Genomic DNA, 55,563 nt, shown 5'->3' on the forward strand with positions numbered 1-55,563 from the left:
CACGGATTCAAGCCCGCGTTCGGCCAGCGTGGTTTAACGGGGCGCCTGAGATCAAGATCAAAAGCCAGATCAAGATCAAAAGCCAGATCAAGATCAAGAGCGACTCGCTGCGCATCGTGGTTAGCGTTGGGCGCTACAGAGTTGTGTAGATATCCATGGCTATCGGGGCAAGCCCCCTCCCAGATTTTGGATTGGGTCAGCCGAAGGTTTCGCGCAGCAGCCCGGCAAATGCGTCCCGTGCCAGGTGCCGTTGGGTGTCCGTGTGCCAGAATAGCAGGTTGTCCACGGGCGCCAGCGCTTCGAAGCGATACGATGCCAACGCGTTGGCCTGCTCATAGCGCGCCAGAATGCCTTCCGGCGCCAATGCCACGCCAATGCCCGCGCTGACGCAACCGATGATCGTGCCCCAACTGGCATAGCTGGCAATCGCCGGTTTGACGTCATGGGGCTTGAGCCAGTTTTCCAGGGCGGCGCGATAGGGGCAACCCGGCGGCCACACCAGCAAGGTGCGACCGGCCAGGTCCCGGGCGCTGTTGATGGGGGCGCTGCACGCGCTGGCGATCAATACCAGGCGTTCGCTGTAGACCACGCTGTGCTCAAGTTTGGCGCGCGGGTTGCCGGATGCCACCAGCGCCACATCAAGCCGATGGTGCTGCAGGTCGTCCAGCAATTGCGCCCAGGCGCCAGTGACCAATTCCAGGCTGACCTCAGGGTAGCGCCGGTGGTACTCGGCCAGCAGCGGCGGCAGGCGCCCGCTGGCGCTGGACTCCACCGCGCCGATGCGCAAGGTGCCACGAGGGGTCGCGGTGGCATCCACCGCGCGTTTGGACTCGTCCACCAGCGCCAGGATGCGCTCGCAATAATCCAGGAAAATCTCCCCGGCGGCGCTGATCGCCAGCCCGCGTCCGGCACGGATGAACAAGGCTGTGCCCAACTCGCTTTCCAACTGCTTGATACGCGTGGTGATGTTGGACGGCACGCAGTGCAATTGCAGGGCGGCCTGGGCCACGCTGCCGGTTTGCGCCACGGCTCGCACCATTTTCAGTTGGGCCAGTTCCATTGCTCAGTTCCCGTGATCTCAGAAGTCAGAAACGCTTAATTGTGCTGCGCCTGGCGCGGGCCAAGACTGACGGCATTCCCACCGAGTGCCGGATGCCGCCGATGAATGCCCCGTCTCCTGTAAAGCTTACGCTAGTCGTTGCCGTCGTCATCCTCTGTTGGGCGTATTCGCCGATTGGCGTGCACGTCGGCTTGCACAGCTACAGCCCTGGCCACCTGGCGCTGCTGCGGTTCCTGATCGCCTCGGTGTGCATGGGCGCGGTGGCGCTGGTGACGGGCATTGGCCGGCCGCGCCTGCGGGATTTGCCGTGGCTGCTGGTGCTGGGTTTTTTCGGCGTATTCCTGCACCACACCTGCCTCAATAGCGGCCAGCAATGGGTGAGCGCGTCGGCGTCCAGCGTGCTGGCGCAGTCGGCACCGCTGTTCAGTGTGTTGATTGCGTTTTTCTGCCTGAAAGAGCGGGTCAGTGCCTGGCGCTGGGGGTGTGTGCTGTTGGGATTGTGGGGTGTGCTGGTGGTGATCCGGGGCGGGCATGGCATGGCCGACATGGACCCACGCGGCTTGCTGATCCTGCTGGCGGCCCTGTCCTGGAGCGTGTATTTCGCTGTCCTGCGACATTACGCTTGCCGCTACAGCCCGCTGACGCTGGCCTGCTATATGGTCTGGTCCGGCACCTTGATGCTGTGCGTGAACCTGCCCGGTCTGCCCGCTGCAGTGGCACGGGCACCGTTGCCGGAAAACATGGCGGTGCTGGTGCTCGGTATTTTTCCCAGTGCCCTGGCCTACCTGGCCTGGGGCTACGTGCTCAAGCACGTTGAAGTCAGCCGCGCCTCGGTAGCGATGTACCTGATCCCACCCGTGGCGATGATCATGGCCGCGATGCTGCTGGGCGAGCGCATTACCCTGCAGGTGCTGCTGGGCGGGCTGATGGTGCTGGCCAGTGTGGCCGCTATCGGTCTGGAGGCGCGCTGGGTGCGTTCTTTGCGGCGTACAGCCGGATAATCACGTGGATCGACGCGGCGGGTTCAGGCCTTTGAGGGGCGCTTAGTCAGATAAGACGAGCGTGCCGGATGCAATTTCCCCCTTGCTCCGCTAGCATTACCGGCTTCCGCTTCCCAGTTGCGACGGTTTTCGATGAGTTATCAGGTTCTTGCACGTAAATGGCGTCCGCGCTCGTTCCGCGAAATGGTCGGCCAGACCCATGTGCTCAAGGCTCTGATCAATGCCTTGGACAGCCAGCGGCTGCACCACGCCTACCTGTTCACCGGTACCCGCGGCGTGGGCAAGACCACCATTGCGCGCATCATCGCCAAATGCCTGAATTGTGAAACCGGGATCACCTCGACACCGTGCGGCACCTGTTCGGTCTGCCGCGAGATCGACGAAGGGCGTTTCGTCGACCTGATCGAGATCGACGCCGCGAGCCGCACCAAGGTCGAAGACACCCGTGAACTGCTCGATAACGTGCAATACGCACCGAGCCGTGGCCGCTTCAAGGTCTACCTGATCGACGAAGTGCACATGCTGTCCAGCCACTCCTTCAACGCGCTGTTGAAGACCCTGGAAGAGCCGCCGCCCTACGTCAAATTCATCCTGGCCACCACCGACCCGCAGAAACTTCCTGCGACGATTTTGTCGCGGTGCCTGCAATTCTCCCTGAAGAACATGACCCCCGAGCGGGTGGTCGAGCATTTGACCCACGTGCTGGGCGTCGAGAACGTCCCCTTCGAAGACGACGCACTGTGGCTGCTGGGCCGTGCTGCCGATGGCTCGATGCGTGATGCCATGAGCCTCACCGACCAGGCCATCGCCTTTGGTGAAGGCAAGGTCCTGGCCGCCGATGTGCGCGCCATGCTTGGCACGCTGGACCACGGCCAGGTGTTCGACGTGCTGCACGCGCTGATCGAAGGCGATGCCAAGGCATTGCTCGAAGCCGTGCGCCACTTGTCGGAGCAAGGTCCGGACTGGAATGGCGTGCTCTCGGAAATCCTCAATGTGCTGCACCGCGTCGCTATCGCCCAGGCATTGCCTGAGGCGGTCGACAACGGCCATGGCGACCGCGACCGCGTGTTGGCGCTGGCCCAGGCGTTGCCGGCCGAAGATGTGCAGTTCTATTACCAGATGGGCCTGATCGGCCGCCGCGACCTGCCCCTGGCGCCGGACCCGCGCGGGGGCTTCGAGATGGTCCTGCTGCGCATGCTGGCCTTCCGGCCCGCCGACTCGGCGGATGCGCCGAGACAGCCGCTAAAGCCAGTGGGGATCAGCCAGGCCACAGCTGATTCCGCCAAACCAGTGGCTGGCGCGGCGGTGGTCGCGCCAGTGGAAGCTGCACCCGCAGCGGTTACCGAGCCGGTGGTTGCCGCCCCGGTGGCCGAGCCTGAAGCGGTGATCGAGGCTAAGCCTGAGCCTGAGCCTGAGCCGCAAGTCGCCCCGGTGGTGGATCTGCCCTGGAATGACCCGGTCGAAGCGCCCGTCGAGCCCGAGCAACAGCCCGCCGTGGAGCCGGTACTGGACACCACGGGCGAGCAGCCCGAACTGACGCCAATGCCCGCGCCGACCCCGGACAGCGTGGTGCCGGATGCGCCGGAGTGGGTGTCCGCGCCGGTGCCGGAGCCGACCGTGGCCCAGGTCGAGGCCGCCACGCCCGGCATTGACCTCGACGACGAACCGCCGCTGGACGAAGACTACATCGAGCCGGACATGGATTCGGCCTACAGCTACCTGGACGAACTCGCCAGCGAACACACCGCCGAGCCCGCCCCCGAGCCGGAGGTGGAGCCCGCCGCGGCCCCGGCCACCGGCCTGGCCCTGCAATGGCTGGAATTGTTTCCAAAGTTGCCGATCTCCGGCATGACCGGCAGTATCGCCGCCAACTGCACGTTGATTGCCATCGACGGCGACCATTGGCTGCTGCACCTGGACCCGGCCCACAGCGCCTTGTTCAATGCCACCCAGCAGCGCCGTCTGAACGACGCGCTCAACCAGTACCATGGGCGCACGCTGACAATCGCCATCGAGCTGATCAAGCCCGAGCAGGAAACCCCGGCCCAGGCCGCGACGCGTCGCCGCCTGAACCGCCAGCGCGACGCCGAGGCGTCGATCCAGGCTGATCCGCTTATCCAGCAAATGATGCAACAGTTCGGTGCGGTCGTCCGTCACGATACTATTGAACCTGTCGAAGCCCCGGCGCCCCAGGCGTCATGAACCGGGCGACTCTTTTGATCCACGTACTTTTGAGGTGATTCCCATGATGAAAGGTGGCATGGCCGGCCTGATGAAGCAGGCGCAGCAGATGCAGGAAAAAATGGCCAAGATGCAGGAAGAACTGGCCAACGCCGAAGTCACCGGTAAAGCCGGTGGCGATATGGTCAGCGTGGTGATGACCGGTCGTCACGACATCAAGCGCGTCAGCATCGACCCAAGCCTGCTCGAAGGCGTCAGCGATGACGACCGTGAAGTGCTGGAAGACCTGTTCGCCGCTGCCGTCAACGACGCGGTGCGCAAGATCGAAGCCAGCAGCCAGGAAAAAATGGGCGGCATGACCGCTGGCATGCAACTGCCACCGGGTATGAAGCTGCCGTTCTGATCGGCAGGTTTTAGCTGCACTCCAATGCCAGGCCTCGTGCCTGGCATTTTTGTTTGTGCCTATTGCAACTGAACCCTGGGGCAGCAAGCAGGGTCTGCACCCTATACGTATGCATTCGCTTAAAGGAGCCCCTGATGCCTCAAGAACCGACGCTGAACCAACGCATCGTCCTGGTCTCACGCCCTCAAGGCGCGCCGACTCCGGAAAATTTCCGCCTCGAACGCGTGAACCTGCCAGAGCTGGCGGACGGCCAGGTGCTGCTCAAGACGCTCTATCTGTCGCTGGACCCCTACATGCGCGGACGCATGAGCGACGCGCCGTCGTACGCAGCACCCGTGGAAATCGACGACGTGATGACCGGTGGCGCGGTCAGCCGTGTCGAGCAGTCGCGCAATCCGAAATTCGAGGTGGGCGACCTGGTCGTGGGCTCTACCGGCTGGCAGAGCCACAGTATTTCCGATGGCCGCAACCTGATGCCGGTGCCCAATGGCCTGGCCAGCCCGTCGATGGCCCTGGGGGTATTGGGCATGCCCGGTATGACCGCTTACATGGGCCTGATGGATATCGGCCAGCCCAAGGCCGGTGAAACCCTGGTCGTGGCGGCGGCCTCGGGTGCGGTGGGCTCGGTGGTGGGCCAGGTTGCCAAGCTCAAGGGCTTGCGCGTGGTGGGCATTGCCGGCGGTGCGGACAAGTGCCGCTACGTGGTCGATGAGCTGGGTTTCGATGCCTGTATCGACCACAAGAGCGAAGGGTTTGCCGACGAGCTGGCCCAGGCCTGCTTCAATGGCGTGGATATTTATTTCGAGAACGTCGGCGGCAAGGTGTTCGACGCCGTGATGCCGTTGCTCAACCCCAAGGCGCGGGTGCCCCTGTGCGGGCTGATCGCCGGGTATAACGCCCATGAAGCGCCAAGCGGCCCCGATCGTCTGCCGGCGCTGCAGCGCACTTTGCTGACCAAGCGTGTGCGCATCCAGGGCTTTATCGTGTTTGACGACTACGGTGATCGCCAGCCGGAGTTCCTCAGCGCCATGGCGCCCTGGGTTCGCGAGGGCAAGATCAAGTTCCGCGAAGACGTGGTCGACGGCCTGGAGCAAGCGCCCGAAGCCTTTATCGGTTTGCTCGAAGGGCGCAACTTCGGCAAGTTGGTCGTGCGCGTCGCACAGGATTGAGCATTTGACGCTAATCCGGGGCGCGGGTATAAACCGCGTCTCGTTGTTTTGTCGGACCCTTCGCCCATGAGCTTCAGCCCCCTGATTCGCCAACTGATCGACGGCCTGCGTACCTTGCCGGGCGTCGGCCAGAAAACTGCCCAGCGTATGGCGCTGCAACTGCTGGAGCGTGATCGCAGCGGCGGCACCCGTCTGGCCCAGGCCCTGAGCCAGGCCATGGAAGGCGTGGGCCACTGTCGCCAATGCCGCACCCTGACCGAAGAAGAACTCTGCCCGCAATGCGCCGACCCACGACGCGACGACACGCTGCTGTGTGTGGTGGAGGGGCCAATGGACGTGTATGCGGTTGAGCAGACCGGCTACCGCGGGCGTTACTTCGTGCTCAAGGGCCATCTTTCGCCGTTGGATGGCCTGGGGCCGGAAGCCATTGGCATTCCGCAACTGGTGGCGCGGATCGAAGAGCAGGGCACATTTACCGAAGTGATCCTGGCGACCAACCCTACGGTCGAAGGCGAAGCGACGGCGCATTACATCGCCCAGTTGCTGACCAACAAGGGGTTGATCACCTCACGTATTGCCCATGGCGTGCCCCTGGGTGGCGAGCTTGAATTGGTCGACGGCGGCACCTTGGCGCACTCGTTCGCCGGCCGCAAGCCGATCGCCCTCTAAAGCCACAGCAGGACAACATGTGGGAGGGGGCTTGCCCCCGATCGCGGTGGATCAGCAATGAATGTGTTGACGGGCACTCCGCTATCGGGGGCAAGCCCCCTCCCACATTTTGACCACATTCCAAACTGGAACTCGGTCGAATGTGGGGGGGCTTGGCCCGATGAGGCCCGTCCTGACACACACTACCGTTCGGTCAACCCGAACTGCGTCAGGCAGAACGTGGGAATGCCCATATCTTCCAAACGCTGCGACCCACCCAGCTCCGGCAAATCGATAATCGCCGCCGCTTCAAAAATCTGCGCGCCCATGCGTCGCACCAGGTTCGCTGCGGCGATCAGGGTGCCGCCGGTGGCGATCAAGTCATCGAACATCAGCACCGAGTCACCTTCGCAAAGGCTGTCGGCGTGGACCTCGAGGAGCGCTTCGCCATATTCGGTCTGGTAAGCCTCGGCAAGGACGTCAGCCGGCAATTTGCCTTGCTTGCGAAACAGGATCAGTGGCTTGTTGAGCTGGTAGGCGACGATCGAGCCGATCAGGAAGCCGCGGGCATCCATCGCGCCAATATGGCTGAAGTCGGCTTCGACATAACGCTGGGCAAAGCTGTCGGCGACCAGGCGCAGGGCGCGGGGCGATTGGAACAACGGCGTGATGTCACGGAAGATCACCCCAGGCTTGGGGAAGTCGATGACGGGGCGAATCAGGGATTTGATGTCGAACGAATCGAAAGTCATCGTCGAAGGGTCCTGGGCGGAAAACGGACCCGAAGTATACCTGCGGCCTTGCCGGTTCGCTCGGCCGCAGATCGCGGATCACCCTTCCAGGGAACCACCGGCCAGCGCGCACAACTGGATGGGGTCGAGGATGTGCACTTCCTTGCCCTCGGCGGCAATCAATGCGTTCTGCTGGAAGCGGGTAAACACGCGGGACACGGTTTCCACCGCAAGGCCCAGGTAATTGCCGATTTCATTGCGCGACATGCTCAGGCGGAACTGGTTGGCTGAAAACCCACGGGCGCGAAAGCGCGCCGACAGGTTGACCAGGAAGGTTGCGATGCGCTCGTCGGCGGTTTTCTTCGACAACAGCAGCATCATCTGTTGATCGTCACGAATCTCGCGGCTCATGACGCGCATCAACTGACGGCGCAGCTGTGGCAACTGCACGGCCAGTTCATCGAGGCGCTCGAAAGGAATTTCGCACACCGACGTGGTCTCCAGTGCCTGAGCCGAGACCGGATGCATGTCGGTGTCCATCCCCGACAGCCCGACCAGTTCGCTGGGCAGGTGGAAGCCGGTAATTTGCTCTTCGCCACCGTCGCTGAGGCTGAACGTCTTCAACGCCCCTGAACGGACTGCATAAACGGAATCGAACTTGTCACCCTGGCGAAACAGAAACTCGCCTTTTTTCAGGGGGCGGCCGCGTTTAACGATGTCGTCCAGCGCATCCATGTCTTCCAGATTCAGCGAAAGTGGCAGGCAGAGGGGGGCCAGGCTGCAATCCTTGCAATGGGCCTGGCTGTGAGCGCGCAGTTTAACTGGCTCGGACATTTCTTAAATCCTTGTGGGAAAAACACACATAAGACGTAAGGGTAACGCACTGGGGGGGCTGAGACCAGCGTGTACAAAAAAGCCTCACGGGTATAAAGGTTCGTGTGTCATGGCCGATACAAAGTAACGATACTCTTTGAATTTGGAGCCAGACCCATGATTTCCATTGGTGCAAATACCTCGGCAAGCCTCAGCGCGCAGCCTCTGCCGGAGCCGAAAGATCTGGTGGCGGAAGCGAAGTCGGCTGCGGCTGCCAAAGAGTTGAAGGACGCCACGTCAGCGCCCCTCAGCACCAAGACGGAAGAAGGCGTGAAAGTGACGTTTTCCGGCGCTGCCTTGCTGGCGATCAGTGACACCAGGAAATCCAACAGCGATATCGAGGAAAGCGGCCTGCCCGACGATGTCCAGCAGGTCTTGAAGATGATCCGCGAGATCAAGAAACAGATTGCAGAAAAGCAGGCCGAACTGGCCGCCGTCATGGCCGATAAAACCCTTTCTCCGGAGCAGGCCAGGGTCAAGGTCAATAACCTGCAGGGGGCACTTGCCGCGCTGAACGCGAGCCTCGTCACGGCGCAGGCGTCCTTGAGCAAGGCCATGAAGGGGCTCAGTGGCGACGATGCGATGAAGGCCGCCTCCCTGGCTATGGCATAGGTATTTTCAGATTACCCGCGAGAAACGCTGCCGGTTCTGGTGCTCGAGGTAGGCATCGAACACCATGCACACCGAACGCACCAACAAACGCCCGGCCGGCAGTACACGAATGCCCTGGGCGTCCAACTCGATCAGACCGTCGGTGGCCATCGTCTCCAGTTGCGGCCACAGCTCGGCAAAATAACCGCGAAAGTCGATGTTGTACGCCTGTTCGATCCCCTCGAATCCCAGGCTGAAATTGCAGATCAATTGCTGGATCACATCCCGCCGCAAACGGTCATCCGTGGTGCAGATCAAGCCTCGGCTGGTCGCCAATTGCGCGCCCGCCAGGGCGTTCTGGTACGCGTTGAGGTCACTGCTGTTCTGGCAGTACAAATCGCCGATCTGGCTGATCGCCGACACGCCTAACCCAATCAGATCGCAGTGCCCGTGGGTGGTGTAGCCCTGGAAATTACGTTGCAGCTTGCCTTCTTCCTGGGCGATGGCCAGTTCGTCGTCCGGCAGGGCAAAGTGGTCCATGCCGATATAGCGGTAGCCGGCCTGGGTCAGTTGTTCGATGGTGGTTTGCAGCATCAACAGTTTTTCTGCCGGCGAGGGCAGATCATCGGTGTTGATCCGCCGCTGGGGCATGAAACGCTCTGGCAGGTGTGCGTAGTTGAATACCGACAGGCGGTCGGGTTGCAGGCGGATGACTTCTTCCACGGTGCGTGCAAAGTTCAGCGGTGACTGCTTGGGCAGGCCATAGATCAGGTCGATATTGATCGAGCGAAATTGCAGGGTGCGCGCCGCGTCGATCACCGCGCGGGTTTCCTCCAGGCTTTGCAGGCGATTGACCGCACGCTGCACTTCGGGGTCCAGGTCTTGCAGGCCGATGCTGACGCGGTTGAAGCCCAGTTCGCGCAGCAGGCCCATGGTTGCCCAATCGGCTTCGCGAGGGTCGATCTCGATGCCGTAGTCGCCCGAATCGTCCTCGAGCAAATTGAAGTGCTGGCGCAGGTGTTTCATCACCTGGCGCAACTCGTCGTGGCTGAGGAAGGTCGGCGTGCCGCCGCCCAGGTGCAGTTGCTCCACCGGCTGTTTCGGGTCGAGGTGGCAGGCCACCTGCTGGATCTCCTGCATCAGGCGTTGCAAATAGGCCTGGGCGCGGCCACGGTCCTTGGTGATCACCTTGTTGCAGGCGCAGTAGTAACAAATATTGGCGCAGAACGGCACGTGTACGTACAGCGACAACGGCCGCGTGGCTTTGCGACTGTCGCGCAGCGCATGGAGCAGGTCGAAGGTGCCGACCTGGCTGTCGAATTGGACGGCCGTGGGGTAGGACGTGTAGCGCGGCCCCGCCAGGTCGTAGCGGTGAATCAGATCGGTGTCCCAACGAATGGCGTCGAGCATGCGGGCGGTCCCCCGGTTTGGCTGGTGGGCCGAGTCTAGGGGCTGGTTGGGGAGGGCATGTTGATTTGCATCAACGAGGAGCGGCGCTATGCCACAGGGCCGGTCAATGCCCCATCAGCCAATGCTGGTGCGGCCCGGGCAGGGTCCAGAGCCCGAACAGCACCACCAGCAGACCACCGGCCATGCGCACGCTGCGCTTGCGCAACAGCGCGGTAACGCGCTCGGCGGCCAGCCCGGTCGCCAGCAATACCGGCCAGGTGCCCAGGCCGAACGCCAGCATCAGCAGCGCGCTGTCCAGCGCATTGCCCTGGCTCGCGGCCCATAGCAGGGTGCTGTAGACCAACCCGCACGGCAGCCAGCCCCACAGCGCGCCCAGCAGTAAAGCGCGGGGCAGGCTGAAGACTGGTAGCAAACGGTTGGCAATCGGCTGGAGATGTCGCCACAGGCCGCGACCGAGGCTTTCGATACGCGTCAGGCCGCTCCACCAGCCGGCCAGGTAAAGGCCCATGCTGATCAGCAGCAGCCCGGCGAGCACCCGCATGAACATCGCCGCCGGGCTGTTGGCCACGGCCCACCCGGCCAGGCCGATCAGCAACCCCGCCGCGGCATAACTGAGGATGCGTCCCAGGTTGTACGCCAGCAGCAGGCGAAACCGACGGCTGCGCTGTTCCCTGGGAATCGCCAGGGTCAGCGCGCCCATCAACCCGCCGCACATCCCCAGGCAATGGCCACCGCCGAGCAGGCCGAGGATCAGCGCAGAGGCCAGCAAAGGCGCCAGCTCAAGCATGGGGCGGCTCTTTGGGCGGTTGCTCGGCACGGTTGGCTTCGTCGATGGCGGCCAGGTGATTCGGGTCCTGGTCGTCGAACAGCACACTGTGGGCCGGGCCGTCGAGGTCTTCGTACTGGCCGCTGTCCACGGCCCAGAAGAAGATGTAGATGGCCACGCCCACTAACAGCAGCGCCGCCGGAATCATCACGTATAGAGCTGGCATCTGCACTCCATGCCCGCGCGGCTCAAGCCGGCAGCGGGCGATTGATCAAGGGGGCGCCAGCGGCCGGCGCGCTCGGCAGGCGAGTCAGGCGCAGGGCATTGAGCACCACCGTCAACGAACTGAGGGACATGCCGATCGCCGCCCAGATGGGGGTGATCCACCCCAGGGCGGCGAACGGCAGCATCAGGCCATTGTACAGCCCGGCCCACAGCAGGTTTTCGATGATGACCCGGCGTGTGCGCCGCGCCAGCGTAAACGCCTGCACCAGCGCCTCCAGGCGGTTGGACAGCAGCACCGCATCGGCGCTGGTCTTTGCCAGGTCGGTGGCCGAGCCCATCGCCACGCTGATGTCCGCGGCGGCCAGTACGGGCACATCGTTGACGCCGTCGCCGAGCATCAGCACCGTGCGGCCTTCTCGATGCAGGCGTTGCAGCACCTGCAGCTTGTCGTCGGGACGCAGGCCGCCGTGGGCTTCATCGATGCCCAGCTCGGCAGCGACGCTGGCGACCATTGGCGAACTGTCTCCCGACAGCAGCAATGTGCGCCAGCCGCGCGCCTTGCACGCAGCCAGCAGGGCAGGTGCATCGCTGCGCAGGCGGTCGTCGAGGACGAACCAGGCGAGTGCGCCGCGTTGATCGCCCAGCAGCAGCCATTGCCCGGCTTCGTCCGGTGACGCCGGGATCGGGCTGGCGCTGAGTTCACAGACAAATCCGGGTTGACCGATGCGCAACAGGCGTTCGCCCACACGTCCTTCCAGGCCGAGGCCGGGGGTGCCTGATACGTCATGGGCCGCCAGCGGCGCTCGGCCAAAGGCGCGGGCAATCGGGTGTTCGGAGCGGTTTTCCAGTGCGGCGGCGAGGCCCAGGCACTGGTCGCTGTCCAGTTCGCCCAGGGGCCGGATGGCGCGCAACGCCAGGCGCCCTTCGGTGAGCGTACCGGTCTTGTCGAAAATCACCGTGTCGATCTGGTTCAGACCCTCCAGCATATGGCCGCGGGTCAGCAGCAAACCAAGGCTGTGCAGGGTGCCGGTGGCGGCGGTGAGGGCGGTGGGTGTCGCCAGAGACAACGCGCACGGGCAGGTGGCTACCAGCATGGCCAGGACAATCCAGAACGCCCGTGAGGCATCCAGCTGCCACCACACCAGGCCGATCACCGCAGCCGCCAGCAGGGATGCCAGCAAAAACCACTGTGCGGCGCGGTCGGCGATCTGCGCCAGGCGCGGTTTCTCGGCCTGGGCGCGCTCCAGCAGGCGCACGATGGCAGACAGGCGCGTGTCGTGGCCGAGGGCGCGCACCTGGACGCTCAGCGCGCCTTCCACATTGAGGGTGCCGGCGGTGACGGCATCACCGACATGCCGGGGCTGCGGCAAGTATTCGCCGGTGAGCAGGGATTCGTCGACGCTGGATTGACCTTCGACAATCACGCCGTCCGCTGGCAGCACCGCGCCAGGATGCACCAGCACCCGGTCGCCCACGGCCAGCTCGCCCAGCAGGATGCGTTCGCTCTGGCCGTCCGCGCTCAGGCGCAGGCACGAGGCGGGCAGCAGGTTGACCAACTGCGCGGTGGCGGCGGCGGTACGTTCGCGGGCACGCCGTTCCAGGTAGCGCCCGGCCAGCAGGAACAGCGCGAACATGCCGACCGCGTCGAAGTACAGCTCACCCACGCCGGTGATTGCAGTCCAGATCCCCGCCAGGTAAGCCCCGCCAATGGCCAGGGACACCGACACGTCCATGGTCAGGTGGCGTGTGCGCAAATCGCGCAACGCCCCTTTGAAAAATGGCGCACAGCTGTAGAACACGATAGGGGTTGTAAGAAACAGCGCGACCCAGCGCAGGATCACATGCAGCTCGGGGCTGAGGTCGATATTGAATTCCGGCCAGGTGGCCATGGTCGCCATCATGGCCTGGAACCACAGTAACCCGGCAACACCCAGTTGGCGCAGGGCCAGGCGATTCTCACCGGCCAGTTGTTCGGCGGCACGGTCAGCTTGATAGGGATGGGCGGCATAACCGATATGGCGCAGCTCACTGAGCACCTGGCTCAACGGCAACTGTCCGCTGGCCCAGCGCACGTGCAGGCGGTGGTTGGACAGGTTCAGCCGTGCCTCGGCCACGGCGGGCAGGCCGCGCAGATGTTTCTCGATCAACCAGCCACAGGCCGCGCAGCTGATGCCTTCCATGAGCAAGGTGATTTCAGCGAGTTCGCCCGTGTGGCGCACGAATGGCTTTTGCACATCGGCGCGGTCGTACAGCGCCAACTCATCGATCAGTTGCACCGGTAGCGCCTCGGGGTTGGCCGAGGCTTCGCTGCGGTGCCGGTAATAGCTCTCCAGCCCGCCGGCCACAATCGCCTCGGCCACCGCCTGGCAACCCGGACAGCAGAGCTCGCGACGTTCGCCGAGGATTTCGCTGGTGAACCGGCTGCCGGCGGGGACGGGCAGGGCGCAGTGGTAGCAGGGGGTGGTCATGTTCGGGATCTTTGGTGGCTGGAAGGGCCTCATCGCGGGCAAGCCCGTTCCCACAGGAGTACGCGTTCCAATGGGGGAGCGGGCTTGCCCGCGATGCGCGAAGCGCGATCTTTTACTTCTTCAGGTCTTCGGCACCCTGCAACGGTTCGTCTCCGAGCAGCAAGTCCTTGTCGTGGCTGACCTCTTCTTCTTCGAACAGACGCCAGGTCTTGTCGCCTTCCACGCCGAGCAATTCGACGAAGCGGCGGCCCTCGACCTGGTCGGTGACCTGGCCGATGTAGCGACCGGGTTCGTTGTCGCTGCGAGTCAGGTTGATCTTGCGATCCTTCTCTGGCTGGGTCGGGGAGATCAGGTTCAGTTCCAGCGTGTTCGGGTTGCTGTTGCCGGTCAGGCGCAGTTCGACTTCACCGGTCAATTCATCCAGGTGCAGCTTGCCGCGCAATTGGAGGGCCTGGGCCAGGCGTTCACGGTCCAGGGAGCGGTTGATGCCTTTGCCGGCCTCGTAGTAGTTGTCGTTGACCAGGTTGTCCGGGTTGTTGACCGCGATGGTCACCATGGACAAGGTCAGCGTCACCGAGCAGGCCAGGATCGCGATGATGATCCAGGGCCAGAGGTGCTTGTACCAGGGGCTTGCAGCAGTGGTTGCGGGCATTCTTGTGTTCCCTGTCTAACGAACTTGTGGGCCGATGAATCGGCTCTTGGCTTCAATATGAACGCTGCTGTCATCGGCGTCTTCGAGGATGAAAGTCACCTCGTTGGTGCTTGACGGCAGTTGCTCCGGCGCACTCGACAACTCCACCGGCATGCTGACGATATCGCCGGCGGCCACCTTGATTTCGCGCCGGCCTTGCAGCTTGAGGTCGGGCAGGCCGGCGGCGTCGAGCACGTAGGTGTGGTCGTGCTGGTCCTTGTTCATGATCTTCAGGCTGTAGACGTTTTCGATGCGGCCTTCAGCGTTCTCGCGGTACAGCACGCGGTCCTTGCTGACGTCGAAGCCCACCAGTGAGCGCATGAAGAATGCGCCAACCAGCAAACCGATCATCGCCAGCAGCACCAGCGCATAGCCGATCAGCCGTGGGCGTAACTTATGGGTCTTCTGGCCGGACAGATTGTGCTCGGTGGTGTAGCTGATCAGGCCGCGTGGGTAGTCCATCTTGTCCATGATGTTATCGCAGGCATCGATACAGGCGGCGCAGCCGATGCACTCGATCTGCAGGCCGTCGCGGATATCGATACCGGTGGGGCACACCTGCACGCACATGGTGCAATCGATGCAGTCGCCCAGGCCCTGGGCCTTGTAGTCGACGCCCTTTTTACGCGGGCCGCGCACTTCGCCACGCCGCGGGTCATAGGAAACGATCAGGGTGTCCTTGTCGAACATCACACTCTGGAAACGCGCATACGGGCACATGTAGATGCACACCTGCTCGCGCAGCCAGCCGGCGTTGCCGTAGGTGGCGAGGGTGAAGAAGCCCACCCAGAAGTACGACCAGCCGTCGGCCTGGCCGGTGAAGAAGTCCAATACCAGTTCGCGGATCGGCGAGAAGTAGCCGACGAAGGTCATACCGGTGACAAAACCGATCAGCAGCCACAGCGTGTGCTTGCTGAACTTGCGCAGGAATTTGTTGGCGCCCATGGGCGCCTTGTCGAGCTTGATGCGCTGGTTGCGGTCGCCTTCGGTGACCTTTTCGCACCACATGAAGATCCACGTCCACACGCTTTGCGGGCAGGTATAACCGCACCACACGCGGCCGGCGTACACGGTAATGAAAAACAGCCCAAAGGCTGCAACGATGAGAATGCCCGAGAGCAGGATGAAATCCTGGGGCCAGAACGTTGCGCCAAAAATGAAGAACTTACGCTCCGGCAGGTTCCACCACACCGCCTGGTGGCCGCCCCAGTTCAGCCACACGGTGCCGAAGTAAAGCAGGAACAGGCCGGCGCCACCGAGCATGCGCAGATTGCGGAACAGCCCGGTGAAGGCGCGGGTGTAGATTTTCTCTCGCGAAGCATAGAGGTCGACGCTTTTGGCAGGCGGGGTAACGTCATGTACCGGTATCTGGTTGCTCATCATTGCATCCCACGGCGGTGGAGATTTGCCTCGGCCAGTACGTGCCAACCGCGGTCAAATTAAGGGTGTTGCAGTGGCCTAATGATACGCCCCCGATGCTGCGCAAAGGGTGCGACCTTTGGTCGCGTTGGGGCAAATCAATTGATGGTGTAAGTGACCTGGATCAATTGACTTGTTAAGTATGGCCGGTTTTTGCTCGCAGGACGGTCATTCGTCCCATGGATTGATCAGCGCAACGCCGCTGGATTTGAAATCGCTGACGTTACGTGTGACGACAGTAAGCCCATGAACCAGAGCGGTTGCGGCGATGAGCGAGTCACTCTCGTTGGCGCCGTCTGGAACATGCAAGTGCGCACTACGCAACGCGACGGCCGCGTCGACGGGCAGGATTCTGGCATCAAAGGCGGGCATCACATGACGCCTGAGCCAGGTCCTCAATACCTTCCCTTGAGCCGGGTCTCGCCGCTCAATGCGCAGAACGCCGGTTTCCAGTTCCTTCAGCGTGATCGCCGAGATAAACATACGCGGCGCTATCACGCTTTTGGCCCAGGCGACTACGTTTGCATCCGCCTGGGGTTTACGAAGTTCGGAAATAACGTTGGTGTCGAGTAGATACATCAAGAAAGGTCCACGGGTCGATGAATGATCACGGCACGTTCGGTTTCGAAGTCGATATCGGCCGCTTCCGGCATCACCAGCAGGTCAACGATGTCGGCATTCAGACCTGTGAGTTTCTGGTAGTCCTCAATGCTTAGCAGCACATGGGCGGGCTTGCCGCGATCGGTGATAAAAACCGGGCCGTTGCGCGCGGCTTTTTTGGCACCACTTGTGTCCTGGTTGAATTCGCGGCTGGAAATGGTCGTGATGGTCATGGGCGCCTCCCAATGAATGGTGTTAATGTAGTTACGTTACTACGTCGTGGTTGCAAGCTTCAAGCTGCAAGCTGCAAGCTACAAGCTGCAAGCTGCAAGCTACAAGGGGTGGGCGTCATTCGCTTGTCTGTGCATCTGGAACGAAAAAAGCCCCGTCAGCGAACGCAGACGGGGCTTTTCTCTTGCCGCTTGCCGCTTGAAACCTAGTCCTGCTTCTGCGACAAGCTGTACACGTACGCCGCCAGCAAATGCACCTTGTCATTGCCCTGCAGTTGCTCCTGCGCGGGCATCTGGCCCTGGCGACCATAGCGAATGGTCTGCTGCAACTGGGCGAAGCTCGAACCGTAGATGAACGCACCCGGATGCGTCAGGTCCGGCGCGCCCATGGCGGGAGTGCCCTTACCGGCCGGGCCGTGGCAGGCCACGCAGTTGGCGGCGAAGAGTTTCTCACCGTTGGCTACGTCGGCCTTGGCGCCTTCGGGCAGTTTTCGGCCGTCAAGCTGGGTCACGACAAAACCCGCTACGTCAGCCACACCTTGCTCGCCGATGACTTCGGCCCAGCCTGGCATCACCGCGTGGCGGCCTTGCATGATGGTTTGCTTGATGGTTTCCGGTTCGCCGCCCCAGCGCCAGTCGGCGTCGGTCAGGTTGGGGAAGCCGTAGGCGCCCTTGGCGTCGGAGCCGTGGCACACCGAGCAGTTGGAGGCAAACAGCCGGCCGCCCATCTTCAAGGCTTGCGGGTCCTTGGCGACCTCTTCAATCGGCATCGACGCGAATTTGGCGAAGATCGGCCCGAACTTGGCCTCTGACCTGGCCATTTCCTTTTCCCATTCGTGCACGCCGGTCCAGCCGGTCTGGCCATTGGCAAACGCGGTTTGCTTGTCGTTGTCGAGGTAGTTGTAGCCCGGCAGCAGGCCTTTCCAGTTGCCCAGGCCCGGGTACAGCACCAGGTAGCCGAGGGCGAAGACGATGGTGCCGACAAACAGCATGAACCACCATTTGGGCAGCGGGTTGTCGTATTCCTCGATACCGTCGAACGAGTGGCCAACGGTCTCGTCCGTCTGCTCGGCGCGCTGGCCCTTGCGGGTCGACAGCAGCAGCCAGGTCAGGGCGAAGATGGTACCCAGACTGAGGACTGTGACGTACAGACTCCAGAACGTAGTCATTCTTTGTTACTCCTAGACGCTTGCTCGACGTGCTTGATGGCTTCGGGATCATCTGCAAAGGGCAGCATGGTCGCGTCGTCGAATTCCGATTTGCGCCGTGGGCTGAACACCCACAGCGCCAGGCCTATAAAGGCCACCATCACCACAACGGTGCCCAGGCCGCGAATCATCCCGATATCCATGCCGGTCACCGTTTGCTTTTGATGAGGGTGCCAAGGCCTTGCAGGTAGGCCACCAATGCGTCCATTTCGGTCTTGCCCTTCACGGCTGCGGCTGCTCCGGCGATGTCTTCGTCGGTGTAGGGCACGCCCAGGGTGCGCAAGACTTCCATCTTCTTCGCGGTGTCCTTGCCGTCGAGCTTGTTTTCCACGAGGAACGGGTACGCCGGCATTTTCGACTCGGGCACCACGTTGCGCGGGTTGTACAGGTGCGCGCGCTGCCAGTCATCGGAGTAACGCCCGCCGACACGGGCCAAATCCGGGCCGGTACGTTTGGAACCCCACAGGAACGGGTGGTCCCACACGCTTTCCCCGGCAACCGAGTAATGGCCATAGCGTTCGGTTTCGGCACGGAACGGGCGGATCATCTGCGAATGGCAGCCCACGCAACCGTTGGCGATGTAGACGTCGCGGCCTTCCAGTTCGAGGGCGGTGCGCGGCTTCATGCCTTCGACCGGCTTGTTGGTCACGTCCTGGAAAAACAGCGGGACGATCTGGGTCAGGCCGCCGATGCTCACGGCGATGACCATGAAGAAGGCCAGCAGGCCGATATTCTTCTCGACGACTTCATGCTTCATCAGTGGGCTCCCACAACGGCGATCTTGGCGGCGGCTTCGGCTTCTACAGGGTCCGAAGCACGCACGGTGCGCCAGACGTTGTAGGCCATGAACAGCATGCCGGCGGCAAAGAACGCACCGCCCAGGGCACGGACGATATAGCCCGGATGGCTGGCTTGCAGCGCTTCGACGAAGGAATACGTGAGGGTGCCGTCATCGTTGATCGCACGCCACATCAGGCCCTGGGTGATGCCGTTGACCCACATCGAGGCGATGTAGAGCACGGTGCCGATAGTGGCCAGCCAGAAGTGGGTGTTGATCAGCCCGACGCTGTGCATCTGTGCGCGGCCGAACAGCTTGGGGATCATGTGATACAGCGCGCCGATGGAAATCATCGCCACCCAGCCCAGAGCCCCTGCGTGTACGTGGCCGATGGTCCAGTCGGTGTAGTGGGACAGCGAGTTGACGGTCTTGATCGCCATCATCGGGCCTTCGAAGGTCGACATGCCGTAGAACGCCAGCGATACCACCAGAAAGCGCAGGATCGGGTCGGTGCGCAGCTTATGCCAGGCGCCCGAGAGGGTCATCATGCCGTTGATCATGCCGCCCCAGCTCGGCGCCAGCAGGATGATCGACATCGCCATGCCCAGGGACTGTGCCCAGTCCGGCAGCGCGGTGTAGTGCAGGTGGTGGGGACCGGCCCAGATGTACAGGGTGATCAGCGCCCAGAAGTGCACGATGGACAGGCGATAGGAGTAGATCGGACGTTCGGCCTGTTTCGGCACGAAGTAATACATCATTCCGAGGAAACCGGTGGTCAGGAAAAAGCCGACGGCGTTATGCCCGTACCACCACTGAATCATCGCATCGGTCGCGCCGGAGTAGGCCGAATAGGACTTGAACAGGTTCACCGGCAAAGACGCGTGGTTGACGATGTGCAGCATCGCCGTGACCAGGATAAACGCCCCGTAGAACCAGTTGCCGACATAGATGTGCTTGGTCTTGCGCTTGACGATGGTGCCAAAGAACACCACGGCATAGGTCACCCACACAATGGCGAGCAAAATGGCGATCGGCCATTCCAGCTCGGCGTATTCCTTGGTGGTGGTGTAGCCCAGGGGCAGGCTGATGATGGCGCCGACGATGACCGCCTGCCAGCCCCAGAAGGTGAAGGCGGCGAGGCCATCGGAGATCAGGCGCGTCTGGCAGGTACGCTGCACGACGTAATAGGAGGTGGCAAACAACGCACAGCCACCGAAGGCGAAGATCACCAGGTTGGTGTGCAGCGGGCGCAGACGGCCGAAGGTCGTCCAGGGCAGGTCGAAATTCAATTGCGGCCAGACCAGTTGCGAGGCGATGAACACCCCGAGCCCCATGCCAAGGATCCCCCAGACCACCGTCATGATGGCGAACTGGCGAACCACCTTATAGTTATAAGCAGTCGGACTGATTGCTGTGCTCATTCTAAGGTTCCACGGTTTAAGTATTTTTATAGGTAAAATCGGCCGCAAGTATGTAGAAAGCGAGGGGCCATTGCAACGCAATGACTGACCTGTATCAAGGCGTTCCACGCCAGATTCTGCGCCCTTTCCATGTTGTGTGTAAGGATAAAGTCAGAAATCGAAAGCTGATCGAGTGGACAGGAATTTTCGAGGGCGCAACGGATACCGTCGCGTACGCCAGGATTGGCCCACTGCAGGAACAAGCGTAGACCCGAAAGCGAGGAGGGGACAGTTGGGTTTTGAAGGGGTGTGACACTTGGTCGCGAATGTCGCAACACTGTAGGAGCGAGCTTGCTCGCGAAAAACGTCAACGGTAACGCGGTCAGTCTGGTCTATCGCGTTGTGTTTACGTGCTTCGCGAGCAAGCTCGCTCCTACAAGTGCTAATGGGTCAGGCTATACACATAGGCCGCCAGCAGATGCACTTTGTCATTGCCTTGCAGCGCTTCCTGCGCCGGCATCTGGCCCTGACGGCCATGGCGAATGGTCTGCTGCAATTGCGCCAGGCTGGTGCCGTAGATAAACCCGGCTGGCTCGGTCAGGTTTGGCGCACCCATGGCTTCCACGCCGTGGCCTTGCGGACCGTGACAGGCCACGCAGGTGGTGTTGAACGTGGCCTGGCCCGCCACGAGGTCGGCAGTGCTGTCGGCGGGCAAGGGCAGCTTGGCCAGGTCGTGGCGTACATAGGCGGCGACATTCTTCACCCCATCCTCGCCCAGTACTTCACCCCAGGCCGGCATCGCCGCGTGACGACCGCCCATGATGGTGGCCTTGATCGCTTCGGCCGAACCGCCCCAGCGCCAATTGTTGTCCGCCAGGTTGGGGAAGCCATACGCGCCCTTGGCATCCGAGCCGTGGCACACCGAGCAGTTGGACGCGAACAGGCGACCGCCCATTTTCAGCGCTTGCGGGTCCTTTGCGACTTCTTCCACCGGCATGGCCGCGAATTTGGCGAAGATCGGCCCGAACTTGGTGTCGGCCTTGGCCATCTCCTTGTCCCACTCCTTGGCCGACGTCCAGCCGTCTTCATAGCCCGGCAACACGCCTTTCCAGTTGCCCAGGCCCGGGTAGAGGATCAGGTAGCCGACCGCAAACACCAGGGTGCCGGCGAACAGCATGAACCACCACTGGGGCAGCGGGTTGTCGTATTCCTCGATACCGTCGAAGGCGTGGCCCATGGTCTGGTCGACGCTGCCCTTGGTCTCGCCCTTGCGGGTACCGATCAAGAGCCAGGTCAGGCCGATCAGGCTGCCGAGGGTCAGTACGCAGATCCATGTACTCCAAAACAGGGTCATGGCCGAGTGCTCCTTATTGCAGGCTCTTCTTGAGCGTCGGATGGAGAAGGTTCATCGGCGAAGGGCAGCAGGCGCGCCTGCTCGAATTCCGCAGTGCGCCGGTTGTTGAACACCCACAGCGACAGGCCGATAAAGGCGATGGCGACCACCAGCGTGCCGAGGCCGCGGATGGTGCCCGCATCGAATTCAAATCCCATGGCTCACCTCTTGCTCTTGATGGCAGTACCGAGTACTTGCAGGTAGGAAACCAGCGCGTCCATCTCGGTCTTGCCCTTGAGGCTGGCGACCGCGCCCGTGATGTCATCGTCGGTGTACGGCACGCCGAGGGTGCGCATCACCTTCAACTTGGTCTCGGTGTGGCTGCTGTCGACGGCGGCGGTGACCAGCCACGGATAAGCCGGCATTTTCGACTCCGGTACCACGTTGCGCGGGTTGTACAGGTGCGCGCGGTGCCAATCGTCCGAGTAGCGTGCGCCGACGCGGGCCAGGTCCGGCCCGGTGCGCTTGGAACCCCACAGGAACGGGTGGTCCCACACGCTTTCGCCCGCCACCGAGTAGTGACCGTAGCGCTCGGTCTCGGCGCGGAACGGGCGGATCATCTGCGAGTGACACTGCACGCAGCCTTCACGGATGTAGATGTCGCGGCCCTCCAGTTGCAACGCGGTGTAGGGCTTCATGCCTTCGACCGGCTTGTTGGTCACGTCCTGGAAGAACAGCGGGACGATCTGGGTCAGGCCACCGATGCTCACGGCGAGCACCATCAGCAGCATCAGCAGGCCAACGTTCTTTTCAATCGTTTCGTGTTTCATCACAGACTCCTCAGGCCAGCTGCGCGACAGGGACAGCTTCGACAGGCTGCACCGAACGCACGGTGCGCCAGGTGTTGTAAGCCATCAGCAACATGCCGCTGAGGAACACCGCACCGCCCACCAGCCGCACGATGAAGCCTGGGTGACTGGCCACCAGGGTTTCGACGAAGGAGTAGGTCAAGGTGCCGTCTTCGTTGACCGCACGCCACATCAGGCCCTGGGCAATGCCGTTGACCCACATCGAGGCGATGTAGAGCACGGTGCCGATGGTGGCCAGCCAGAAGTGCGCGTTGATCAGGCCGAGGCTGTACATCTGCTCGCGACCGAAGACTTTCGGGATCATGTGGTACAGCGCGCCGATGGAAATCATCGCCACCCAACCGAGTGCGCCGGCGTGTACGTGGCCGATGGTCCAGTCGGTGTAGTGGGAGAGGGCGTTGACGGTCTTGATCGCCATCATCGGGCCCTCGAAGGTCGACATGCCGTAGAACGCCAGGGACACCACCAGAAAGCGCAGGATCGGGTCGCTGCGCAACTTATGCCAGGCGCCCGACAGCGTCATCATGCCGTTGATCATGCCGCCCCAGCTCGGGGCCAGCAGCACCAATGACATCACCATGCCCAACGACTGCGCCCAATCCGGCAGCGCGGTGTAGTGCAAGTGATGAGGGCCGGCCCAGATATACAGGGTGATCAGCGCCCAGAAGTGCACGATGGACAAGCGATAGGAATACACCGGGCGTTCGGCCTGCTTGGGCACGAAGTAGTACATCATCCCGAGAAAGCCTGCGGTGAGGAAAAAGCCCACAGCGTTATGGCCGTACCACCACTGCACCATGGCATCCGTCGCACCGCCGTACAGCGAGTAGGACTTGGTCAGGCTGACCGGGATTTCCAGGTTGTTGACGATATGCAGGATCGCCACGGTGATGATGAATGCACCGAAAAACCAGTTGCCCACATAGATATGCTTGGTGTTGCGCTTCATGATCGTGCCGAAGAACACGACGGCATAGGCGACCCAGACGATGGTGATCAGGATGTCGATCGGCCATTCCAGCTCGGCGTATTCCTTGGAACTGGTGTAGCCCAGCGGCAGGCTGATCGCAGCCAACAGGATGACAAGTTGCCAGCCCCAGAAGCAGAACGCAGCGATTTTCGGCGCGAACAGCGTTGTCTGGCAGGTGCGCTGCACCGAGTAGAAGGAGCTTGCGAACAGCGCGCAGCCCCCGAAGGCGAAGATCACCGCGTTGGTGTGCAACGGGCGCAGGCGACCGAAGCTGGTCCAGGGCAAATCGAAGTTGAGCGCAGGCCAAACCAATTGGGCCGCGAGAAAAACCCCGAGCCCCATGCCGACGATGCCCCATACCACCGTCATAATGGCGAATTGGCGGACCACCTTGTAGTTATAGGCGGTACTTAAAGTAGTGTTCATGGTTCCCCATCCACGGTTCAACCCAAGCAGATGCGGCACTTGGGCTGGAGTTATAGGCAGACTAAAAAGCGAGGCAAGCATGGGCAAAGAGCACAAGGCCAGTATTGACGGGGATCAATGGGCACAGTGTGTGCGCGAACGCGGCTGGTTGTGGGATGTCGCCACGGGCGCCCCCTCGGGCCAGCCGGCCACGCTGATCCTGGCCCACGGCGCCGGTGCGCCGATGGACTCGGCGTTCATGAACGACATGGCTGCGCGCCTTGCCGGGCATGGTGTGAGCGTATTGCGCTTCGAGTTTCCCTACATGGCCCAGCGCCGTGCGGACGGCGGCAAGCGCCCGCCGAATCCGGCGCCCAAACTGCTGGAATGCTGGCGCGAGGTGCATGCGCAGGTGCGACGTCATGTCGCTGGGAAACTGGCGATTGGCGGTAAATCCATGGGAGGGCGCATGGCCAGTTTATTGGCCGATGAGCTGGGCGCCGATGGGCTGGTGTGCCTGGGGTATCCGTTCTATGCGGTGGGCAAGCCGGAAAAACCTCGGGTCGAGCATCTGGCTGCGCTGAAAACGCCGACGCTGATTGTGCAGGGCGAGCGGGATGCACTGGGTAATCGGGCGGCGGTGCAGGGATATGAGTTGTCGCCGAACATTGAGGTGATGTGGTTGGTGGCGGGGGATCATGACTTGAAACCGCTGAAGGCGTCGGGGTTCAGTCATGAGCAGCATCTGGAGGCGGCTGCGGCGCGCGTGGCTGAGTTTCTGGGTGCCTGTTAGGGACCTATCGGGGGCAAGCCCCCTCCCACATGTTGACCTCATTCCAACCTTGGAACTCGGTCGAGTGTGGGAGGAGGCTTGCCCCCGATAGCGGTCTAGCGGTTGAAACGCTCCACCAGCGAGTACTGGGTATTGGCGGTATGCGTCAGCTCTTCACTCAACTGCGCCGAGTTCATCGCCTGCTCCGAGGTCTGGTCCGCCAACAGCGCAATGGTGCTGATATTGCGGCTGATCTCTTCTGCAACCGCGCTTTGCTCTTCGGTGGCGGCGGCGATCTGAGTGGTCATGTCGGTAATATTGGCCACCGCCTCACTGATGCCCACCAGCGCCTGATCCGCTTCCATCACCCGCGCTACACCCTCTTCGGCCTGGCGATGCCCGGCGTCCATGGTTTGCACGGCTGCGGCCGCGGTGCTTTGCAGCTTGGCGATCAGGGTATGAATCTGTCCGGTCGACTCGGCGGTGCGTTGCGCCAACTGGCGCACTTCATCGGCCACCACCGCAAACCCACGGCCCATCTCACCGGCACGCGCGGCTTCGATAGCGGCATTGAGCGCCAGCAGGTTGGTCTGGTCGGCAATGCCCTTGATCACATCCACCACGCCGCCGATTTCATCGCTGTCCTTGGCCAATTGCGTGACGGTGACACCGGTCTCGCCCACCGCCACCGACAGGCGCTGGATCGCCTCGCGGGTTTCCCCGGCGATATCGCGGCCGCGACCGGTCAGGCGATTGGCTTCCTGGGTGGCATCCGCCGTGCGCTGCACATGGCTGGCGACTTCCTGGGTGGTCGCCGCCATCTGGTTGACCGCCGTGGCCACTTGTTCGGTCTCCACGCGTTGGCGCTCCAGGCCGCTGGAGCTGTTGTGCGCCAGGGTGTTGGACTGCGCCGCCTGGTCGTTGAGGTGTTCGGCGGTGTCCTGCAGGCGGGTGAGGCAGGTCTTCAGACGCGCTTCCTGGCTGAGGATCGACATCTCCAGGCGCGCCTGGGCGCCACGGCTGTCGGTGTACATCTGCGCGATCAGCGGGTCGGAGGTGGTCTGCTCGGCCAGGCGCAGCAAACGCTTGAGGCCGCGCTGTTGCCAGCTCAGGCCGAGCAGGCCCAACGGCACCGACAGCCCTGCAGCCAAGGCAAAGCCCCATTGGGACGTGAGGGTGGCGCCGATCATGAAACTCAACTGGCTGACCAGGATAAACGGCAGCCAGTCCTGCAGCACCGGCAGCCACTTGTCCCGCTGGGGAACGGCCGACTTGCCCTGGTTGATGCGTTGATAGAGCGCTTCGGCCCGGCGGATCTGCTCGGCGGTGGGCTTGATGCGCACCGATTCGTAACCGATCACCTGGTTGCCGTCGAAAACCGGCGTCACATAGGCGTTAACCCAGTAGTGATCACCGGTCTTGCAGCGATTCTTGACAATGCCCATCCATGGCAAGCCTTGTTTGAGCGTCGACCACATATGCGCGAACACCGCCGCCGGAACATCCGGGTGACGCACCAGGTTGTGCGGGGCACGGGTCAGTTCGTCGCGGGTGAACCCACTGATTTCGACAAAGGCGTCGTTGCAGTAGGTAATCACGCCCTTGGCGTCTGTGGTGGAGATCAACCGTTGCTGAGCGGGGAAGGTACGTTCGCGCTGGGTAACGGGTTGGTTATTACGCATGATTGTTCAATCCGCAAGGCTTTCACGGGTTATCGGCCATGGCGGGCGTTTATTTAACTTATTTTTGCAACAATCCAGCTCCCTCCTACCGTCAGGAAGGTTCAGCTAGCCAGTATCGGGTAGGTGAACAGGCCGAAGTGAAGCAGATTCAAGCCAAAGTGCGTGGCAATCGCTGCGCCGAGCCCGCCAAACCGATACGCCAGGCCGTAACCGACACCGGCAATGCTCGCCAGCAGCACCCAGTGCCAACCGGCGCCAAAATGCACAAGGCCGAATATAAGCGAGGCCAGCAGCAGCGCGAGGTTGTCGCCGTAGGGCAGGTGTTTGAAGCGTTGGCTCAGGCCACCCTGGATATAGCCACGAAACAGCGCCTCTTCCACCAGCGTCACCAGCAGCAGGTTGTTCAACACCCATAACCACGCCTGGTCCGGCCACTTCGGCGCCCAACTGATTATCCCAAGCAGGGCTGCGCCACCCAGCGCGGCGATGGCGGTCAGGGTGAGTGCCAGGGCCGTGACGCAGATCGACAGGCGCAATGAACGCCGCGCCACGATCCATGGGCAGGCCAGCAATAACCAGAAGCCGATCAGGGGTTTGTCCTGGTTCAGGTACATCGAGAACGGCACGGCGTCCGGAGTGAAGCGCTGGGGCGCAATGCCGCGGCCATTATGGAAACCCGGCAGCCAATGCATCGCTAGGCCCAGGGCCAGGACGATAAACAAGCCGTGACCCAGGTAGCGTGCCCAAGGGTTGCGTTGCTGGCGTACGGCATACCCGGCCACCAGCAACAGCGCCACTGAGACCGCCGCCAGCACGCCCAGTTGGCCGTAGCTCAAGGCCAGGACATAGCCAATGGAAAGCAGCGTGAGGTACAGCCAGGGCAGAGCAGTCATGTGAAGACCTTCGAAAAAAACGGCCGGCATTATAGCGAGCGGTCCGGCTCGACGGAATGAAAACGCCTCCATGGCCTCAAGTATCCGGGAGCCGCGCGTGCATTCAGGCTGCTCGTGGCTCGCGCCTACTGTTGTGTGGCCGCAGCACCAGCCACAGCGCCCCTGCAATCAGCACCCCACCGTACAGGTGAGCCATGGACAGCGGCTCATCCAGCCACAGCGCGCCCCACAACACGCCGAACGGCGGGATCATGAAGGTCACGGTCATCGATTTGACCGGCCCGATGGATGACAGCAGGCGAAAGTACAAAATGTAGGCAAAGGCCGTACACACCAGGCCCAACCCCAGCAACGACATCCACACCTGCCACCCACCCCAGCTCACCGGTGGCTGGCTGATGGCGCTGTAGGCAAACAACGGCAGCAAGAACAAGGTGGCGCCGAGCATGCTGCCCAAGGCTGACAGGCGGCTGTCCAAACCGCCGCGTTGATCCAGCCAGCGCCGTGCCAGAAAACCGGCAAAGCCATAGCAGGTGGTCGCCAGTAGGCACGCCATCGCGCCCATCAACAATTCCATGTCAAATGCCACCGGCCCCGCACGCGTGAGCACGGCTACGCCAAACAGCCCCAAGGCTACACCCGCGATTTTCGACGGTGTCAGGCGTTCACTGAAGAACAGCCCGCCAATCAGCACGCCCATCAAGGGGGTGGTGGCGTTGAAGATCGCTGAATAACCCGCCGGCAATACCTGGGCCGCCACCGAGTACATGGTTGCCGGAATTCCGGAGTTGATCACGCCCAACAGCAGGACGGTCTTGAACTTGCCCTGGAAATCCCAGCTCACGCGCATCAGTGCAAGAATCACCAACAAGCCGGCGGCAGCGATCGATACGCGGAAAAACGCGGTCGGCACGGTGCCGATTTCCGGCGCGATGATGCGCATGAACAGGAAACTTGCACCCCAGATGGCGGCCAGTCCCAGCAAGTAGAGGGTGTCGACAGGTTTCACGGAAAACTCCTACGCAATCAGGCGGGGGAGTGTTGCCCAGCGTCCCGGTCGACACAATCGCTAAGTAGCGTCGCCGATGAAAAATCGGCCTTCTCCTGCCGCGCTTCACTGGCTAAGCTCAGGGCTTCCCGCAACCCGTTCGAGGTTTTCCGTATGTCGCAGCCCGCCCTCGCTATCGCCCGGATGATCCTCGACGGTTTCGACGACTACCGAGAGCACTTTCGCCAAATTACCGATGGCGCGCGCGAACGCTTCGAAAAAGCCCAGTGGCAGCAAGGGCAGGCCGCTTCGGCGGCGCGCATCAACCTCTACGAAGATAAGGTGGGGGAGGTCACGGCGCGTCTGCGCGCCGCTTTCGATGCGGGCACGTTGCAGGACATCGACCTGTGGCCCCTGGTGAAAAGTGCCTACATCGGCCTGATCGACCTGCGCTTTGACGATGAGCTGTCCGAAACCTGGTACAACTCGGTGTTCTGCGGCCTGTTCAGTCATGACCTGATCAGCGACGGCTGCATGTTCATTCATACCACGCGGCCCAGCCAGCGGCGGGCGCGGGCAGCGCAAACCCGCTCCTACACGCCTGTCGGCAATATAACCGAGATGCTCGCGCAGATTTTCTCGGACTACAGCTTCAGTGAGCCCTACGCCGACTTGCCTGCCGACCTGCGACGCCTCGAAGCGCAACTGCGGGAAAACCTGCCGGACTGGGTGTGCAAAGACCCGGACCTGAACGTCGAGCTGTTTTCCTCGGTGCTCTACCGCAATAAAGGCGCCTACCTCGTCGGACGTATCTACACCCGCGACGAACAGTGGCCGTTGGTGATCCCCTTGCTGCACCGCGAAGAACGGGGCATCCAGATCGATGCGTTGATCACTGATGAAGCCGACGTGTCGATCATCTTCTCCTTCACCCGGTCGTACTTCATGGTCGATGTGCCGGTACCTGCGGAGTTCATCGGCTTTCTCAAACGCATCCTGCCCGGCAAGCACATTGCCGAGCTATACACCTCCATCGGTTTTTATAAACACGGCAAGTCGGAGTTCTATCGCGCCCTGATCAACCACCTGGCTACCACCGATGACCAGTTCATCATGGCCCCGGGTGTGCGCGGCATGGTCATGAGCGTGTTCACCCTGCCGGGCTTCAACACCGTGTTCAAGATCATCAAGGATCGCTTTTCGCCGTCGAAAAACGTCAACCGCGCCACGGTGATCGAAAAGTATCGCTTGGTGAAAAGCGTCGACCGGGTAGGGCGCATGGCCGATACCCAGGAGTTCGCCGACTTCCGCTTTCCCTTGAGCAAGTTCGAGCCCGAGTGCCTGGCCGAGTTGCTGGAAGTCGCCGCCGGCACGGTCCAGGTAGACGGCGACACGGTGCTCATTCGCCACTGCTGGACCGAACGGCGCATGACCCCGCTCAACCTCTACCTCGACAACGCCAACCCCGCCCAGGTGCGCGAAGCCCTGGAAGACTACGGCCTGGCGATCAAGCAGTTGGCGGCGGCGAATATCTTCCCTGGCGATATGCTGCTCAAGAACTTCGGCGTCACCCGTCACGGCCGGGTGGTGTTCTACGACTACGATGAAATCTGCTTTCTCACCGAAGCCAACTTCCGCCACATCCCCGCGCCGCGCACTCCCGAGGATGAAATGGCATCGGAACCCTGGTACTCCATCGGCCCGCTGGACGTGTTCCCTGAAGAGTTCCCGCCGTTCCTGTTTGCCGATGCTGGCCAGCGCAGGTTGTTCGATGAGTTGCATGGCGAGTTGTACAACGCCGATTACTGGAAGGGCCTGCAGGAGGCGATTCGGGCTGGGAAGGTGATTGATGTGTTTCCCTATCGGCGCAAGTGGGAAGGCATGTCTTGAGTCACCGGGTCTGCGCGATTGAGCCAGCGCTACGGCGTGGCCCAAACAGTCCGCATGGGGGGACTGATTTTTTTGCCCATTCGACAAGGCGGATAAGGCCGTGCGGCCCCATTTGATTGACCGTCTCAAGGCCGCACGACGTCTGCGCCAACCTGTTCCCCTTCAATCGATCCAGGCGGGCCTGGGTGTATCAGGCATTTTCTCTATCGCGTTATTGATGTGAAGCGGTCATGCCGTGAAGGGCCAGATTGTTTGCCAGATCTGTATAGATATTGCGCAAGTCGGTGTTCAGTTCAGCCACCAGCGCTCGCTGTTTATTGCTTTCTTTAAGTTGACTGATAGCCGCCTGCTTGACGTGCATGCTGGTATTGGAATGAACCAGTGACTTGAACTGCGCGCGCTCCTGGGCGCTGTCAGCTTGTTCCGTGCGGGGCACTGCGTTCAGTTGTACAAAGCCTTTTTCGATGACGGCCAGTTCCAGTTTGATTCGGCGGTTGTTTGGCGCAGTCAGCAGCAGCGCGGGGTTCATGCCCTCGATCGAGCTGCCATCAAGATTGCCGTTGCGCCAGGCATCGCGCAAATTCACCAAGGCGCCCCGTGCGGCATCGACCGCCTGGGACGAGAGTTTATCCCCCAGGCCGTTGCGCTGTGCGGTATCGACAGTGCGGTCCAGTCGGTGGAGTGTCAGTTCCACCGATGCCAGTTGCTTGTGCCGCTCGAGATTCTGCTCCAGGCGTTTGCGCTCCGGAACCAGGCCGATGGAGGATTTGAACTGGCTGCTGCCTTTCAAACGGCCCGTCGCCCATGCATTGCGATAATCGGTCATGGCGTTGCGTTGTTTGAGAAAGAGGTCTTCCTCGGCGTGAGAGAGTGGGAGCGGCTGTTGCCGGATGTGGCTATCCAGCAGCGCAATCTCTTTGTCCAGGACGTTGATATGTTTGACCGCCTGTTCCAGGCCGTGCCCACTCAACTGCTTGCTCAGTGGTGCAGGCTGCAGGACGGCAACCGTTATCGGGTCCAGCTCGCAGGGCGGTGGCGGGGCGGCGGTGGCCCACGCTGCGCGTCGATCCAGCAGGGCAGTGCGTTGCTCCACGCGAGCTGTCAGTTGCGCGTAGCGTTGCTGGAGGACTTGCAGGCTTGTCCTGTCATCTGGTTGCACGGCGAAATGGCTGCGGCTTTGCTGGTCGAAGGTTGCAAGCGCGTCATTAATCCTTGAAATATGCATCCAGGCTTGAAGCTGATGGCCTCTGTCCTGCGGTGCACTCGCCAGCATGGGACTGACAGGGCTGAACAACGTCTGTTCAAGCCGCCGAGCGTTGTCGAGTATGTGTCGGTGCCCTTGCCCTACCAGACTGTTGACCACCGCTTCATGGATAGCGCGGGTCTGCTGGAACAGCTGGCCCACGGTGGAACCAAGTGGGTTGGAGGGAAATACTTCGGGTCTGGTCATAATGGCATCTGCGCTACGGTTGAGTGGTAGTGGGCCTCAAATGTCTGCGTTCTTCAGTTCTTCAGCCAATCTGTAGACCTGTGCCAGGATTGGAGATGCGCTCAGCGGGTCGGGCAGGTAAACGTTTCGGTATTCGGCTTGCGCAATATTCCACAGGTTGTCTATCGCTGCTTTCAGGTCGTTCTCCTTCAATGCTCGCGGAACAGTGAGGCACTGGCCGGCCAATTGAGTGACCAGCTGCGATGACCCAGCGAAAGCGCCGTTGGCCCAGGAATTTTTGAGGCTACCTATCTTGCGCCAGAGATTCCCGACGGTTTCCAGATCAATCGATGTTCCCTGCTCCTGGCCATGGCTCATCAACAATGCGCCCAGTTGTTCAGCCCGCTCGAGCAGGCGGTCGAGGCGGTGCACATGTTTGACTGCCTGGGACAGCGCTCTTCCTGACAAATGGGGAGAAAACTGTGTTGCATCCTGATGGGGGGAGGGGTTGGCTGTGTCTTGCTCGTCGTTTGCGTCACGTGCGGGCTGAGGGCTGATGCTGTTCGTGGCCTGCCAGTAGCTGGGCGGGAGCGATGCAGGTCGTTGTGATTCGAGCTGCCTGACCGAGTCCGGGTGCGTATCTTCGGCGTACATTTGCAGCGTGTTGAAATAGGCCTGAGCGCTGCGAGCACGCTGTTCCAGGGCGGGGTCCTGCTCCTCCGTATAAGCGGGGACCGTGTGCAATGTCCATGTCGTCGGGAAAGTGGGCGATTCCGCAATGGGTGTGGGCATCAGGTTTTTCCTTGGCGAGCAGCGGAGAGTGGGAGTGCAGGTGTTGTCGCAGTAAAGCGCGCCGGACTGTGGCCAAGCCATATGAAGAGCTCTGATAGCCCTGTATGAAGAGTCTGATGAGGGAGTGGGCTGGGGCGTGCTCGTCGGGCTCAGAATAGCCTGCTGCACGCCTAGGAAACTGCCTTGTTACGGTGATGAAAGAGCCTGGTTCGTTCACAAGGTCAGAAATCTGCGACAATTGCCGCCTTACGATCATGTCACCGCAGGCTCACCTGCCTCACTATAAAGACCTTTGCGTACCTGATGACTGACCAAGCCCCCACCCTCGACCAACTGCTCGACACCCTCGATCACGCCATGCTCGCCGACCGCCACCGTTTGCGCCGGCAGTTGCTTGAGCTGCGCAAAAAGCCCGACGAGCAGAAGCTGGCGCAGTGGGTGGCGCGCATGCAGGCGTCCTGCGCCCAGGTCACGGCGCGGCGTGCGAGCCTGCCGGTGATTCGTTACGACGACAGCCTGCCGATTGCGGCCAAGCGTGACGAGATCAAGGCTGCGCTGAACAAGCATCAGGTGCTGATCATTGCCGGCGAAACCGGCTCGGGTAAAACCACCCAGTTGCCGAAAATCTGCCTGGAAATCGGCCGTGGCCAATACGGCCTGATCGGCCATACCCAGCCACGCCGGATCGCCGCGCGCAGCGTTGCCAGCCGTGTCGCCGAAGAACTGGCCACGCCGCTCGGCGCGTTGGTCGGCTATCAGGTGCGCTTCGAGGACCAGAGCGATTCCAATACGCTGATCAAGCTGATGACCGACGGTATCCTGCTGGCGGAAACCCAGAACGACCGCTACCTGGAACGCTATGACACGATCATCGTCGACGAAGCCCATGAGCGCAGCCTGAACATCGACTTCCTGCTCGGTTACCTCAAGACGCTGTTGCCGCGCCGGCCCGACCTGAAAGTCATCATTACCTCGGCCACCATCGACCTTGACCGTTTCTCCAAACACTTCGACGATGCGCCGATTGTCGAGGTCTCGGGCCGCACGTTCCCGGTCGACACCTGGTACCGCCCGCTGACGCTGGAGCAGGATGAGGAGGGCAACCGCGTCGAGGACGACCTCACCGTCGACCAGGCGATCCTCGCCACCCTCGATGAAATCGCCGCCTATGAGCGCAGCGAACGGCGCAGCCCCGGCGATGTGCTGGTGTTCCTGCCCGGCGAACGCGAGATTCGCGACGCCGCCGAGATGCTGCGCAAGGCCCAGCTCAAGCACACTGAAATCCTGCCGCTGTATGCGCGCCTGTCACCGGCCGAGCAACAGCGCATTTTCCAATCGCACACGGGCCGCCGCGTGGTACTGGCGACCAACGTCGCGGAAACCTCGTTGACGGTGCCGGGCATTCGTTATGTGATCGACAGCGGCACCGCGCGCATCAGCCGCTACAGCTACCGCGCCAAGGTGCAGCGCTTGCCGATCGAAGCGATCTCCCAGGCCAGCGCCAACCAGCGTAAAGGCCGTTGCGGCCGGGTCGAGCCGGGCATCTGCATTCGGTTGTACAGCGAAGAAGACTTTATCGGGCGCCCGGAATTTACCGACCCTGAAATCCTGCGCACCAACCTGGCGGCGGTGATCCTGCAGATGCTGCACCTGCGCCTGGGCGAAATCACCGACTTTCCGTTTATCGAACCGCCGGATGGCAAGGCCATCAGCGACGGTTTCAACCTGCTGCAAGAGCTGTCGGCGGTGGACCGCAACAGCCAGCTCACACCGTTGGGCCGCCAGCTGGCGCGCCTGCCGGTGGACCCGCGCATGGGCCGCATGCTGCTCGAAGCCGCCAAACTGGGCAGCTTGCAGGAAGTGCTGATCGTGGCCAGCGCCATGTCGATCCAGGACCCGCGCGAGCGTCCGCCGGAGCGCCAGCAGGCCGCCGACCAGGCCCATGCGCAGTGGAAAGACCCGGATTCGGACTTCGCCGGGCTGGTCAATCTGTGGCGCGGCTTTGAAGAGCAGCGCCAGGCACTGACCGCCAGCCCGCTGCGCAACTGGTGTCGAAAGAACTTCCTCAACTACCTGCGCCTGCGCGAATGGCGCGACTCCCATCGCCAGTTGAGCCTGATCTGCCGCGACATGCAGTTGACGATCAACAAGGAACCGGCCGACTTCCCGAAATTGCACAAGGCGGTGCTGTCTGGCTTGCTCAGCCAGATCGGCCAGAAGACCGAGGACGGCGACTACCTGGGCGCGCGTCAGCGGCGCTTCTGGATTCATCCCTCCTCGGGCATCGGCAAGAAACGTCCGCAATGGCTGATGGCCGCTGAACTGGTGGAAACCACCAAGCTGTATGCGCGCATGGTGGCCAAGATCGACGCCGACTGGATCGAACCGCTGGCCGGGCACTTGATCAAGAAAAACCATTTCGAACCGCATTGGGAGAAAAAGCGCGGCCAGGTGGTGGCGTTTGAACAGATCACCTTGTTCGGGCTGATCGTGGTCGGACGCCGGCCGGTGCATTACGGGCCGATCGATCCGGCGGTGTCCCGTGAGTTGTTTATCCGTGAAGGCCTGGTGCGTGGGGAAATCCAGTCCCGCGCCAAGTGCCTTGCGGCCAACCAGCAACTGCTGGAGCAGCTCGACGAACTGGAAGCCAAGGCGCGCCGACGTGACATCCTGGCCGACGAGGAAACCCTCTACGCCTTCTACGATGCGCGCCTGCCGGCAGAGATCCACCAGACGGCGACCTTCGACAGCTGGTACAAGGTCAACAGCCAGAAAGACCCGCAACTGCTGATCATGCGCGAGGAAGACGTACTGGCCCGCGAAGCCAGTGAAGTCACCGCCGCGCATTACCCGGACACCTTGCACCTGGGCGACCTGGCCCTGGCCTTGAGTTACCACTTCGAGCCCAATCACCCGCGTGACGGCGTCACCCTGCGTGTGCCGGCGCCGCTGTTGCCGGCATTGCCGGCCGAGCGCCTGGAATGGCTGGTGCCGGGGGTGATCGAAGCCAAGTGCATCGCGCTGGTGCGCAACTTGCCCAAGGCGCTGCGCAAGAACTTTGTGCCGGTGCCGGATTTCGTCAAGGCGGCGCTGCAGCGCATCGAGTTTGGCCAGGGCTCGCTGCCCCAGGCGCTGGGCCGCGAATTGCTGCGCATGACCGGTGCGCGGGTCAGCGATGAAGCCTGGGCCGAGGCGGCGCAGCAGGTGGAAAACCACCTGAAGATGAACCTGGAAGTGGTTGATGGTCAGGGTAAATTCCTCGGCGAAGGCCGTGACCTGGCGCAGCTGACGGCGCGTTTCGCCGAGGCCAGCCAGGCGGCGCTGGCGGTACCGCAAACCGCAAAAAGCCAGCAACCGGTAGAAGCCAAGGTGTTCGCACCCGTGGCGGAGAAGACCCAGCAAAACATCGCCGGCCTGTCGATGACGGTCTACCCGGCGCTGGTGGAAGAAAACGGCACGGTCAAGGAGGGGCGTTTCTCCACGGCCGCCGAGGCCGAATTCCAGCACCGCCGTGCCTTGCAACGCCTGCTCATGCAGCAACTGGCGGAACCGGCGAAATTCCTGCGCGGCAAATTGCCGGGGCTGACCGAGTTGGGCCTGATGTATCGCGAACTGGGGCGCATCGATGCACTGGTCGAAGATATCCTGCTCGCCAGTCTCGACACCTGCGTACTGGAAGGCGAAACCAATCTACCGCGCGATGGCGCCGGGCTGGCCGCGCTGGCCGAGCGCAAGCGTGGCGGCTGGACCGAGCACGCCGAGCGTCTGGCGCGCCTGACCCTGGAAGTGCTGAAACTCTGGCATGGCCTGCAAAAACGCTTCAAAGGCAAGATCGACCTGGCCCAGGCAGTGGCCTTGAACGATATCAAGCAGCAGTTGAGTCATCTGGTGTACCCGGGTTTTGTGCGCGAAACTCCGGCGCAGTGGTTCAAGGAGCTGCCGCGTTACCTCAAGGCCATTGAGTTGCGCCTGGAAAAACTGCCGAGCCAGGTGCAGAAGGACCGTGTGTGGAGCACCGAACTGAGCGGCCGGTGGGCCCAGTACCAGAACCGCCTGAACAAGCACGCCCAGGAAGGCAAGCGCGATCCTCAGCTGGAACTGTATCGCTGGTGGCTGGAGGAATATCGGGTGTCGTTGTTCGGCCAGCAGTTGGGTACCAAGGTGCCCATATCCGACAAGCGATTGAGCAAGCAATGGAGCCAGGTAGAGCCTTGAGGGCTGCCCAGTTTCCCAAGTGAGCAGCGATCAAAGGTGGGAGGGGGCTTGCCCCCGATGACTGAGTGTCAGCCACTGATGTCTTGACTGATACACCGCCATCGGGAGCAAGCCTCCTCCCACATTGTGAGCTGTGTGCAGCCGGACTATCGAGGAAATTTCCGACAAGGATTTGGGTCCAGTACCGCAGCAAGCAACTGGTAACACGGTCCCACTGTGGGAGGGGGCTTGCCCCCGATGACTGAGTGTCGGCCACTGATGTCTTGACTGATACACCGCCATCGGGAGCAAGCTCCCTCCTGCCTTTAAACGGTGTTTGTCCGGGAAGTGGCGCCAAACCCCAGTGTTTGTGGCAAACTTCGCGCCCATAAATGCCGGAATCGTCGTAGCAGCGACGTGATGGAATAAAGCATTGCCAGTTTGATGCCCGCTGGATGGAATCAAACGACCTACAGTTTGGTACGACGGTACCAATATCTTCTGCCTGACAGATTTAGAGGAACGACCGTGCATAACGTCGTCATCAGCGGCACTGGCCTGTACACCCCGGCCAACAGCATCTCCAACGAAGAGCTGGTGCAGTCTTTCAATACCTATGTGCAGCAGTTCAACAGCGAAAACGCCGCGGCCATCGAGCGCGGCGACGTGCAGGCGCTGACGGAGTCCAGTGCGGCATTCATTGAAAAAGCCTCGGGCATCAAGAGCCGCTTCGTGATGGACAAGGACGGCATTCTTGACCCGCAGCGCATGGCCCCACGCTTGCCCGAGCGCAGCAACGACGAATGGTCGGTGCTCTGCCAGATGGCCGTCGGCGCGGCCGAACAGGCCCTGCAACGCGCCGGCAAGACCGCCGCCGATATCGATGGCGTGATCGTCGCCTGTTCCAACCTGCAGCGTGCCTACCCGGCCATCGCCATCGAGGTGCAGGAAGCCCTGGGTATCCAGGGCTTCGGGTTTGACATGAACGTGGCGTGTTCCTCGGCCACCTTCGGTATCCAGAATGCCGCCAACAGCATCCAGCTGGGCCAGGCCCGGGCGATCCTGATGGTCAACCCGGAAGTCTGCACCGGCCACCTGAATTTCCGTGACCGCGACAGCCACTTCATCTTCGGCGATGCCGCCACGGCGGTGATCCTCGAGCGTGCCGACCTGGCGACCTCCGAGCACCAGTTCGACGTGGTGAGCACCAAGCTGCTGACCCAGTTCTCCAACAACATCCGCAACAACTTCGGTTTCCTCAACCGCACCGCGGAAGAGGGCGTCGGCGCGCCGGACAAACTGTTCGTGCAGGAAGGCCGCAAGGTGTTCCGCGATGTCTGCCCGATGGTGGCCGAATTGATTGGCGCGCACCTGGCAGAAAACCAGCTGGGCGTCACGGATGTGAAGCGCTTCTGGCTGCACCAGGCCAACCTGAGCATGAACCACTTGATCGTGAAGAAACTGTTGGGGCGCGAGGCTTCGGTGGAAGAAGCGCCGGTGATCCTCGATACCTACGCCAATACCAGTTCGGCAGGCTCGGTGATTGCGTTTCACACCTATCAGGATGACCTGCCCAAGGGCGCTGTCGCCGTACTCAGCTCTTTCGGCGCCGGGTATTCGATTGGCAGTGTGATCCTGCGTAAACGCTGATTGCGCGGCCGGACGCGGGCAAATGTGGGAGCAGGCTTGCCTGCGAAGGCATCGGCTCGGTGTGCCTTAATCATCGCTCCCGCGTTGAGCGTATTTCCAAGGCGAGATTGAGGTAAACGATGGCGGCAGCGGACGACACGCATCTGCTTGAACGCCTGCTCAAGGGCGAGCAGCGGGCCTACAAGGAGTTGGTCACCACGTACCAGAGTGCGATGCGGGCGGTGGCCTATGCCATCGTCGGCCAGCGGCATGCCGATGAAGTGGTGCAGGATGCCTGGCTGTCAGTGGTACGCAGCCTCGCCAGGTTCGAAGGGCGCTCCAGCCTGAAGACCTGGTTGCTGACCATCACCGCGAACGCCGCCAAGGGCCGCTACAAGCAAAATCGTCGGGAAGTGTTGCTTGACGACTTGCCTTCTCCCCATGGAACCATCGGTGATGAACGCTTTACGCCTGACGATGGACACTGGGCCGTAGCGCCGTATGCCTGGCACCAGGACACCCCGGAAGCCTTGCTGACCGAAGAGGAATTGCGCGACTGCCTGGAGCACACGCTTCTGAGCCTGTCCCAATTGCAAAGCAGCGTGCTGGTGCTGCGTGAGCGCCAGGGCCTGGAGCTGGAAGAAATCTGTAATCTTCTGACGCTCTCGCTCTCCAATGTGCGTGTGTTGTTGCACCGGGCACGGCTTAAAGTCTTTGCCACAGTGGAGCACTTTGAGGAAACGGGCGAATGTTGACGTGTAAGGAACAAGTGGCACGTTCCAGTGACTACCTCGATGCGCAATTGACCTTTCGTGAGCGTCTGCTGGTGCGTCATCACTTGATGTTCTGCCCCAACTGCCGACGATTTATCCGTCAGATGCGCCTGATGCAGGCGACGTTGCGGATCATGCCGGACGAGCCGGTGCAGGATGCGGATGCGCTGGCCGAGCGACTCGCGGCCCAGCGGCGTAAAGGTGTGTAGGCGCGAGCTGGCTCGCGAAAAACGTCAACGATAGCGCGGGTAGCCTGGATAACCGCGCTGCCTGTTCGTTCTTCGCGAGCCAGCTTGCGCCTACAGGGTGAGGTTAGAACTTGGCTTCAGCATCCAGCTGCAGGGTGTTGGTGTTGGCATCACGCTGGGTACGGCTGGCGTAGTCAGCCTTGGTCAGGAAGTACGTGGCGCCCAGGGCGAAGTTCTTGTCGATGTCGTAGCTGACCTTCATCTTGTGACCGCGCGAACCGGTGGTGCCGTTGGCGAAGTCCGAATCGGTGAAGGCGCCTACCACTGCGTCACGTTGCGTATCGCGGTAGTTGTAGTCCAGGTTGAAACCGAACACCTTGGACTTGGCACCCACCAACCAGGCGGTGTCCTGGTCGGTCACGGCATCGTTGTTTTTCACGTATTGGCCGTAGAAGGCCAACGGCACTGCCAGGCCGCCGATGTCGGCTTGGGCAAACCCTTCGTACAGACGGAATTCACCGTTGGCCGAGTTGCCGTTGACCGCCAGTGCGCAAGGCGTGGTGGTGGTCGTGCAGCGGCTGTCCTTGTCGTTCTGGTAGGCGTAGACACTGCCGCCCAGGGTCATTTTCAGGTTGTCGGTCAGCGAGAAACGCGTGCCCAACTGGCCGGATGTCAGACGCAGGTCGTGGCGAAATTGCACGCCGTCGCCGTCGACGTTGTCCTTGAGGTTGTAGTTGCCCAGGCTGCCGAACAATTCGGCACTGCTGCCCAATGGGTATTTGTAGGTGACGGCCAGGCCTTCCGGGTTGATGTCGCTGTCCCAGATCACATCGCCCATGCTCACCCACGGTTGCAGCATCTTGCCGCCGATCACGTGCAGGTTCTTGATCTGGTCCGGGTGGTAGTCGATATAGCCGAGGTCCAGCCAGATCGATTTCTTATCGAAGTAACCATCCTGGTCCTGGTTGGTGGAACGCGCATCGTCGCCGCCGCCGGTGGCGATACGGATACCGGTGTCCACTTGCGGGTTGATCTCGGTGTAGGCACCCAGGCGCGCGCGGATACGTTGACGGTCCTTGTCACGCCCGCCGTTGTTGGGCTCGCCATCGATCTTGATGGTTTCCTGGCGAAAGCGCACATCGCCCTTGAACTGAGTCTTGGCGGCCCACGCCAGCTTCTGGTCGAAGCTGCTCAGCTCGTTGGTCTTTTTCGCGGTGGCCGCGATCTGTTCGTTGGTTTCCTGTTGGGCCTGGCGTGCGATCTGCTGTTCTTTCTGGTCCTTGGCCAACTCGTTCTGCAATTCGGTGTACTGCGAAGCGGTGATCTGGCCGTTGGCCTTGAGCATGTCGAGCAACTTAGCGTCGACTGCAGCGCTGGCCGGAACGCTCAGGGCCAGCAACAGGCCGCCGCACAGGACCGCCGCAGTTTTAGTGGAAGCAAGACGCATATCAATCTCCGAAAGTGAGGAGGGGTAACAAACCCTCCAGGACACAACCGACCGATGACGGACGGAAAAAAGGCCACCTGGCAAACCCGGGTGCTCTAAAAACAGGCGTCAGTATCGCGACGGTTTATGACGCAGTAGTGGCCAAGTGATTTCATCTCCATGACAATTCGTTTGCCCACGGAACTATTGATTTCGAGTTGTGTCGTGGGTTTTTTCGGGGTGTGCACACGGCTGTGATAGGCGATACTCGCCAGGCTTTCACGCCCAAGACACAGAGAAGATGCCAATGCCGCTGCAACGCCTGGACAGCCTGTCCGACATCACCCCGCAGGCCTGGGATGCCCTGGCGCCGCAGGCCCAGCCGTTCGTGCGGCATGCGTTCCTGAGCGCACTGGAGGACAGTGCCAGCCTGGGGGCCCATTCGGGCTGGCGACCGGAGCACTTGCTGCATTGGGAAGGTGAGCGGCTGGTGGCGGCATTGCCCGGTTATCGCAAGTGGCATTCCTACGGCGAGTACGTGTTCGATCACGGCTGGGCCGACGCCTGCTCGCGCGCCGGCATCGACTACTACCCCAAGCTGCTGACGGCCGTGCCGTTCAGTCCGGTCAGCGGTCCGAGGTTGTTGGCCGCCAATGCCGAGGACGGCTTCGAACTGCTGAACAGCCTGCCCGGTTACCTGGAAATCGAAGGGCTGTCGAGCGCCCATATCAATTTCACCGACGCGCTGGCCGATGACGCACTGGCCCGGCAACCCGGCTGGCTGCAGCGCCTGGGCTGCCAATTCCATTGGCAGAATCGGGGCTACCGCGACTTCCAGGACTTTCTCGATGCCCTGAGTTCACGCAAGCGTAAACAGATGCGCAAAGAGCGCGAACAGGTGGCGGGGCAGGGCATTGAGTTCGAGTGGTTACAGGGCCATCAGTTGAGCGAAGCCCAGTGGGATTTTGTCTACGCCTGTTACGCCAACACCTACGCGGTACGCCGCCAGTCGCCCTACCTGACCCGGGCGTTTTTCAGCCTGCTGGCCGAGCGTATGCCCGAGGCGATTCGCGTGGTCCTGGCCAAACAGGGCTCACGCCCGGTGGCAATGGCGTTCAGCCTGATCGGCGGTGACAGCTTCTACGGCCGCTATTGGGGCTGTCTGGCGGAGTTCGACCGGCTGCATTTCGAGACCTGTTTCTACCAGGGCATGGACTACGCCATCGCCCACGGCCTGCAACGCTTCGATGCCGGCGCTCAAGGCGAGCACAAATTGATTCGTGGCTTTGAGCCGGTGATTACCCGTTCGTGGCATTACCTGCGCCATCCGGGACTGAAAAACGCCGTGGAGGATTTCCTCGAGCGCGAGCGGGTGGGCATTCTGGCGTATGCCGAAGAGGCGAGGTCGGCGCTGCCTTATCGGCAGGCCTGAGCCACCGGTCTGGCAGAACTGGTCAAAGAAGCTGAAATCGCTATCCTGTATGTACAAAAGTACATACAGAGCGTGCCATGCATTTTGAGTGGGATGATTCAAAAAATAAGGCCAACATTGCTAAGCACGGCATCGATTTCAACGACGTTCCGGATATCTTCAGACATCCAATGCTGGCCTTGCGCGATGATCGAGCGGATTATGACGAAGAGCGTTGGATCAGTATTGGCTGGATCAAATTATTGATTGGTGTTGTCGTATACACCGAACGGCGTGGCGATGTTATCCGTATCATTTCCGCCCGAAAAGCAACCAAGAAGGAGGCCAAATATTATGACGCAAACATCGAAAACTGATTGGGAGCGCCTGGCCAAGATGAGTGATAAAGATATTGATACCAGTGAAATTCCTGAACTGGATGCTGAGTTTTTTCGACGTGCTGAACTGCGTGTTCCTGTGAAGCAGGCGGTCACCATTCGACTTGATGCCGATGTTTTAGAGTGGTTCAAAGGTCAAGGCACTGGCTACCAGACCCGTATTAACCAGCTTTTGCGCCAATACATGCAGGCTCATCAAGGCTGATCAACACGTTAAAAAGGTCGGCGCTGCCCTATCGGCAGGCCTGACCGTAAGATCGTTCCCACGCGGAGCGGGGGAACGATCAAGGCCCGCTCTTATTTTGAGTCGTGTGGGTCTCGATACCTTCAATCGATGCCGACAAACCCACCCGTCTGGTGCTGCCACAACCGCGCATACAGCCCGCCATGGGCCAGCAGTTGGGCGTGGCTGCCGCTTTCGGCGATCTGGCCTTTCTCCAGTACGACCAGACGGTCCATCCGCGCGATGGTCGAGAGTCGATGCGCGATCGCAATCACGGTCTTGCCCTGCATCAGGGTTTCCAGGCTCTCCTGGATCGCGGCTTCCACTTCGGAGTCGAGTGCCGAGGTGGCTTCGTCCATGATCAGGATCGGCGCATCCTTGAGCAGCACGCGGGCGATGGCGATCCGTTGGCGCTGGCCGCCGGAGAGTTTCACCCCACGCTCGCCCACATGGGCATCCAGCCCGGTACGGCCTTCGGAATCCGACAGCAGCGGGATAAACTCGTCGGCGCGCGCCTTGTGCACGGCGGCCCAGAGTTCTTCGTCGCAGGCCTGCGGCTTGCCATACAGCAAGTTGTCGCGGATCGAGCGGTGCAGGAGCGAGGTGTCCTGGGTGATCATGCCGATCTGCGCGCGCAGGCTTTCCTGGGCGACTTCGGCGATGTCCTGGCCGTCGATCAGGATGCGCCCGCCCTGCAGGTCGTAGAGGCGCAGCAGCAGGTTGACCAGCGTCGACTTGCCCGCACCGGACGGGCCGATCAGGCCGATCTTTTCCCCGGCCCTGATCTCGAGGTTCAGGCCGCCAATGATCCCGCTCCGCTTGCCGTAGTGGAAATCCACCTGCTCGAAGCGCACCAGGCCATGGGGCACTGTCAGGCGCGGGGCGTCGGCGCGGTCGACCACCGCAAGCGGCTGGGCGATGGTCTTGAGGCCATCCTGCACGATACCGATGTTTTCGAAAATGCCGTTGACCACCCACATGATCCAGCCGGACATATTGACGATGCGAATCACCAGGCCGGTGGCCAGGGCAATGGCGCCGACGGAAATCAGCGACTGCGTCCACAGCCACAGGGCCAGGCCGGTGGTGGTGACGATCAGCAGGCCGTTCAGGACGGTGATGACCGCGTCCATGCTGGTGAGCACGCGCGCCGCCAGTTGGGTTTTCTCGGTTTGCTCGACAATCGCTTCCTTGGCGTATTCCTGCTCATTCTGCGTATGGGCAAACAGCTTCAAGGTGGTGATGTTGGTGTAGCCGTCGACGATGCGCCCCATGAGTTTGGAGCGCGCTTCGGAAGAGATCACCGAACGCTCCTTGACCCGTGGCACGAAGTAACGCAATGCCAGGCAGTAGCAGACGATCCAGATGATCAACGGAATCATCAGCCGCCAGTCGGCCTCGGCAAACAACACCAGCGAGGTGATGGCATAGATCGACACGTGCCAGATGGCTTCCGCTGTTGCCACCGCAGAGTCACGCAACGAGTTGCCGGTTTGCATGATGCGTTGGGCAATCCGCCCGGCGAAATCATTCTGGAAGAAATTCAGGCTCTGCTTGAGCACATAGCTGTGGTTCTGCCAGCGGATCAGGCTGGTCATGCCGGGGTTGATGGTCTGGTGCACCAGCAAGTCATGCAGGCTGTTGAAAATCGGCCGCAGCAGCAGGGCGACCACAGCCATCCAGATCAGCTCGGTGCTGTGCACCTGGAAGAAATTCGCGGGCGGCGTGCCCTGGGCCAGGTCGATGATGCGGCTCAGGTAGCTGAACAGCGCGACCTCGATCAGCGCACCGATCAGGCCCACCACCAACAGCGCGGCAAAACACGGCCACACCTGGCGCAGGTAGTAGAGGTAGAAGGGCAGGACGTTGTCGGGCGGGGCTTCGCTTGGGGGGGCGCGAAAAATATCGATCAGTTTTTCAAAACGACGATAGAGCATTAGGCTTGACGCCCGCCGTGCGGGCTCTCCTTTCAAATGCGCACGTCGCCTTGTGGGCAACGTGCGGAAGTTCCTGCAGACCTCAGTCGATGCGCTTGGCCGACTTGATCAGGACAGGATCGATTGGCACGTTCTGCATGCCTTGCTTGGTGGTGGTCTGGGAATTGACGATGATATCGACCACGTCCATGCCCTTGACCACCTTGGCGAATACCGCGTAACCGGCATCGCGACCCGGGTCGAGGAAGGCATTGTCGGCCACGTTGATGAAGAACTGGCTGGTGGCCGAGTTCGGGTCATTGGTGCGGGCCATGGACAAGGTGCCGCGCACGTTATGCAGGCCGTTGCTGGCTTCGTTCTTGATCGGTGCTTCGGTCGGCTTTTGCGACATTTGCTGGGTAAACCCGCCGCCCTGGACCATGAAGCCCGGGATCACACGGTGAAAAATCGTGTTGGTGTAGAAGCCCTTGTCGACATAGGCGAGGAAATTCTTGGTGCTGATCGGCGCCTTGACCGGGTCGAGTTCGATTTCAATGTCGCCATTGGTGGTGGAGATCAATACGTGGGGCGCCTTGGCGGGCTCGGCCGCCATCAGGTTGGCAGCGAACAGAACGGAACCGGCAAGGAAGGCGATTTTTTTCAGCATGGGTCAGTGATCCTGGGTAGTGGTGTCGACGGTCTTTGGAAAATCGAGCAGGGTGGCGTCAAAGACTTCGGGTTGATCCAAGGGCGTGGCGTGGTGGACATTTTCAAACACCACCAGTCGCGCGTTGGGCAGCAGTTTTACATAGTTTTCTTTCTGCGCCACGGGTGAGTCGTCGTGGTCGGCGTTGATGACCTGGGTTGGACAGGCGATTCTGGAACGTTGTTCCTGTCGCCACAGCCCACATTGCGTCGAGCTTGCGCGATTGAACGCCGCTCATGGGTGGACTCCGTTTCAGGCTTGCCGAGGGGCCGCGAAGGGCGCGTCCAGCGCAGCGGTATCAAAGGTGCGCAGCAATTCCACGAGAATCTGCGTCGCCGGCCCCAGGGGTTTGTCCTTGTTCGAATACAAATAGAACGTGGGGTGGCGGCTGCCGCCCTGTTCCAGCGGCAGTTGCTTGAGCAGGCCTTCGGCGAGTTCGCGTTCGATCATGTGCCGGGGCAACCAGGCAAACCCCAGGCCGCTGCCCACGAACGCGGCGGCGGTGGCCAGGCTGCCGACGGTCCAGCGCTGTTCGGCGCCGAGCCAACCCACGTCGCGCGGTTGCTGGCGGCCGGAGTCGCGGATGACCACCTGCATCTGGCTTTCCAGGTCCTGGAAGCTCAACTCGCGGTTCATGCGGTGCAGCGCATGCTCGGGATGGGCCACGGCGATGAATTCCACATCGCTCATTTCGGTGCCCAGGTAACCGGGAATGCTGAAGCCGCAGATCGCCAGGTCAGCCACGCCTTCTATCAAGAGCTCCTCGACCCCGGACAACACCTCCTCGCGCAAGCGTACCCGGCAGCCTCGGCTCTGCGGCATGAAGGCGGTCAGGGCGCGTACCAGGCGCGCGTTGGGGTAGGCCGCATCCACGACCAGCCGCACTTCGGCCTCCCAGCCTTGTTCCATATGGTGGGCCAGATCTTCCAGTTGACTGGCATTCTTCACCAGTTGCCGCGAGCGGCGCAGCAGCACTTCACCCGCATCGGTGAGTACCGCCTTGCGTCCGTCGATGCGCAGCAGCGGCACGCCGAGTTGGTCCTGCATGCGCGCCACGGTGTAGCTCACCGAGGACTGCGAACGGTGCAGCGCTTCGGCCGCCTGGGCGAAGCCGCCATGGTCGACCACGGCCTGCAACGTGCGCCATTGATCAAGGGTCACGCGGGGCGCTTTCAAGATGAGCTCCTCTTGTCCTAAGCTGGCGGTCCTTATTGGAGACTGCCGAATGAGAAAATTGTGTTGTGTGTTGCTGGCGCTGCTGCCGATGAGCGCATTTGCCTACCCCATCGACGTGACGAAAAAGATCGACGGTGTAAGCATCGACTACACCGCGTCCGATGTTGACGGCGATATCAGCTCGATTCAGCTCAATAACTACGGCACCCAGGATGCGCTGTGTTCTGTCATCTTTACCAACGGCCCGGAAGCGCCGCGTCGTCGCACCGTCACCGTACCCGCAGGCAAAAGCACCCACACCACGGTCAAGTTCAACCGCGCGATCATCAAGATGCGAATCGCCCTGGCGTGCGCACCGAAATAAAGCGAGCGCGGAGCGCACTGTAGGCAAACTCCGCTTATAAACAAATTTATAGATGGGTTATAGCAGTTTTTTGCGCTTTTTAATCGAAGTGGCCATGGTTAATCTTTTTTCCATCGACTCACAGCATTTACCGATGGAGCCTACATAGCCATGTCCAACGTTCTGATCATCGAAAGCAGCGCCCGCCAGCAGGATTCGATTTCCCGCCAACTCACCCAGCAGTTCATCAGCCAGTGGCAGGCTATTCACCCAGGCGATCAGATCAGCGTGCGCGACGTGGCGCTCAACCCGGTGCCTCACCTGGACGCGAACCTGCTGGGCGGCTGGATGAAACCTGCCGAACAGCGCAGCCCGGTCGAACAGGCTTCCCTGGATCGCTCCAACGAATTGACCGACGAGCTGCTCGCCGCCGACGTGCTGGTGATGGCGGCGCCGATGTACAACTTCGCCATCCCCAGCACCCTCAAGGCCTGGCTGGACCATGTGTTGCGCGCCGGGGTGACCTTCAAATACACCGCCACCGGGCCGCAGGGTTTGCTGACCGGCAAGCGCGCCATCGTGCTCACCGCCCGTGGCGGCATTCACACCGGTGCTGCCTCGGATCATCAGGAACCGTATCTGCGCCAGGTCATGGCCTTTATCGGGATTCATGACGTCACCTTCATTCATGCAGAAGGGGTGAACCTGAGCGGTGATTTCCAGGAAAAAGGTATCAACCATGCCAAAGCCCTGCTCGCGCAGGTGGCTTGATCCTTTAATCGCCAGATAATCCCCCGGTGTTTATCTAGCCCCACGCAATCCCTTCAAGTACGCGTACCGAACCTCCCTTTGCACTTTTTGCTCCTGAGTGCTCCTGCCCGACTGCCGCTTCAGCGAGGTCGGGTTTTTTTTGTCTCGAGTTTCTTCAAGCATCGAAAAGCTTTAATGTCGCGCCCATTCGAAACGAGGCGCACATGGGCTATCTACTGGTTGTCACCCTGATTCAGGCATTTTCCTTCAGCTTGATCGGCGAATACCTCGCCGGTCACGTCGACAGCTACTTCGCAGTACTGGTGCGTGTGGTACTGGCCGGGTTGATCTTTATTCCACTGACCCGCTGGCGCTCGGTGGCACCGGCATTCATGCGCGGCATGCTGGTCATCGGTGCGCTGCAGTTCGGCGTGACCTACGTGTGCCTATATCTGAGCTTTCGCGTACTGACGGTGCCGGAGGTGTTGCTGTTCACGATCCTTACACCGTTGCACGTGACCCTGATCGAAGACGCGCTCAACCGGAGGTTCAATCCCTGGGCACTGGTCGCCGCACTGGTGGCGGTGGCGGGGGCGGCGGTGATTCGCTTCGACCAGATCACCCCGAACTTCCTGATGGGCTTTGTGCTGCTGCAACTGGCCAATTTCACCTACGCCGCCGGGCAAGTCCTGTACAAGCATCTGGTGGCACGCTATCCGAGCGATCAGCCGCACTACCGACGCTTCGGTTATTTCTACCTGGGCGCCTTGCTGGTGGTGTTGCCCGCGTTCCTGCTGTTCGGCAAGGCGGATTTCCTGCCCCAGGCGCCGCTGCAATGGGGTGTGCTGGTGTTCCTGGGGGTGATCAGTACCGCGCTGGGCATGTACTGGTGGAACAAGGGGGCGTGCCTGGTCAATGGCGGCACCCTCGCGGTGATGAACAACCTGCATGTGCCGGTGGGGCTGCTGCTGAACTTGCTGATCTGGAACCAGCATGAGCCGCTGGGAAGGCTGGCCCTGGGCGGTTTGGTGATTCTGGGGGCGGTGTGGGTCAGTCGATTGGGTATTAAGCCGCGTCTGGCGTAGAGTCTGCGACCTGAAGGTGCCAGTGATGTGTGAGCGGTAATGAAAGTGTGTTATCGAAAGGAACAGTGTGGGGGTGGCAGAGTGGACAAGGTCGATGAGCTGATAATTGCTGCCTTGAAGGACGACTCCCGAGTCAGCCTTGCGGAACTGGCGCGCCAGGTTCACAAGTCTCGAACCGCCGTGGAGTCGCGGGTTCAAAAACTGATCGAAAAGGGCATCATCCTGCGCTTCACCATCAACGTCGCTGAGGGTGATGAGACCCAGCAATCGGCATTTTTGATGCTCAAGCTCAACGGTAGCAGCTGCCACCTGGTGTTTCCGAAGATCTACCAGTATCGCGAGGTAGTGCAGGCCTATTCATTGTTTGGCGACGTGGACATGATGCTCGAGGTGCGCTACCGCAATTTTGAAGAGTTGATGGTGTTCAAGGAGAGCCTGCTCAAGATCGAGCATGTGAATGAGGTGGTGGTCAATCCGGTGCTCAAGGCCTGGCGCTAGGCCGCTGCCGTCCGCGACGGCAGCAGCTGCGCCCGATCAGGCTGACGCGTGGTCGTGGAAGGTTTCGAGAAAGTAGTGATTCAGGGCCGGCATTGTCTGGCGCAGGGTGTCCACGAATTCTGCGATGACCGTCTGGTTGAATTCGAACGTGGTGTCGTCATGCCCCAGTACCACCACCAGCAGGCTGGACGATGCGTTCGTCAGTCTGAAGTCATGGGCATCGGCATCGACTTTGCCGATGCTCGCCAAGGGCACGTCGCCGCAGGTATAGACGATGTCGCCCGCGGGGATCATGACGTCCTTCTTGGCAAACAACGGGCGGAAGGCCCGCGGTGCCGGCGAGCGCATGACATGGATATCGTCCCGCTGATGATAGGTGTGTACACCTATGCTGACGCCGTGTCGGATCGCCACGGCGTTATAGGCATCGACGACGTTATTGATGGGGCGCACACCGTTGGCGATGAAGCGCCGCAGCAGTTTTTCGTTGGCGCTGACCGTGTTGGTGTAGCCGAGCTTTTCAAGCTGCCGGGCAAACCCTTCGTAAACGGGATTGGCGTCCAGTTCATTGAGGTGTGAGGCCACATGATTCAAGTTGCTCTGCAAGAGACTGACGAAGCTCTGGTCGTCAGACACGCTGATGTTTTCGACAACGGCGGCGCACGCGTTATTGAGGCCCAGGTCCAGGGCTGACTGTTGAATGATCAAACGACTTTTCATGCCCTTAGCTCCATAGCTTATTGCGCAGAAGTTGCGTGCTGGCATCCAGCTGTTGCAGGCTTGGGTGCTGCAACCAGAACAGCCCCGGGCAGGTGGCGAAGTCGATCGTGACCGGCGTGGTATCGCCCGGGCTGAGGAAGAAGCGATGACCGCAATAGGCTTCATCCAGCATTGCGCTCTGCAGCGCCTGTGGTGAAGGCGCGGTAAAGGTGCGGCGTTCGTCGGAACAGAAAAAGCCGATACGACCATGGCTGATCTCGCGTGCGGCACCGGCCGGCGGGCGAGGCCGGCCGAGGTAGCTGTCGATGGCCAGCGATAACAGGTCCGGCTGGTACACCTGTTGGAACAGCAGCGGGGCGATACCGCCATGCAAACGCCCGCCCGCTTCAATCATCACCGGGCCGGTGTCGGACCAGATGATTTCCATATGAATCGGCCCGATCTCGATGCTCAGGGCCGCCGCTGCCTGACGCGCGTAGTCGATCAGAGGTTGCAGCTCTTGCGCCTGCGGATCGAGGGTGTCCAGGCTTTCATAGACAAACTTGCTGCCGTTTTTGTGGATCTTGGTGTATTTGCACACCGTGGCGATGGTGTACTCGCCATCAAAGGCGACCATGTCCACCACGTACTCCGGGCCCGACACGAACGGCTGTACGATAAACCCGAGGTTGAACTCCCCAAGGTCGTTTTTCTGCCGCCAGGCCGCGTTGTTCAAGGCGGTTTCCACTTCGTGCTTGCCCTGGGCGAATACCACGCCTTCGGTGGCGGCCGAATTCAATGGCTTGACCACGTAGGTGGCCGCGTCCTCCAACGAGTCGACGACTTCCCGGATGCGGGTTGGCGAACTCAACAGTTGCGACGCAATGTTTGCCAGTCCGTGTTTCTTGAGCGCTTGCTGCATGGAAAACTTGTTGCGCCGCAGGTCGCTGGTGATGCGGCTGTTGCCCGCAATACGCAGCACTTCGGTGAGGTAATCGGTGAGATAGATCGCGGTCTCGCAGCCTGCGATCACCGCGCTCAATGAAAGCGTCTCGAGGGTTTCCAGCAGGCTCTCTTCCCAGTGGTAGACCTGTTCGAAATCTTCCCTGATCAGGTCATCGGTGAAGTGCCTGGGCAACGTGTCGGCGGATATCACCGCGATACACTTCACGCCCTGGGCCTTGAACAACGGGGCGTAGAGTTTGCCGGTGGAGAACGGGTCGACGATCAGTACGGTTTGCAATTGAGGCATTCCTTATTCAAGGGTCGCGGTGGCCGGGACCGCCGGTGTGAGGTTCCACGCCAGCACGGCGGCGGCCAACAGGCCGGCGGAGACGATCATCAACACGCGCGCACCTTCCAGCCCGAGAAATCCTGCGGTGGTAAAAAACGTCAGGATCATGGGCGCCGAACCACTGACCAGCAGGTAATAGAGCGAACTTTTTGCAGCGATCACGTCGGCCACCCGAGCGTTGGGCGCCGACTCGATCAGGTTTTTACGCAATTGGATGCGCAGGCTGTTGATGCAAAAGCCCAGCAGGAACGCGGCCGCCATCATCACGTAGAGGTTCTGGAAATACACGATTGCCACGTCGGCCAGCAGCACCAGCACGATGGCGCTGTAGCTGTTGAGCTTGATACGTGGCAGCACCGCCGCACTGAAGGCACCCAGGCCCGCCAGGCCGCTGGCCACGCCGAACAGGGTGGCGTTCCACTCATTGAGCTTTTGGAACACGATCGGCACCAGGCTGTTGAAGGCGCCGATATGGAACCCGATCATGCTTAACACGATGATCAGCACGTAAAGGTTTCGCGGCAGGTTCAGTGCCTGGGCGACAGGGCTGTCGCTGGCCTGCTCGGCGGTGTCGGCGCTGGGCGTGGCCTGCACGAAAAGGATCGCCGCCAGCGAGACAATCGCCGCCAGGCTGATGATCTGAAGGGTCTGGCTGACCGAAAACACGTCCACGATCACCCCGCCCAGCAGCGCGCCGCCAAAGGCACCGATCTGGATGGACGTTTGCATCAGCCGCGCCGAGGTGTCGCTGTCGGTCGCACCGGCCAACACCAGCTTGGTATTTTTCGACTCGAGGGTGCTGATGGTGAAATAGTCGGTGACACCGACCACAAACGCGATGGCCAGGAAGCCGATGGGCAACACGGCGGCGTTCGTGAACGACAGGCCAAGCACGGCGGCGAACGCGGTCAGGCGGATGTACAGCAGGCGTTTCATGCTCAGTTCAATGGTGAAAAACTTGCCGATGTATTGTTCGCACACATACGGCACTACGGTCGCCACGCACAGCGTAGCCCCCACCAGGAATGTCGAGCCGGTGGTTTCCAGGCCGAACCAGACCATGGCAATCACAATCGCCATGTCCAGGCCGGTAAACAGGGTCACGATCGAATAAAACGCTGTCAGTGTTGATTTAGTGGTCATAGGGGTCAGTCGTAACGAGAAAGTTTGAGTAAAGGCACACACCGCTCGGTGTCACCCACGACGGTACTGAACTGGTTCCTGACGCGAACGGTGGGTGGCGACTTCTTTTCCAGGTTGCACACCTTGTAAGCGTTGTCGTGCCACGGGCAGATCACACTTTGCCCGTCGCCTGTGGTTTCACCCATGTGCAAAGGGCCGCCGCGATGGGGGCAAGTGGTCGGCAGCAGCTGCGTCGAATAGGTGTGACGCTTGAGAAAATAGGTGGTGTTTTCCACGGCCACGTAGTTGGCGTCGGTAAGGTTCAGGCGGATAGCTTTCATGGGGTGCCTACTCAAAGTGCCGTGACGGTATAGGTGCAGGACGGGCTGACGACGCGGGTGCCATGCAGCATGCCCTTGGGAATCACCACGCCTTCCCCGGCCTTCAGGCGCACGCTGAGTTCGGGGCTTGCGACAAAATCCAGCTCGCCGGTTTCAACCCAGAACAGCTCGTCATTGGGGTGGGTGTGCGGCACCGAGAGTTCGTGCTCGGCCTCGGTAATGCGCAGGTCCACCGGCTTCAGGCCGTTTCGGGCGGCAGCCAGTGCACGGTGTTCATCCAGCTCGTCATGCCATTTGATATGGGCGTAAAGCTCTTCGTCGGCGATGTCCTGCAGCAACCTGAACTCTTCGAAACCGCGGACGAGGTCAGGAATGATCTTGCTGCCAAATTGCTTGATCATGGGCAGGATGAGGCGCTGCAGGGCCATTCTTCCGTGATGCACATCGATGTGTGAATGTTCATCGAAATAGTCGGTGGAGACGCTGTCGCCGAAAATGGCCTTGATGGCGCTCGACTGGTGTTTGGTGGTGAGCGCCAGGGTGGCCTCGGTGTAATACATCGCGCCAATGTAGCGGAACAGCTCGCCGTGGTTGGCGGACACATAATGGAAGTAGTTGGTCAGCGACAAGGAACCTGCGGTGTAGAACTGCCAGTAATGGTGCACATGATGAGACATGCCCATGTCTTTGAGCATGTCTTCAAAAATGGTGCTGTGCTTCTTTTTATCGACGCCGTAGCCATATTCATCGATCAGGATCTTGAACAACTCGCTGGTGTACACACCGCAGTTGCCCAGCACATTACGCGCCATCGCCGACGCTTCACTGAGGAAATCGCCGGCGCATTGGGTCATGAAGAAACGCGCGGCACGTTCAGGGTTGCGGCTGGTGGTCAGTACCTTGTGCAACTTGGACTCGGAGTGCGCGACCTCCTCCAGGACTTTGTCGGTGTGGGCGACAAACGACTCCAGGCACCACGAACCGTTGATATGCACTTCTTGCTTGAGCCAGTCGTACAGATATTGCTCGAGCAACGGACGGATCTTCTTGCCGCTGGCAGCGTGCTCGGGGTCGTAGAACTGTTTGAACGCCTTGAGATCGAGTTCCATGGGCGGTTTTGGCAGAAATACCAGGTCCTGCTCATAGATATTCAGTAACAAGCGTTGCGCCAATAGATGCTGGCTGTCTGAAAGTTGGTCGCTTGTCAGGCGAGTACTGATAATTACATCTGAAATATCCTGCGGCCGAGAAGGGCGCTGGAAAGGGCTGTTGGTATAAAAGCTGCGCGGCTGGGCAAAAGCCTGGGCACCACCGTAGTGCGTAAGCGCCTCGGCATCCGAACTGAGTGCGAAGTGTGGCGCATCATCTGACAGCTTAGTTGTCCATAACATAAGAAGTGCCTTTTGGCTGATTTGTTCGATGCCCAGATGCTATAGATTTGGTTTTTCTAAAAACAGATTGAAAATCGGGTGCGTAGATAGTGAATTTCACTAAACGCATAGGCGGAGTCTTCTTTGTCAGTTGGGTCAGTTGATTTTTTTCAGGGCGACGACTACACATGTTCGTCGGCTTTTTTCAGGCACGCCCCGGGTGCCCGTCAATCGGCAGCAGGAAAGGAATCCAGGAGAAACGTCATGTGTATCAGCCAGTTGAAGACAGAAGGCGTATTTGATTTGGGTGAGGCCGAAGGTCAGCGCCGCGCCGTGCGCCGTGCTGCGACAGGTACTGATACCGACCCTTGAACGCGCAAAAAAACCTGGGGTCAGGCCGTCATTGAGTGTGCACTTCGCGCGCTCATTGCCTGGGACTTCAGGTTCGACGGCTCATTCGAGTCGTTTCGTTATTAGTTAACTCATTCATCGGCTGGCCGTGAGGCACGTCGACGTACGTGTGCCCGACAGTCAGTCGTCGGCGAGTGGGTTATTGCTGTTTGTCAGGGTCGATGGGGAGTTATTGGCGCGGTAAGGCTGATAGTTCGGATCGCCCGCAAGTTGTCATTTTAATTGTTGAGTTCAACTTTATAACCCAGGTGCGAAATGTCTAAAGTTCCATTGTTGTGTTTTCCGTTTGCGGGTGCCGGTCCTTCTGTTTTCCAACCCTGGAAGGCGTTGGCGGGTGAGCGGTTTGAGGTGTTACCGGTGACATTGCCTGGCCGCGAGCGGCGTTTCGTCGAGCCGGCCTATCGGTCGGTCAAGGCGGCGATCGAGGGCAGCCTGGCGCAAGTGCTCGAACTGCTGGCAGGGCGTAGCGAAGTGGTCATTTTCGGCCACAGCATGGGGGCCGTGCTGGCGTTTGAAATGGCGCGCAAACTCTGCGCAGTCACGTCGGTGAAGGTTGTGCATCTGGTGGTCAGCGGCTCGCCCGGCCCCCTGTGCCCGCGTGAGGCGAAGGCCACCGGCCTGAGCGATGACATGTTCCTGGCGCAGGTTGCCTCGTTCGCCGGTTACAACCATCCGGCGCTCAGCAACCCGGACATGCGCGCCATGCTGCTGCCGTCCCTGCGCGCCGACGTCGAGCTGCATGAAGGTTACCTGCCGGAATCGGACCAGCCGTTGCCGGTGCCTGTGCTGTCGATACGTGGCGTGGAAGATGACCTGGTCACTCGCGATCAGGCCGCGCAGTGGGCCAGCGCCACCAGCGTCGGCTTTACCGCCCTGGAGGTCGAAGGTGGGCACATGTATTTGAGCGAAAACCCCGAGGCCGTCTTGCAGGCGATCCACACCGTCCTGGCGGGCGTCACACCGGAGGCGGCTCATGCGGCTGGTTGACAAGACTGCAGTGATCACTGGCGCGGCCCGTGGGCTGGGGCGGGCGTGTGCGGTGCATTTTGCTGAACAGGGCGCCGACCTGGTGTTGCTGGACGTGGCTGCGGATATCGAAGGCGTCCCCTATGCGTTGGGCACGCTCAGCCAGTTGGACTACACCGCGCAGCTGTGCCGCGACCACGGCGTTTCGGTGCTGACGGCTCAAGTCGATGTGCGGTGCGGTGAGCAAATTGACGCGGCGATCGCCACGGCACTGGAGCGTTTTGGGCGGATTGATGTGCTGGTCAACAACGCCGGGATTGCCGCGCCGTCCGGGCAGATGATCCATGAGATTTCCGAAGAACAATGGCAACTGATGATTGACGTTGACCTGACCGGCGCCTGGCGAATGATCAAGGCGGTCGGGCACTGCATGGTGGCCCAGCGCAGCGGCAGCATCATCAATATCGCCTCCACCGCGGGCTTGGTGGGGTACCGCAATTTCGCCGGCTACGTCAGTGCCAAGCACGGCATTGTCGGCTTGACCAAGGCCGCGGCGCTGGACTTCGCGCCCTTCAAGGTGCGGGTCAACGCGCTCTGCCCAGGCTCGGTACGGGACGATCCCAAGGTGGAAGGCCGGATGCTGTCGGAGATTGCACGTTCACTCGAAGTGCCCACCGGCGAGCATGAAGAAATCTTCGTCCAGGCCCAGCCGATGAACGCCTTGATTGAGCCGCAGAGCATCGCCACGACAGCGATATGGCTGGCATCC

Annotated in this window: 54 protein-coding genes and 1 pseudogene (1 of these 55 only partly in view); 21 read left to right on the plus strand and 34 right to left on the minus strand. The window is 61.1% G+C overall.

Annotated elements, in window-relative coordinates; all coding sequences use genetic code 11:
- Positions 1-196: 196 nt before the first annotated feature.
- On the minus strand, positions 197-1,060 hold the full coding sequence (locus CIB54_RS02090; protein WP_065949795.1) for a LysR family transcriptional regulator: 864 nt from the start codon (positions 1,058-1,060) through the stop codon (positions 197-199).
- A 101-nt stretch (positions 1,061-1,161) separates the two neighbouring features.
- Here CIB54_RS02090 and CIB54_RS02095 point away from each other — a divergent pair, with 101 nt between their 5' ends.
- From CIB54_RS02095 to recR, 5 genes are all read left to right on the plus strand, one after another.
- Positions 1,162-2,061 carry a DMT family transporter gene (locus tag CIB54_RS02095; RefSeq protein WP_065949794.1) on the plus strand — a complete coding sequence of 300 codons (900 nt, stop codon included), beginning with the start codon at positions 1,162-1,164 and terminating at the stop codon, positions 2,059-2,061.
- A 132-nt stretch (positions 2,062-2,193) separates the two neighbouring features.
- Positions 2,194-4,263, plus strand: coding sequence for a DNA polymerase III subunit gamma/tau (gene dnaX, locus CIB54_RS02100; protein WP_101218400.1), 2,070 nt, complete (start codon positions 2,194-2,196; stop codon positions 4,261-4,263).
- A gap of 43 nt (positions 4,264-4,306) precedes the next feature.
- Positions 4,307-4,645, plus strand: a complete 339-nt coding sequence (locus CIB54_RS02105) for a YbaB/EbfC family nucleoid-associated protein (protein WP_057721228.1) — start codon at positions 4,307-4,309, stop codon at positions 4,643-4,645.
- A 134-nt stretch (positions 4,646-4,779) separates the two neighbouring features.
- Positions 4,780-5,814, plus strand: a complete 1,035-nt coding sequence (locus CIB54_RS02110) for an NADP-dependent oxidoreductase (protein WP_065949792.1) — start codon at positions 4,780-4,782, stop codon at positions 5,812-5,814.
- 66 nt (positions 5,815-5,880) lie between these two features.
- Entirely contained in the window at positions 5,881-6,483 is a 603-nt protein-coding gene (recR, locus tag CIB54_RS02115; protein ID WP_065949791.1) for a recombination mediator RecR, read from the plus strand.
- A 182-nt stretch (positions 6,484-6,665) separates the two neighbouring features.
- Here the strand turns inward: recR and CIB54_RS02120 are convergent, their stop codons facing one another.
- Entirely contained in the window at positions 6,666-7,214 is a 549-nt protein-coding gene (locus CIB54_RS02120; RefSeq protein ID WP_065887882.1) for an adenine phosphoribosyltransferase, read from the minus strand.
- Between the two features lie 78 nt (positions 7,215-7,292).
- Positions 7,293-8,027 (minus strand): fumarate/nitrate reduction transcriptional regulator Fnr, encoded by a 735-nt coding sequence (fnr, locus tag CIB54_RS02125; protein ID WP_065949790.1) that lies wholly within the window; start codon positions 8,025-8,027, stop codon positions 7,293-7,295.
- Between the two features lie 156 nt (positions 8,028-8,183).
- On the opposite strand from fnr, the gene CIB54_RS02130 reads away from it, so the two are divergent.
- Positions 8,184-8,678: a hypothetical protein gene (locus CIB54_RS02130; protein WP_101218402.1), complete on the plus strand. Its 495-nt coding sequence runs from the start codon at positions 8,184-8,186 to the stop codon at positions 8,676-8,678.
- Between the two features lie 6 nt (positions 8,679-8,684).
- Here CIB54_RS02130 and hemN read toward each other — a convergent pair whose 3' ends face one another.
- From hemN to ccoN (CIB54_RS02210), 16 genes are all read right to left on the minus strand, one after another.
- The gene (gene hemN / locus CIB54_RS02135; RefSeq protein ID WP_065949788.1) at positions 8,685-10,067 is read right to left on the minus strand and encodes an oxygen-independent coproporphyrinogen III oxidase; all 1,383 of its coding nucleotides are present in this window, start codon (positions 10,065-10,067) and stop codon (positions 8,685-8,687) included.
- Between the two features lie 103 nt (positions 10,068-10,170).
- A complete protein-coding gene (locus CIB54_RS02140; protein ID WP_101218404.1) occupies positions 10,171-10,854 on the minus strand; it encodes a sulfite exporter TauE/SafE family protein in 684 nt (227 codons plus the stop codon).
- Entirely contained in the window at positions 10,847-11,059 is a 213-nt protein-coding gene (ccoS, locus tag CIB54_RS02145; RefSeq protein WP_057721235.1) for a cbb3-type cytochrome oxidase assembly protein CcoS, read from the minus strand. The genes CIB54_RS02140 and ccoS overlap by 8 nt, the downstream gene beginning before the upstream one ends.
- Positions 11,060-11,081: 22 nt before the next feature.
- Positions 11,082-13,526, minus strand: coding sequence for a heavy metal translocating P-type ATPase (locus CIB54_RS02150; RefSeq protein WP_101218406.1), 2,445 nt, complete (start codon positions 13,524-13,526; stop codon positions 11,082-11,084).
- Between the two features lie 112 nt (positions 13,527-13,638).
- Entirely contained in the window at positions 13,639-14,178 is a 540-nt protein-coding gene (locus tag CIB54_RS02155) for a FixH family protein (RefSeq protein ID WP_065949785.1), read from the minus strand.
- Positions 14,179-14,193: 15 nt separating this feature from the next.
- Positions 14,194-15,597 carry a cytochrome c oxidase accessory protein CcoG gene (gene ccoG, locus CIB54_RS02160; RefSeq protein WP_101218408.1) on the minus strand — a complete coding sequence of 468 codons (1,404 nt, stop codon included), beginning with the start codon at positions 15,595-15,597 and terminating at the stop codon, positions 14,194-14,196.
- A 207-nt stretch (positions 15,598-15,804) separates the two neighbouring features.
- Complete coding sequence (locus tag CIB54_RS02165) at positions 15,805-16,215, minus strand: type II toxin-antitoxin system VapC family toxin (RefSeq protein ID WP_101218410.1); 411 nt, start codon at positions 16,213-16,215, stop codon at positions 15,805-15,807.
- Complete coding sequence (locus tag CIB54_RS02170; protein WP_043048997.1) at positions 16,215-16,469, minus strand: type II toxin-antitoxin system Phd/YefM family antitoxin; 255 nt, start codon at positions 16,467-16,469, stop codon at positions 16,215-16,217. Before CIB54_RS02170 ends, CIB54_RS02165 begins: the two co-directional genes overlap by 1 nt.
- Positions 16,470-16,672: 203 nt before the next feature.
- A complete protein-coding gene (gene ccoP / locus CIB54_RS02175; protein WP_101218412.1) occupies positions 16,673-17,635 on the minus strand; it encodes a cytochrome-c oxidase, cbb3-type subunit III in 963 nt (320 codons plus the stop codon).
- Positions 17,632-17,817 (minus strand): CcoQ/FixQ family Cbb3-type cytochrome c oxidase assembly chaperone, encoded by a 186-nt coding sequence (locus CIB54_RS02180; protein ID WP_003193169.1) that lies wholly within the window; start codon positions 17,815-17,817, stop codon positions 17,632-17,634. Before CIB54_RS02180 ends, ccoP (CIB54_RS02175) begins: the two co-directional genes overlap by 4 nt.
- A 5-nt stretch (positions 17,818-17,822) precedes the next feature.
- Positions 17,823-18,431 (minus strand): cytochrome-c oxidase, cbb3-type subunit II, encoded by a 609-nt coding sequence (gene ccoO / locus CIB54_RS02185; protein ID WP_025854274.1) that lies wholly within the window; start codon positions 18,429-18,431, stop codon positions 17,823-17,825.
- Positions 18,431-19,873 carry a cytochrome-c oxidase, cbb3-type subunit I gene (gene ccoN, locus CIB54_RS02190; protein WP_101218414.1) on the minus strand — a complete coding sequence of 481 codons (1,443 nt, stop codon included), beginning with the start codon at positions 19,871-19,873 and terminating at the stop codon, positions 18,431-18,433. Before ccoN (CIB54_RS02190) ends, ccoO (CIB54_RS02185) begins: the two co-directional genes overlap by 1 nt.
- A gap of 421 nt (positions 19,874-20,294) precedes the next feature.
- Complete coding sequence (gene ccoP / locus CIB54_RS02195) at positions 20,295-21,206, minus strand: cytochrome-c oxidase, cbb3-type subunit III (RefSeq protein WP_101218416.1); 912 nt, start codon at positions 21,204-21,206, stop codon at positions 20,295-20,297.
- Positions 21,203-21,403: a cbb3-type cytochrome oxidase subunit 3 gene (locus CIB54_RS02200; RefSeq protein ID WP_065949779.1), complete on the minus strand. Its 201-nt coding sequence runs from the start codon at positions 21,401-21,403 to the stop codon at positions 21,203-21,205. The genes ccoP (CIB54_RS02195) and CIB54_RS02200 overlap by 4 nt, the downstream gene beginning before the upstream one ends.
- Positions 21,404-21,406: 3 nt before the next feature.
- On the minus strand, positions 21,407-22,015 hold the full coding sequence (gene ccoO / locus CIB54_RS02205) for a cytochrome-c oxidase, cbb3-type subunit II (protein WP_057721245.1): 609 nt from the start codon (positions 22,013-22,015) through the stop codon (positions 21,407-21,409).
- 10 nt (positions 22,016-22,025) lie between these two features.
- Complete coding sequence (gene ccoN, locus CIB54_RS02210) at positions 22,026-23,450, minus strand: cytochrome-c oxidase, cbb3-type subunit I (RefSeq protein ID WP_065949778.1); 1,425 nt, start codon at positions 23,448-23,450, stop codon at positions 22,026-22,028.
- Positions 23,451-23,529: 79 nt separating this feature from the next.
- Here ccoN (CIB54_RS02210) and CIB54_RS02215 point away from each other — a divergent pair, with 79 nt between their 5' ends.
- A complete protein-coding gene (locus CIB54_RS02215) occupies positions 23,530-24,222 on the plus strand; it encodes an alpha/beta family hydrolase (RefSeq protein ID WP_065949777.1) in 693 nt (230 codons plus the stop codon).
- Between the two features lie 95 nt (positions 24,223-24,317).
- On the opposite strand, the gene CIB54_RS02220 is transcribed toward CIB54_RS02215, so the two are convergent.
- From CIB54_RS02220 to CIB54_RS02230, 3 genes are all read right to left on the minus strand, one after another.
- Positions 24,318-25,883, minus strand: a complete 1,566-nt coding sequence (locus CIB54_RS02220; RefSeq protein WP_065949776.1) for a methyl-accepting chemotaxis protein — start codon at positions 25,881-25,883, stop codon at positions 24,318-24,320.
- A 101-nt stretch (positions 25,884-25,984) separates the two neighbouring features.
- Positions 25,985-26,776, minus strand: a complete 792-nt coding sequence (locus CIB54_RS02225) for a CPBP family intramembrane glutamic endopeptidase (RefSeq protein ID WP_101218643.1) — start codon at positions 26,774-26,776, stop codon at positions 25,985-25,987.
- Positions 26,777-26,879: 103 nt separating this feature from the next.
- A complete protein-coding gene (locus tag CIB54_RS02230) occupies positions 26,880-27,785 on the minus strand; it encodes a DMT family transporter (protein WP_065949774.1) in 906 nt (301 codons plus the stop codon).
- 153 nt (positions 27,786-27,938) lie between these two features.
- Between CIB54_RS02230 and aceK the strand changes: the two genes are divergently transcribed.
- Positions 27,939-29,654: a bifunctional isocitrate dehydrogenase kinase/phosphatase gene (gene aceK / locus CIB54_RS02235; protein ID WP_065949773.1), complete on the plus strand. Its 1,716-nt coding sequence runs from the start codon at positions 27,939-27,941 to the stop codon at positions 29,652-29,654.
- A gap of 211 nt (positions 29,655-29,865) precedes the next feature.
- On the opposite strand, the gene CIB54_RS02240 is transcribed toward aceK, so the two are convergent.
- The gene (locus tag CIB54_RS02240) at positions 29,866-31,104 is read right to left on the minus strand and encodes a hypothetical protein (RefSeq protein WP_232790517.1); all 1,239 of its coding nucleotides are present in this window, start codon (positions 31,102-31,104) and stop codon (positions 29,866-29,868) included.
- A gap of 36 nt (positions 31,105-31,140) precedes the next feature.
- Positions 31,141-31,875, minus strand: coding sequence for a hypothetical protein (locus tag CIB54_RS02250; RefSeq protein ID WP_101218422.1), 735 nt, complete (start codon positions 31,873-31,875; stop codon positions 31,141-31,143).
- 303 nt (positions 31,876-32,178) lie between these two features.
- On the opposite strand from CIB54_RS02250, the gene hrpA reads away from it, so the two are divergent.
- The 4 genes from hrpA (at position 32,179) to CIB54_RS02270 (ending at position 38,680) form a co-directional block, all read left to right on the plus strand.
- Positions 32,179-36,090, plus strand: a complete 3,912-nt coding sequence (gene hrpA, locus CIB54_RS02255) for an ATP-dependent RNA helicase HrpA (protein ID WP_101218424.1) — start codon at positions 32,179-32,181, stop codon at positions 36,088-36,090.
- Positions 36,091-36,597: 507 nt separating this feature from the next.
- On the plus strand, positions 36,598-37,719 hold the full coding sequence (locus tag CIB54_RS02260) for a beta-ketoacyl-ACP synthase III (RefSeq protein ID WP_065949768.1): 1,122 nt from the start codon (positions 36,598-36,600) through the stop codon (positions 37,717-37,719).
- A gap of 119 nt (positions 37,720-37,838) precedes the next feature.
- Positions 37,839-38,453 (plus strand): RNA polymerase sigma factor, encoded by a 615-nt coding sequence (locus tag CIB54_RS02265; RefSeq protein ID WP_065949767.1) that lies wholly within the window; start codon positions 37,839-37,841, stop codon positions 38,451-38,453.
- Positions 38,447-38,680 carry an anti-sigma factor family protein gene (locus CIB54_RS02270; RefSeq protein WP_101218426.1) on the plus strand — a complete coding sequence of 78 codons (234 nt, stop codon included), beginning with the start codon at positions 38,447-38,449 and terminating at the stop codon, positions 38,678-38,680. The genes CIB54_RS02265 and CIB54_RS02270 overlap by 7 nt, the downstream gene beginning before the upstream one ends.
- A 103-nt stretch (positions 38,681-38,783) precedes the next feature.
- Here CIB54_RS02270 and CIB54_RS02275 read toward each other — a convergent pair whose 3' ends face one another.
- Positions 38,784-40,106 carry a putative porin gene (locus CIB54_RS02275; RefSeq protein ID WP_065949765.1) on the minus strand — a complete coding sequence of 441 codons (1,323 nt, stop codon included), beginning with the start codon at positions 40,104-40,106 and terminating at the stop codon, positions 38,784-38,786.
- Positions 40,107-40,392: 286 nt separating this feature from the next.
- On the opposite strand from CIB54_RS02275, the gene CIB54_RS02280 reads away from it, so the two are divergent.
- The 3 genes from CIB54_RS02280 (at position 40,393) to CIB54_RS02290 (ending at position 42,099) form a co-directional block, all read left to right on the plus strand.
- Positions 40,393-41,517, plus strand: a complete 1,125-nt coding sequence (locus CIB54_RS02280; RefSeq protein ID WP_101218428.1) for a GNAT family N-acetyltransferase — start codon at positions 40,393-40,395, stop codon at positions 41,515-41,517.
- 77 nt (positions 41,518-41,594) lie between these two features.
- On the plus strand, positions 41,595-41,873 hold the full coding sequence (locus CIB54_RS02285; protein ID WP_065949763.1) for a BrnT family toxin: 279 nt from the start codon (positions 41,595-41,597) through the stop codon (positions 41,871-41,873).
- On the plus strand, positions 41,851-42,099 hold the full coding sequence (locus CIB54_RS02290; protein ID WP_065887908.1) for a BrnA antitoxin family protein: 249 nt from the start codon (positions 41,851-41,853) through the stop codon (positions 42,097-42,099). The genes CIB54_RS02285 and CIB54_RS02290 overlap by 23 nt, the downstream gene beginning before the upstream one ends.
- Before the next feature lie 122 nt (positions 42,100-42,221).
- Here the strand turns inward: CIB54_RS02290 and CIB54_RS02295 are convergent, their stop codons facing one another.
- From CIB54_RS02295 to CIB54_RS02310, 4 genes and pseudogenes are all read right to left on the minus strand, one after another.
- Positions 42,222-44,054, minus strand: a complete 1,833-nt coding sequence (locus CIB54_RS02295; RefSeq protein WP_065949762.1) for an ABC transporter ATP-binding protein — start codon at positions 44,052-44,054, stop codon at positions 42,222-42,224.
- An 82-nt stretch (positions 44,055-44,136) separates the two neighbouring features.
- Positions 44,137-44,700 carry a peptidylprolyl isomerase gene (locus CIB54_RS02300; RefSeq protein ID WP_065949761.1) on the minus strand — a complete coding sequence of 188 codons (564 nt, stop codon included), beginning with the start codon at positions 44,698-44,700 and terminating at the stop codon, positions 44,137-44,139.
- A gap of 3 nt (positions 44,701-44,703) precedes the next feature.
- Positions 44,704-44,928 (minus strand): annotated as a pseudogene (locus CIB54_RS02305) (alpha/beta fold hydrolase); the annotation flags it as partial.
- A 63-nt stretch (positions 44,929-44,991) separates the two neighbouring features.
- Entirely contained in the window at positions 44,992-45,915 is a 924-nt protein-coding gene (locus tag CIB54_RS02310; protein WP_065949760.1) for a LysR family transcriptional regulator, read from the minus strand.
- 49 nt (positions 45,916-45,964) lie between these two features.
- Between CIB54_RS02310 and CIB54_RS02315 the strand changes: the two genes are divergently transcribed.
- The 4 genes from CIB54_RS02315 to CIB54_RS02330 all read left to right on the plus strand — a co-directional run bounded on the left by CIB54_RS02315 (position 45,965) and on the right by CIB54_RS02330 (position 48,591).
- A complete protein-coding gene (locus tag CIB54_RS02315; RefSeq protein ID WP_065949759.1) occupies positions 45,965-46,279 on the plus strand; it encodes a 3-phosphoglycerate kinase in 315 nt (104 codons plus the stop codon).
- A gap of 150 nt (positions 46,280-46,429) precedes the next feature.
- On the plus strand, positions 46,430-47,029 hold the full coding sequence (locus CIB54_RS02320) for an FMN-dependent NADH-azoreductase (RefSeq protein WP_065949758.1): 600 nt from the start codon (positions 46,430-46,432) through the stop codon (positions 47,027-47,029).
- A 203-nt stretch (positions 47,030-47,232) separates the two neighbouring features.
- The gene (locus tag CIB54_RS02325) at positions 47,233-48,093 is read left to right on the plus strand and encodes a carboxylate/amino acid/amine transporter (RefSeq protein WP_065949757.1); all 861 of its coding nucleotides are present in this window, start codon (positions 47,233-47,235) and stop codon (positions 48,091-48,093) included.
- An 81-nt stretch (positions 48,094-48,174) separates the two neighbouring features.
- Positions 48,175-48,591, plus strand: a complete 417-nt coding sequence (locus CIB54_RS02330; protein ID WP_065949756.1) for an Lrp/AsnC family transcriptional regulator — start codon at positions 48,175-48,177, stop codon at positions 48,589-48,591.
- Positions 48,592-48,627: 36 nt separating this feature from the next.
- Here CIB54_RS02330 and CIB54_RS02335 read toward each other — a convergent pair whose 3' ends face one another.
- From CIB54_RS02335 to CIB54_RS02355, 5 genes are read right to left on the minus strand one after another with little or no spacing between them, the layout of a single operon-like run.
- Complete coding sequence (locus tag CIB54_RS02335; protein ID WP_065949755.1) at positions 48,628-49,311, minus strand: phenylalanine--tRNA ligase beta subunit-related protein; 684 nt, start codon at positions 49,309-49,311, stop codon at positions 48,628-48,630.
- 4 nt (positions 49,312-49,315) lie between these two features.
- Entirely contained in the window at positions 49,316-50,542 is a 1,227-nt protein-coding gene (locus CIB54_RS02340; protein WP_065949754.1) for an ATP-grasp domain-containing protein, read from the minus strand.
- Positions 50,543-50,545: 3 nt separating this feature from the next.
- Complete coding sequence (locus tag CIB54_RS02345; RefSeq protein WP_065949753.1) at positions 50,546-51,727, minus strand: MFS transporter; 1,182 nt, start codon at positions 51,725-51,727, stop codon at positions 50,546-50,548.
- A 5-nt stretch (positions 51,728-51,732) separates the two neighbouring features.
- Positions 51,733-52,047, minus strand: a complete 315-nt coding sequence (locus CIB54_RS02350; protein ID WP_065949752.1) for a Rieske 2Fe-2S domain-containing protein — start codon at positions 52,045-52,047, stop codon at positions 51,733-51,735.
- Between the two features lie 11 nt (positions 52,048-52,058).
- Positions 52,059-53,438, minus strand: coding sequence for an iron-containing redox enzyme family protein (locus CIB54_RS02355; RefSeq protein ID WP_232790518.1), 1,380 nt, complete (start codon positions 53,436-53,438; stop codon positions 52,059-52,061).
- Positions 53,439-54,083: 645 nt separating this feature from the next.
- On the opposite strand from CIB54_RS02355, the gene CIB54_RS02360 reads away from it, so the two are divergent.
- Together CIB54_RS02360 and CIB54_RS02365 are read left to right on the plus strand one after the other, a co-directional pair.
- The gene (locus CIB54_RS02360) at positions 54,084-54,815 is read left to right on the plus strand and encodes a thioesterase II family protein (protein WP_065949751.1); all 732 of its coding nucleotides are present in this window, start codon (positions 54,084-54,086) and stop codon (positions 54,813-54,815) included.
- On the plus strand, positions 54,802-55,563 hold the 5' portion of the coding sequence (locus tag CIB54_RS02365) for an SDR family oxidoreductase (RefSeq protein WP_101218430.1). The gene runs 63 nt beyond the window's last position; only the first 762 of its 825 coding nucleotides appear in the window; the start codon lies at positions 54,802-54,804; its stop codon lies beyond the right edge, outside the window. The genes CIB54_RS02360 and CIB54_RS02365 overlap by 14 nt, the downstream gene beginning before the upstream one ends.

This window comes from Pseudomonas fluorescens, from assembly GCF_002837185.1.
In the GTDB taxonomy this organism is placed as follows: Bacteria; Pseudomonadota; Gammaproteobacteria; order Pseudomonadales; family Pseudomonadaceae; genus Aquipseudomonas; species Aquipseudomonas fluorescens_AM.

What these genes read in the sequence shown, in the direction of transcription:
- CIB54_RS02090 (WP_065949795.1), bottom strand. Translation starts at nt 1,060, where the DNA reads ATGGAACTGGCCCAACTGAAAATGGTGCGAGCCGTGGCGCAAACCGGC.
- CIB54_RS02095 (WP_065949794.1), top strand. Translation starts at nt 1,162, where the DNA reads ATGAATGCCCCGTCTCCTGTAAAGCTTACGCTAGTCGTTGCCGTCGTC.
- dnaX (WP_101218400.1), top strand. Translation starts at nt 2,194, where the DNA reads ATGAGTTATCAGGTTCTTGCACGTAAATGGCGTCCGCGCTCGTTCCGC.
- CIB54_RS02105 (WP_057721228.1), top strand. Translation starts at nt 4,307, where the DNA reads ATGATGAAAGGTGGCATGGCCGGCCTGATGAAGCAGGCGCAGCAGATG.
- CIB54_RS02110 (WP_065949792.1), top strand. Translation starts at nt 4,780, where the DNA reads ATGCCTCAAGAACCGACGCTGAACCAACGCATCGTCCTGGTCTCACGC.
- recR (WP_065949791.1), top strand. Translation starts at nt 5,881, where the DNA reads ATGAGCTTCAGCCCCCTGATTCGCCAACTGATCGACGGCCTGCGTACC.
- CIB54_RS02120 (WP_065887882.1), bottom strand. Translation starts at nt 7,214, where the DNA reads ATGACTTTCGATTCGTTCGACATCAAATCCCTGATTCGCCCCGTCATC.
- fnr (WP_065949790.1), bottom strand. Translation starts at nt 8,027, where the DNA reads ATGTCCGAGCCAGTTAAACTGCGCGCTCACAGCCAGGCCCATTGCAAG.
- CIB54_RS02130 (WP_101218402.1), top strand. Translation starts at nt 8,184, where the DNA reads ATGATTTCCATTGGTGCAAATACCTCGGCAAGCCTCAGCGCGCAGCCT.
- hemN (WP_065949788.1), bottom strand. Translation starts at nt 10,067, where the DNA reads ATGCTCGACGCCATTCGTTGGGACACCGATCTGATTCACCGCTACGAC.
- CIB54_RS02140 (WP_101218404.1), bottom strand. Translation starts at nt 10,854, where the DNA reads ATGCTTGAGCTGGCGCCTTTGCTGGCCTCTGCGCTGATCCTCGGCCTG.
- ccoS (WP_057721235.1), bottom strand. Translation starts at nt 11,059, where the DNA reads ATGCCAGCTCTATACGTGATGATTCCGGCGGCGCTGCTGTTAGTGGGC.
- CIB54_RS02150 (WP_101218406.1), bottom strand. Translation starts at nt 13,526, where the DNA reads ATGACCACCCCCTGCTACCACTGCGCCCTGCCCGTCCCCGCCGGCAGC.
- CIB54_RS02155 (WP_065949785.1), bottom strand. Translation starts at nt 14,178, where the DNA reads ATGCCCGCAACCACTGCTGCAAGCCCCTGGTACAAGCACCTCTGGCCC.
- ccoG (WP_101218408.1), bottom strand. Translation starts at nt 15,597, where the DNA reads ATGAGCAACCAGATACCGGTACATGACGTTACCCCGCCTGCCAAAAGC.
- CIB54_RS02165 (WP_101218410.1), bottom strand. Translation starts at nt 16,215, where the DNA reads ATGTATCTACTCGACACCAACGTTATTTCCGAACTTCGTAAACCCCAG.
- CIB54_RS02170 (WP_043048997.1), bottom strand. Translation starts at nt 16,469, where the DNA reads ATGACCATCACGACCATTTCCAGCCGCGAATTCAACCAGGACACAAGT.
- ccoP (WP_101218412.1), bottom strand. Translation starts at nt 17,635, where the DNA reads ATGACTACGTTCTGGAGTCTGTACGTCACAGTCCTCAGTCTGGGTACC.
- CIB54_RS02180 (WP_003193169.1), bottom strand. Translation starts at nt 17,817, where the DNA reads ATGGATATCGGGATGATTCGCGGCCTGGGCACCGTTGTGGTGATGGTG.
- ccoO (WP_025854274.1), bottom strand. Translation starts at nt 18,431, where the DNA reads ATGAAGCATGAAGTCGTCGAGAAGAATATCGGCCTGCTGGCCTTCTTC.
- ccoN (WP_101218414.1), bottom strand. Translation starts at nt 19,873, where the DNA reads ATGAGCACAGCAATCAGTCCGACTGCTTATAACTATAAGGTGGTTCGC.
- ccoP (WP_101218416.1), bottom strand. Translation starts at nt 21,206, where the DNA reads ATGACCCTGTTTTGGAGTACATGGATCTGCGTACTGACCCTCGGCAGC.
- CIB54_RS02200 (WP_065949779.1), bottom strand. Translation starts at nt 21,403, where the DNA reads ATGGGATTTGAATTCGATGCGGGCACCATCCGCGGCCTCGGCACGCTG.
- ccoO (WP_057721245.1), bottom strand. Translation starts at nt 22,015, where the DNA reads ATGAAACACGAAACGATTGAAAAGAACGTTGGCCTGCTGATGCTGCTG.
- ccoN (WP_065949778.1), bottom strand. Translation starts at nt 23,450, where the DNA reads ATGAACACTACTTTAAGTACCGCCTATAACTACAAGGTGGTCCGCCAA.
- CIB54_RS02215 (WP_065949777.1), top strand. Translation starts at nt 23,530, where the DNA reads ATGGGCAAAGAGCACAAGGCCAGTATTGACGGGGATCAATGGGCACAG.
- CIB54_RS02220 (WP_065949776.1), bottom strand. Translation starts at nt 25,883, where the DNA reads ATGCGTAATAACCAACCCGTTACCCAGCGCGAACGTACCTTCCCCGCT.
- CIB54_RS02225 (WP_101218643.1), bottom strand. Translation starts at nt 26,776, where the DNA reads ATGACTGCTCTGCCCTGGCTGTACCTCACGCTGCTTTCCATTGGCTAT.
- aceK (WP_065949773.1), top strand. Translation starts at nt 27,939, where the DNA reads ATGTCGCAGCCCGCCCTCGCTATCGCCCGGATGATCCTCGACGGTTTC.
- CIB54_RS02240 (WP_232790517.1), bottom strand. Translation starts at nt 31,104, where the DNA reads ATGACCAGACCCGAAGTATTTCCCTCCAACCCACTTGGTTCCACCGTG.
- CIB54_RS02250 (WP_101218422.1), bottom strand. Translation starts at nt 31,875, where the DNA reads ATGCCCACACCCATTGCGGAATCGCCCACTTTCCCGACGACATGGACA.
- hrpA (WP_101218424.1), top strand. Translation starts at nt 32,179, where the DNA reads ATGACTGACCAAGCCCCCACCCTCGACCAACTGCTCGACACCCTCGAT.
- CIB54_RS02265 (WP_065949767.1), top strand. Translation starts at nt 37,839, where the DNA reads ATGGCGGCAGCGGACGACACGCATCTGCTTGAACGCCTGCTCAAGGGC.
- CIB54_RS02270 (WP_101218426.1), top strand. Translation starts at nt 38,447, where the DNA reads ATGTTGACGTGTAAGGAACAAGTGGCACGTTCCAGTGACTACCTCGAT.
- CIB54_RS02275 (WP_065949765.1), bottom strand. Translation starts at nt 40,106, where the DNA reads ATGCGTCTTGCTTCCACTAAAACTGCGGCGGTCCTGTGCGGCGGCCTG.
- CIB54_RS02280 (WP_101218428.1), top strand. Translation starts at nt 40,393, where the DNA reads ATGCCGCTGCAACGCCTGGACAGCCTGTCCGACATCACCCCGCAGGCC.
- CIB54_RS02285 (WP_065949763.1), top strand. Translation starts at nt 41,595, where the DNA reads ATGCATTTTGAGTGGGATGATTCAAAAAATAAGGCCAACATTGCTAAG.
- CIB54_RS02290 (WP_065887908.1), top strand. Translation starts at nt 41,851, where the DNA reads ATGACGCAAACATCGAAAACTGATTGGGAGCGCCTGGCCAAGATGAGT.
- CIB54_RS02295 (WP_065949762.1), bottom strand. Translation starts at nt 44,054, where the DNA reads ATGCTCTATCGTCGTTTTGAAAAACTGATCGATATTTTTCGCGCCCCC.
- CIB54_RS02300 (WP_065949761.1), bottom strand. Translation starts at nt 44,700, where the DNA reads ATGCTGAAAAAAATCGCCTTCCTTGCCGGTTCCGTTCTGTTCGCTGCC.
- CIB54_RS02315 (WP_065949759.1), top strand. Translation starts at nt 45,965, where the DNA reads ATGAGAAAATTGTGTTGTGTGTTGCTGGCGCTGCTGCCGATGAGCGCA.
- CIB54_RS02320 (WP_065949758.1), top strand. Translation starts at nt 46,430, where the DNA reads ATGTCCAACGTTCTGATCATCGAAAGCAGCGCCCGCCAGCAGGATTCG.
- CIB54_RS02325 (WP_065949757.1), top strand. Translation starts at nt 47,233, where the DNA reads ATGGGCTATCTACTGGTTGTCACCCTGATTCAGGCATTTTCCTTCAGC.
- CIB54_RS02335 (WP_065949755.1), bottom strand. Translation starts at nt 49,311, where the DNA reads ATGAAAAGTCGTTTGATCATTCAACAGTCAGCCCTGGACCTGGGCCTC.
- CIB54_RS02340 (WP_065949754.1), bottom strand. Translation starts at nt 50,542, where the DNA reads ATGCCTCAATTGCAAACCGTACTGATCGTCGACCCGTTCTCCACCGGC.
- CIB54_RS02345 (WP_065949753.1), bottom strand. Translation starts at nt 51,727, where the DNA reads ATGACCACTAAATCAACACTGACAGCGTTTTATTCGATCGTGACCCTG.
- CIB54_RS02350 (WP_065949752.1), bottom strand. Translation starts at nt 52,047, where the DNA reads ATGAAAGCTATCCGCCTGAACCTTACCGACGCCAACTACGTGGCCGTG.
- CIB54_RS02355 (WP_232790518.1), bottom strand. Translation starts at nt 53,438, where the DNA reads ATGTTATGGACAACTAAGCTGTCAGATGATGCGCCACACTTCGCACTC.
- CIB54_RS02360 (WP_065949751.1), top strand. Translation starts at nt 54,084, where the DNA reads ATGTCTAAAGTTCCATTGTTGTGTTTTCCGTTTGCGGGTGCCGGTCCT.